Origin of the sequence: Kitasatospora albolonga (assembly GCA_002082585.1) — a bacterium.
GTDB classification, from domain to species: domain Bacteria; phylum Actinomycetota; class Actinomycetes; order Streptomycetales; family Streptomycetaceae; genus Streptomyces; species Streptomyces stephensoniae.
The window spans coordinates 3791705-3848862 of sequence record CP020563.1; the positions used below are offsets into that span (position 1 = coordinate 3791705).

Here is a 57158-nt window from a genome sequence, read left to right on the forward strand (position 1 = left end):
CCGCCTGTTCCGCCGCGCCCCGGTCGGAGCCGTGCGCGTCGATCCGGGCGGTCAGCGCCACCGGGTCCGCGTCCAGCTGGACCGCGGCGTCCAGCGCGAGGGAGAGCACCCGCTCGGCATCGGGACGCTGGTCGGCGTCGCGCAGCCGCAGATGGACGGTGCCGGAGCCGACGGATGCCTTGAGCTCGCCCTTGGTGCCCTCGGCGATCACCCGGCCGTGGTCGATCACGGCGATCCGGGAGGCCAGTTGGTCGGCCTCGTCCAGATACTGCGTGGTCAGCAGGACCGTGGTGCCGTGCGCGACGACCGCGCGCACGATGTCCCAGACCTGGTTGCGGCTGCGCGGGTCGAGTCCGGTGGTCGGCTCGTCCAGGAAGAGCAGATCGGGGGTGTTGAGGATGGAGGCGGCGATGTCGATACGGCGCCGCATGCCTCCCGAGTAGTTCTTCACCTGCTTGCCCGCCGCCTCGGTCAGCCCGAACCCTTCGAGCAGCTGGGCCGCCCGGTCGCGGGCCGCAGGCTTGGAGTGCCCGAGGAGCCGGGCGAGCAGGATGAGGTTCTCACTGCCGGTCAGGTCCTCGTCCACCGAGGCGTACTGCCCGGTGAGACTGACCCGGGTACGGACCGCGTCGGCCTCCTTCACCACGTCCTTGCCGAACACACGGGCGGAGCCGCCGTCCGGGCGCAGCAGCGTGGCGAGCATCCGCACCGTGGTGGTCTTCCCGGCGCCGTTGGGTCCGAGGACCCCGTAGACGGTGCCGGTCGGGACGGCGAGGTCGACGCCGTCCACCGCGCGGTTCTCGCCGAAGACCTTCACCAGCCCCGTGGTCTCGATGGCCAGTTCAGTACTCATGAATCCATTCCTTGTACGTCGTCGTCGATGGGCGTCGGGGGTGGTGGGTGCGGGCCGGGCCCGGCATCAGGAGAGACATCCGGAGGCATCAGGAGACATAGGGGCGGACCGCCCGCGCCTCGCGCAGGGCCCAGCCCCACCAGCCGAGCTGGTCGAGCATCAGCCGCACCGCCCGGTCCCGCGCGCAGGCCCCGGCGTGGTCCTCCAGCGGCGTGTGCAGGAAGTCGAGCGCGACCCCGTTGCGCAGGGTCACCGTGTGCAGCTCCGTGAAGACCGAACGCAGCTGCTCCACCGCGTACAGCCCGGACGAGCCGTGACCGTAGCTCACGAAGCCGACGGGCTTGGTCTGCCACTCCTCGTACGCGAAGTCGATGGCCTGTTTGAGGGAGGCCGGAAAGGAACGGTTGTACTCCGGGGTGACGACGACGAAAGCCTCGGCCTTCCCGATCGCCTCGGCGAACTCCGTCATCTGCTCCGTCGCCCGCTCCGGGTAGTGCACGGGGAAGTCGAACTCCGCGAGGTCCAGCACCGCCAGATCGAGCTCGCCCCGTACCCGAGCCCGCTCCACGAACCAGCGGGCGACCGCGTCACCGATGCGCCCCTCGCGCGTACTCCCGATGATCACCGCGACCCGCAGCGGGTCCCCGCTCGCCCCGGCCCCGTTCCCGGCCTCCCCGATCGTCCCGGTCTCCCTCTCGTACGTCATCGCCCGCTCCTCCTCCCGCTTCCTCTCCGGCTCCCTCACCTCTTGGGCGCCAGACGTCGGGGCGCGGCTGCCAGATCCGATCTGGCAGCCGCGCCCACGGCCGGAACGCATGGCTGGAGCGATCCTCGCGACCCGCTCCGGGGTCAGGGCTCCCGCGCGTAGAAGAAGTAGAACGTGGCCAGGAAGACACCCACGCCGACCGCCAGGCCCAGCGCGGTCGACCGCAGCACGCTGGTGTCCGTGAGGCTCACCAGGAAACCGATCGCGCAGGCGGTCAGCGCTCCGTACGCCACCGCCCGCGGCCCGTGCGACAGGGACCGCTGGACACGGCCCAGCGCGAAGCAGAGGGCAGCCAGTGCCGCTCCGGAGATCAGGCCGAGCGCGACCTGCCCGCCGGTGCTGGGCCCGCCGTCGCGGCGGATGAACGCGGCGTAGAACCCGTAGATGACGCCGAGCACCAGAGGCAGTGCCCAGGCGAGCGGAGTGTGGCGGCGGGGCCGTGCGTGCGCGCGGGCCCCCTTCCGGCCGGGCATGGCTGCGTGTGTGACCATCGCGGACAGCTCCTTCCGTCACCCCGTCGCTCGCCCCCGTTCCTCCAGAGCACACCCGCCCGCGCGGCCCGGCAACTCGAACGGCGTACGGCCCGGAGCGGTCCGGCCCCGTACGCGATTCCCTGGAGGGTGTGCGGACCTCTCTCTCAGTGACCCTCTCGGCCGTCCTGCTCGTCCTGCTCACCGCCCTGGTGCCGTTCAGCGCGCTCTCCGCCTGGGTCGACCTGGAGATCGACGACACGGACCGGTACGTCGCCGCCGTCTCCCCGCTCTCCTCCGACCCGGCGGTGCGGAGCACCGTCGCGGATCTGGTCACCGACGAGGCGATGCGGCAGATCGACCTCGGCCCGCTCCAGGACACGGTCCGGGACTTCCTGCACGAGACCGTCCGCTCGTTCACCACCACCGAGACCTTCCGCACCGCCTGGGACACCGCGAACCGGACCGCCCACCAGGCCGTGACCGCCGCGCTGGACGGCGACAGCGGCGAGGAGGTGACCATCGATCTGGGGCCGGTGATCGATCAGGTCAAGCAGGATCTGGTGCGCCAGGGGGTGCCGTTCGCGGATCAGATCCCCGTCCAGCGGACGGAGATCACGGTGATCGGCGCGGACCGGGCGGACGCTCTCAGGGACTCGTTCCACTGGCTGCGGTACTGCAGCATCTGGCCGGCCGTCGCCACCCTCGTCCTCCTGGTGCTGGTGGTCGGCATCGCGACGGTACGGGGAGGGCTCCGGGCCGCCCTGACCGCCACGACGGCCGTCGGCGCCGGGTTCGTGCTCGGGGCGATCGTGCTGCGCGTCCTGGTGGCGGTGGGCCGCGGCCGGGTGCTGGACGAGGTGCCCGGCAGCGACCGGGACGCGGCGGCAGCGGTGGTCGACGCCCTGACCGCCTCGCTGCGGACCACGGTGTGGGTGGTGCTGGTGGTCGGCGCGGTGCTGCTGGTGGGGGCGGTGGTGGCCCGGGTGCTGCTGGGACGCCGGAAGGCCCGGCGGGGGTGACCGGAGGGCGGCGTACGGCTGGGCGGAGGTGATCGGAGGGCGTACGGCCGGACAGAACGCCCGGCACCGCCCGTACGGATGTTTCACGTGAAACACCGGGACAGAACCCGCCCCCGCACGGGTGACCGCCGACCGGCTCAGAGCCCCGGGCGGCCCGGAGTCCCAGGCCGATCAGAGCTCCGGTGGGCGTCCCTGGAGGCGTTCCATCTCGCGGCGGTCGCGCTTGGTCGGGCGGCCCGTGCCCCGGTCCCGTACCGGCACCTGGATCGCCAGCTCACGCGGCGGCGGAGGCGGGCTGTTGTCGATGAAGCACTCGGCCGCCACCGGCGGGCCGACCCGCTTCTTCACGATCTTCGAGACGACGACCACCCGGTCCCGCCCCGCGTGCCGGAGCCGTACCTCGTCACCGACGCGGACGGACTGGGCGGGCTTCGCCCGGTCCCCGCCGACCTTCACATGACCGGCCCGGCAGGCGGCGGCCGCCTGGGCACGGGTCTTCGTCAACCGGACCGACCAGATCCACACGTCGACCCGGACGCTTCCCTCCGCCTGCGGCGCGTCCCCGGAACCCATGCCCCCGACTCTAGTCCTGACCGGGCGGGAGGCGGGAGGCAATAACCCCTCCCCGCCTCCCGCCCCGGGGCTCACACGCCGATATCGCGTCCGTCCTTGCGCCAGACAGCGACGACGGAGGGGCGGACGATCTTCCCGGGACCGTCGGGCCAGGTGCTCGCCGGCTTCTCCACCGAGGCCCCGTCGACCTCGCCCGGGTGCTGGACGGCCACCAGGACACGGCGGTCCTGGATGACCGGACCGCAGGTCTCCGCACCGGTCGGGACGGTCAGGAACTGCTTCAGCTCACCGCGCCGGTCGCCGTGGGTCGCGACGCCGAAGAGGCCGTCGTGCGAACCGAGCTGGTTGCCGTCGGTCGAGATCCACAGGTTGCCGTGGGCGTCGAACGCCACGTTGTCCGGGCAGGAGATGGGACTGACCTTCTCCTTGGGGAAACCGGCGAAGTACGTCGACGGGTCGTTCGGGTCGCCCGCGACGAGGAAGAGCCGCCAGGCGAAACCGTCGCTCGTCGGGTCGTCCCAGTTCTCCGCCAGCTCCAGGATCTGCCCGTGCTTGTTGCCGTTGCGCGGGTTGGCCTCGTCCGCCCCCGGCTTGCCCGCCTTGCCCCGGTCCGAGTTGTTGGTGAGCGCCACGTACACCCGGCCGGTGCGCGGCGAGGGCTCGACGTCCTCGGGCCGGTCCATCTTGGTGGCGCCGACCTTGTCACCGGCCAGCCGCGTGTAGACGTACACCTCGTCGGCGGTCATGCCGGGGACGTGCGAGGTGGTGCCGGTGGCCAGCGGAATCCAGACGCCGCTGCCGTCGAACTCGCCGTCGGAGGGCAGCTTTCCGGTGCCGTCGATCTCGGCGGCAGGCGAGTCGCCGGTCAGCTTCGCGACGTACAGCGTGCCCTCGTCCAGCAGCGTCAGGTTGTGCTCGCGGGCAGCGCGCGAGTTGCCCTTCTTCATCCGCTTGCTGGAGACGAACTTGTAGAGGTAGTCGAACCTCTCGTCGTCGCCCATGTAGACAACCGGGCGGCCGTCCGAGGTCAGCCGGGGCTCGGCCGCCTCGTGCTTGAAGCGGCCCAGCGCGGTGCGCTTGCGCGGGACGGAGTCCGGGTCGTACGGGTCGAGTTCGACGACCCAGCCGAAGCGATTGGCCTCGTTGGGCTCCTTCGCCAGGTCGAACCGCCGGTCGAACCGCTCCCACTTGCGCTCGGTGGCGCCGGTGCCGATCCCGTACCGCTTGTGCAGGTCGGTGGTGCCGTTGGCGAAGTACTGGTTGAAGTTCTCCTCGCCGTGCAGCGTCGTGCCCCACGGAGTCGTGCCGCCCGCACAGTTGTTGAGGGTGCCGAGCACCTTGCGGCCGGTCCGGTCGGCGGACGTACGGAGCAGAGGACTTCCGGCGGCCGGTCCGGTGACCCGGAATTCACTCGTGGCGGTGAGCCGGCGGTTCAGCGGGTGACGGCTGACCAGGCCCAGCTTCCCGGTGCGGTGCTCCTCCTGGACGACGACCACGGAGAGTCCGTGCGCCGCCCAGGCGATCTCCACCTGCTCGCGCGTGGGGTTGGCCGGATCGTAGCCGCGGAACATGAGGTTCTCGTCCGTGTACTCGTGGTTGGCGACCAGGACCTGACGGCCGCGCTCACCGCGGAGCGGGAGGAGCGAGAGGAAGTCGTTGTTGTAACCGAACTGGCCCGCCTGCGCCTTGGCGGTCTGCTTCTCCGGGTTGAAGGCGGGCGCCCCGCGCAGGATCGGCTCGCCCCAGCGGATCACCACGTTCTGGCCGTACCCGTCGGGGACGGTGACCTTGTCGTTCTTGTTGGGCGCGACCGGGGAGAACCGCAGGCCCCGGGCGCCGGACGGGGCCGGTTTGTGGGGCGGGCCCGGTTTGTGGCCGTGCCCGGCGAGCGCGACGGCCTCCGCCTGCGGGGCGCCGGGGCCGGTCAGCGCGGCGGTTCCGGCCGCCGCCGCGACCGTCACGACGGCGGCTGCGCGCATCATCGAACGACGCGATACCGCACCGGCGATGATGTCGCCCGCGTACGCGTTGTCGCTGGTGTTCGGGACCTCCTTGAAGCAGGCGTCCCCGCAGCGGTAACGGCAGGTCAGCGAGGAACGCCCGCCCGGGTGGGAGCTGATGAGCGGCAGCAGGTTACGCACGTGGATTCCCTCCGTCGGTGTGTCGTGCGTGACGGTAGGTGCGCCCCCACCCGGTCCGAGGGACTCCCGGTGAACGGCGGGTGAAGTCCCGGCCACCGCTGTTCCCTTGGGCCCTGCGGTGGACATGTCTCCGGGCCCGGCCGGGGGTCGGTTTCGGCCCGGTCGGCACAGGGGTGGGCCGGACCGGCGAACGGCCGGATCTGGCCGCTAACCTTACGTATCCGTCCTGGCCAGGGATGAAATCGCCCAGGTCGGACATTCACCGCACCCAACTCATGCGAAAGGCTCGCCCATGGGCATTCGGAGCTTGCTGCGTAAGGTGTTCGGCCGCACGGAGCAGGACGAGTCGGCCACGGCCACCGTCCCGTCCCAGGCCGAGCGCACCCCGTCCACGGAGGCGGAGCCTGAGGCCACTTCGGGCGCCGGGACCGAGACGGAGCCGAAGGCGTCGATCCCGGCCCCGGCTTCGCCCTCCTCGCCCACCTCCTCGCCCGCATCGCCCGCCACCGGGGCCGCCGACGCCAAGGACGCCGCCGAAGGCGACGCCGGTGCGGCGGACCTGGTGGCGGCGGCCTTCGACAAGGCCACCGCCCCGACGGCCCCGTCCCCGACCGTCCCCGCCCAGAACGCGGGCCCGGACGCGGAGGCGAAGACGGCCCCGGAGGCGGAGGCGAAGACCGAGCCGACCACGGAGACTGTCACCGAGCCCGTCGCAGAGGCCGTCACCGAGCCGGTCGCGGAGGCCGTTTCCGAGCCCGTGGCGGAGCCGGTCGTCGAGCCCGTCGCGGCGGAGGAGCCCGTAAAGCCCGTCGCCGAGCCCGTAAAGGCTGAGGAGCAGACGGCGGAGCCCAACCCCATCACGATCGACCTCGATCTCGACCCGGAGCCCGCACCGGAGCCGAAGCCGACGCCCGAACCGGAAGCCGAGCCCGTCACGGCGGTCGTCGCGGAGACCGAGCCGGAGACCGCGCCGGAGGCCGCAGCCGCAGCAGTGACAGCGGAGCCGGAAACGGAGGCTCAGGCGGCACCCGCGCCGGAGGCCACCCCGGAACCCCCCAAGGCCCCCAAGGCCACCGAGGCCCCGAAGGCCCCCGAAGCCTCCGCCGCCCCGCAGACCCCAGAGGCCACGGAGCCCCCTGCAGCCGCCGAGACCCCTGCGGCCCCGACCACCCCGGAACCCCCGGCCTCAGCCGACACCCCCGCCACTCCGGAAGCCCCGGAAGCCCTGGACGTCCCGGAAGCCCCGGACGTCCCGGTCGCAGTCGACACCCCCGCCAAGGCCACCCCCGCCCCCAAGCCCGCCACCCCCCTCGCCCGGGTCACCTCGAAGGCGCCCCAGCTCGTCGCCCCGTACAAGGCGGCGCAGGCGGCGCTCAAGGCGCACGGGCTGACCGGGCTCCGCGCCCGGGTCTACCTGGTGCTCGACCGCTCGGGCTCCATGCGGCCGTTCTACAAGGACGGCAGCGCCCAGCACCTGGGCGACCGCACCGCCGCGCTCGCCGCCCACCTGGACACCGACGCCACCGTGTCCGTCGTCTTCTTCTCGACCGACATCGACGGCACCGGGACGATCGAGCTGGCCGCCCACGAGGGCCGCGTCGACGAGCTGAACGCGGGGCTGGGCCGCCTGGGCCGGACGAACTACCACCGCGCGATCGAGGAGATCGTGGCGGACTACGAGAAGGCGGAAGGCGCCGGACCGGCTCTGGTGATCTTCCAGACGGACGGCCCGCCGGACGCCAAGCAGCTCGCCCGCCAGGCGCTCGCGGAGGCGGCCCGGCTGCCGCTGTTCTTCCAGTTCGTCGCCTTCGGCGAGCAGGACGCGAAGGGCTTCGACTTCCTGCGGAAGCTGGACGCCCCCAACGCCGCCTTCTTCCACGCGGGTCCGGCCCCGCGCGAGATCGCGGACGCCGAGCTCTACCGGGAGATCCTCGCCGGGCTGCCCGCCTGGATCGCCGCGCGCGAGGCCCGTTCCGGGGCCTGATCGACCGGCAGCCGTACGGTCACGGCGAGACCGCCGCCCTCCGGGCCCGGTACCGCCGTGGCCGTACCGCCGTGGGCCACCGCGATGGACCGCACGATCGACAGCCCGAGGCCCGATCCCGGGCCCATCCGGTCACGCCCCTCGCCCCGCCGGAACGGCTCGAAGAACCCCGCGATATCGGCCTCGGTGACCACCGGCCCGGTGTTGCGCACCACCAGGGCGCCGTCGCCGGTCAGCGAGATGTCCACCGAACCGCCCGGCACGTTGTACGTCACCGCGTTGGCCAGCAGGTTCGACACCAGCTGGGAGAGCAGCAGCGGGTTGCCGCGCACCGGGCAGGCCGCCACCTCGACGTTCACCGTCGTACGCCGCACCGCCCCCGTCCCCTCCCCCGACGGCGGCTCGGCGAGCGGCTTCACCACCGGATGCCGGGCCGTCTCCTCCCGCACCACCCGGTCGAACCGGACGTCCTCGCGCTCGTCGGCGGCCAGCCCCCGCTCGCTGCGGGCCAGCACGAGGAGCCCTTCTATGAGCCGCTCGCTGCGCCGGTTGGTGTCCAGCAGCGTCTGCCGGGTACGGACGAGGTCCTCGGGGGTCGGGTCGTCCAGGCCCACCTGGATCGCCGCGCGCTGGGTGGCGAGCGGGGTCCGCAGCTCGTGCGAGGCGTTGGCGATGAACCTGCGCTGACTGTCGAACGCCTTCTCCAGCCGGGCCAGCAGCGCGTCCAGCGTCTCGCCCAGCTCCTTCAGCTCGTCGTCCGGCCCGCTGGAGGCGATCCGCTCGTGCAGCGTCCGCTCCGAGAGGCTGCGTGCCTTCGCCGTCATCGCGTGCACGGGCCGCAGCACCCGGCCCGCGATCCACCAGCCCACCCCGACCGCGCCCGCCGTCATCACCAGGAGCGCGGCGATCGACCAGTACATGTGCTGCTTGCTCGCCGCGTCGCTGACGTCGTCGGTCAGCTCGAAGACGGTGGGCGCCCCGGCCGAACTGCGGGCGACGAACGGGCCCTCGACGGGGTACCCGGGGGGAAGGACGACGACGGCGGACGACGCGATGGCCCGCGCCTCGGAGTCCGTACCGGCCCGGGAGGCCACGTTGACGGTGGCGAGCAGCGCGGTACCGAGGATCAGGAAGACGCCGCCGTACACGAGGGCGATCCGGGTGCGGATCGTGGAGTGCGGCAGCTTCGCCGCGGCCACCAGCCGCCGCGGCCAGGACGGCCGCCTCACAGGGCGTACCCGACGCCCTGCACCGTACGGATCAGCGCGGGCTCGCCGAGCTTGGCGCGGAGTTTGCTCATGCAGACGCGTACGGCGCCGGTGAACGGGTCGGCGTTGGCGTCCCAGGCCCGCTCCAGCAGCTCCTCCGCGCTGACCGTGCCGCCGTCCGCCTCCAGGAGCAGCTGGAGCACGGTGAACTCCTTGGGCGACAGATCCAGGTCCCGGCCGTCGCGGAGCGCGGAGCGCCGTACGGTGTCGAGCCGGATGCCGTGCCGCTCCAGCTGGGGCGGTACGGGTCTGGCGCTGCGCCGACGCAGGGCGCGGACCCGGGAGACCAGCTCGGGGAACTCGAACGGTTTGCTGACGTAATCGTCGGCGCCGAGGTCGAGCCCGGCGACGCGGTCCTCCATGGTGCCGGAGGCGGTCAGCATCAGGATTCTGGTGCGGGAGCCGGAGGCGACCAGCCTGCGGGCCACGTCGTCGCCGTGCACACGGGGGAGGTCGCGGTCGAGAACGACGACGTCGTAGTCGTACAGCCCGAGGTAGGCCAGCGCCGCGTCCCCGCTGTAGACCGTGTCGACCGCGAAACCGGCCCGGCGCAGCCCGGTGGCGACCAGCTCCGCGAGAATCTCCTCGTCCTCGGCGACCAGTACCCGCATGGTGATGTCCCCTGCCTCGTGCACGCTTGTCCGCTCCCTCCCAGGATGCGTCTTTCCTACGCGAACGATTACGGGAGGGGGTGTTTCGCAAAGCTCTCCACGCTGAGCTCTCGCACAGGGCTGTCACACAGGGCTCTCCAGACGGAGCTCTCCACCGGGGCGCCCCGCCGCCCGCACACCCGGCCCCCGCTTATCGAGGTGAGTGGATCTTGGCAGGGCCGTTAGGATTTCGGCCATGGCGGCCACTGGACACGAGAAGCCGGGGGCGACGGCGTACTACGTCTCGACCCCCATCTACTACGTCAACGACGCTCCTCACCTGGGCCACGCCTACACGACCGTCGCAGGGGACGTGCTCACGCGCTGGCACCGCCAGCGCGGCGAGAAGGTGTGGTATCTCACCGGCACGGACGAGCACGGTCAGAAGATCATGCGCACGGCCGAGGCGAACGGCGTCACCCCGCAGTCCTGGTGCGACAAGCTCGTCGAGGAGGCGTGGAAGCCCCTCTGGGAGCACCTGAACATCGCGAACGACGACTTCATCCGGACCACGGAGAAGCGCCACACCGACCGGGTGCAGGAGTTCGTGCAGGACCTGTACGACAAGGGCGAGATCTACAAGGGCGGGTACGAGGGCCCGTACTGCGTGGGCTGCGAGGAGTACAAGCTCCCCGGCGATCTGATCGACGGCGAGGGCGAGTTCGCCGGACAGAAGCTCTGCCCGGTCCACAAGAAGCCGGTGGAGCTCCTCAAGGAGGAGAACTACTTCTTCAAGCTCAGCGCGTACGGTCCGAAACTGCTGGAGTTCTACGCGGCGAACCCCGGCTTCATCCAGCCCGAGTCGGCGCGCAACGAGGTCGTGAACTTCGTCGAGCAGGGCCTCCAGGACCTGTCGATCTCGCGCTCCACCTTCGACTGGGGCGTCCCGGTCCCGTGGGACGACCAGCACGTCATCTACGTCTGGGTCGACGCGCTCCTCAACTACGCGACGGCCGTGGGCTACGGCGCCAACCAGGAGAAGTTCGACGGTACGTTCCCGGCGGACGTGCACCTGATCGGCAAGGACATCCTCCGCTTCCACTCGGTGATCTGGCCCGCGATGCTGATGGCGCAGGGCCTGCCGCTCCCCGGCAAGGTCGTCGCCAACGGCTGGCTGATGGTCGGCGGCGAGAAGATGTCCAAGTCGAACCTGACCGGCATCAAGCCGCAGGACCTGACCTCGCACTTCGGCGTGGACGCCTACCGCTGGTACTTCCTGCGGGCCATCGCGTACGGCAGCGACGGCTCGTTCTCCTGGGAGGACTTCACCGCCCGCTACACCTCCGAGCTGGCCAACGACTACGGCAACCTCGCCTCGCGCGTGGCCGCCATGGTCGGCAAGTACTTCGACGGGGCGCTCCCGGAGGCCACGGCCGCCGGTGACGCCGAGCGGGCCGTTCAGGAGGGCCTGGCGAAGGCCGCCGCGACCGCCGACCTGAAGATCGGTGAGGAGCTGGACTTCCAGTCCGGCATCCTGGCGGTCTTCGACTTCGTGAAGCAGGTCAACGGCTACATCACGGAGCAGGAGCCGTGGAAGGTGGCCAAGGACACCACCCCGGAGGGCCGGGCCCGCCTGGCGACGATCCTCTACACGGCCGCCGAGTCGCTGCGCGGTGTCGCGGTCCTGCTCAACGCCGTGATGCCGGAGACCTCGCAGAAGCTGTGGGAGTCGCTCGGTGCCGGGGAGTCCCTGGGCGCCCTGGCCGACCAGCGGGTCCAGGACGCGGGCACCTGGGGCGTGCTGCCCGCCGGAGCGACGGTGACGAAGGGCGCGGTGCTGTTCCCGCGCCTGGAGGAGAAGCCTGCGTAGCCACCGCCGTACGGACGTCACAGGAGCCCGGGACCGCGAGCGGCGGTCCCGGGCTCCTGGGTTCTACGGGCCTACGGGCCTACGGGCCTACGGGCCTACGGGATGGTGAGCGGGCGGGTCTTGTCCTCGGGGTCGACCACCGACTTGTCCGGATGCACCGCGACCAGCCTGGCGCCCCCGGCGTAGGTGCTCTCCCGCCCGAAGAACTGGTACCCGGCGTCGAGGAGCTGGACGATCTCGTGGCCCAGCATCGCCTGCGGCCCGCCCTCGTCCGCGGACTTGGCGGTGTCCCAGAGCGCCTTGTGGCCCTCCCGCTCGGCCTCGTCCCAGAAGTTGGCCGCCGAGAGCTTGCCGTTGCGCAGCAGGTCCTCGACCCGGGGCCCGAGCTTGGTGAGGATCTTGAAGACCGCGCGCTCCTCGATACCGCCGTCCATGAAGGCGTAGTTGACGGGGACCGACCACTTCCCGGTGTTCAGCCGCCGCCCCAGCCGCGCGTCCAGCGAGAGCCTGTCGTTCTCCTGCGGCTTGCCCTTCTGGTGCTCGGCCCAGTCACCCGTGTCACCGGTACGGCCGAGGACGAGCTTGTTCTTCGCCTGGCCCGCCTTCGTCCGGGCGTCCTGCATCGTTTCGGACGTCGTCTGCGTCAGGTCGGCGCGGATGCCGTCCCGGAGGGCTGCCTCCAGCTCGACCCTGCTCCGCCCGGCGGGCTCACCCAGGTAGGAGTCGAGGACCTCGATGGTGTCGTTGAGATCCGCGTTGTTCATGATCCACTTGATGTTCTGCTGCTGCCACTTGTCATAGTCCGAGAGATAGCCGTCGAGACCGCCCGCCAGCTGGTCGAACAGCCGCTGGACCTCTTCGTCGATCTTGCCCGGATACGCCACGCGCTGGATGTCACCGGCGTGCCCGGAGGCCGGTGCCGCCTCCGCCGAGGGCGAGCCGGCGACCGTGGGCCCGGCCGCCGCCGGGCCGTTCAGCACGCGCCGCGCAGTGGCCTCGGCCTCACGCTCGTACCGGTCCGACGGGTCGCTGACGCGCAGTCCGTCGCCCCGGTCGGTGCCCGCCACGGGGCCGGAGCGCTGCTGGAGCACATGGGTCAGCTCATGGGCGAGGGTGTGCCGGTCGATGCCGGAGCCCCCGGCGACGATATGGCTGCCGGAGGTGTAGGCGACCGCGCCGACCTCGGCGGCGGACGCCTTGGCGGCGGCGTCGGTGTGGATGCGTACGTCGGAGAAGTCGGCGCCGAAGCGCGCCTCCATGTCGGTGCGGTTCCGCTCGTCGAGCGGCCGTCCCGTGCTGCGCAGGACGTCGTGGACCGCCGAGCGCTGCACCACCGGCTGCCCTTCCTCGTGGCCGCAGCCCGCGCCGTGCCGGTGCTGGTCCTCCGTCCGGGAGGCTCCGGCCCGGCGGACCATCTGCACCGCGGCCGCGTTGCCGACCGAGCTCTGGAGGGCGAGCAGGGCCTCGGACGGCGGACCCGTGCGCGCGCCGGGCCTGCGGGCTGTCGCGGTGTCCGGTCGCCCGGCGGCCCGGCTGCTCGCGTGGTGGTACAAGGAGGTTCCTTCCGGCGCCGGTGTACGTGCCTTCCCGGTATACCCGGGGCGTACGGCGGGTGGCCAGGTACGGGCGGGCAGAGTGCCCGGCCCCGGCGGACGGAGATCACCGCACGTTCGGGCCGCCGGAACCGCCGCGTACACGCCGGTCAGAGCCACACAGCACGCACTCCCGGCCCCACCGCACGCACTCCCGCGCGCCCGCGCGCTCAAGGGGTCAGCGGCGCAGCGACTCCGCGTCGCCCATCACGATCACCGGCTTCAGCTCCGGGTCCAGGGTGCGCAGGAGCTGCTCCATCCGCTCCTCCGGGATGGAGACGCAGCCCTGGGTCGGGCCTCCGTGGTCGACGTGAATCCAGATGCCGCCGCCGCGTTCGAGGCCGAGGGGGCGGGTGCGGTCCAGGGGGCTGACGCCCTCCGTGCGGTTGTAGTTGATCGCGACGACGTAGTCGAAGGAGCCTTCCAGCGGCTCCCCGAAGAACCCCTCGCCGTCCACCGCGAACCGGGGGTGCTCGTCGTACGGGAGCAGAGCCCCCGGGTCGGGGAGCCGGCCGCCCGCGTCGGTGAGCGAGTAGACGCCCCTGGGGGACCTCAGGTCGCCCGCCACATGGTGGTCGGTCCAGCCCTTCATGCCGTTGTGGGCGACCCACGGACCGGCCGACGACTCCCACCCCTCCGCCGGGTCCTCCCGGGTGTAGAGCATCGTGCTGGACCGGTTGGAGTCCTCGCCCTCCCCGGTGACCACGAACGCCTGCCGGGCGTCGTCGGGGATCTGCGCCCAGGTCAGGGGCCCGAGGCCCGGGATCTCCGCGGGGCTCGGCGCAGGCTCCTCGGAGGCGGACTCCCGGAGTACGGAAGCGGCGCCGGACTCCGGACCCGCGGCGCCCTGCCCCGGGGCGGCGGCCGGAGCGGCGGAGGTGGCGGGGGTGGTCGGGGTGGAGGTGATGGAGAAGCCACAGCCGGTGAGCAGCAGGGCCAGAGCGAGGAGCGGTGCGGTGAGCAGGGCGGGTGGGCGACGGGGGACGGACACGGTGGCGGGCTCCTCGGATGACGGCGGGCGGCGCGGCACAGCACGCGGCGCGGGGTGCGAGAGGGGTGTCTCGGTGCCAGTCCTTGCCGAACCCGGCGCGGCCGAACCCGAACCGGGGCCATCCGGCTGTACGGCGTCGCCCGGTCGTCGGGGTGTCTCCCGCCCGCGCCACCGCTCCGGCCGCCGGAGACGGTCCCGCCGCCGCTCGGGGCACTGCCGCCGCTGCTCGGACTCTCCCGCCCTGGTGACGAAACAGCCCCCGGTCATCCGACCGGGGGCTGTTTCACGTGAAACATCCACGTGGAGCGGCGGCGCCTACTTGTCGGCGGCGGGCTTCTCCGACGCGCCCGCGCCCTTCGGGGCGACCGGCTTGCGGAGCTGGATGTTGAGCTCGCGCAGACGGGTCTCGTCCAGCTCGGTCGGGGCGCCCATCATCAGGTCCTGGGCGTTGCCGTTGAGCGGGAAGGCGATCGTCTCGCGGATGTTGGGCTCGTCGGCGAGCAGCATCACGATGCGGTCGACGCCCGGGGCGATGCCACCGTGCGGCGGGGCGCCGAGGCGGAACGCGCGGAGCATGCCCGCGAACTCGTGCTCGACGGTCTCACGGTCGTAACCGGCGATCTCGAACGCCTTGAGCATCAGCTCGGGCTCGTGGTTGCGGATGGCGCCCGAGGACAGCTCGATGCCGTTGCAGACAATGTCGTACTGCCAGGCGAGGATGTCCAGCGGGTCCTTCTCCTCCAGGTCGGCCAGGCCGCCCTGGGGCATCGAGAAGGGGTTGTGCGAGAAGTCGATCTTCCCGGTCTCCTCGTCCTTCTCGTACATCGGGAAGTCGACGATCCAGCAGAACCGGAAGACGCCCTCCTCGAAGTGGCCGGCGCGCTTGGCGGCCTCGACCCGGACGGCCGACATGATCTTGGAGACCTCGTCGAACTCGCCCGCGCCGAAGAAGACCGCGTGGCCCGGGACCAGCGAGAGGCGCTCGGTGAGCGTCTTGACGTCGGTCTCGGTGAGGAACTTGGCGATCGGACCGGCCAGCGTGCCGTCCTCGCCCACGCGCACCCAGGCCAGGCCCTTGGCGCCGTGCTCGACGGCGTACTCACCGAGGCCGTCGAAGAACTTGCGGGACTGGCCCGCGGTGTCCGGGACGGGCAGCGCGCGGACGTGCTTGCCCGCGAACGCCTTGAACCCGGAGTCGGCGAAGACGTCCGAGATGTCGACCAGCTCCAGCTTGGCCCGCAGGTCAGGCTTGTCGTTGCCGTACTTCAGCATGGACTCGCGGAACGGGATGCGCGGGAACGGCGAGGTGACCTCGCGGCCGTTGCCGAACTCGGTGAAGAGCTCGGTCATCAGCTTCTCGATCGGCTGGAAGACGTCCTCCTGCTCGACGAAGGACATCTCCACGTCGAGCTGGTAGAACTCGCCCGGCGAACGGTCGGCGCGGGCGTCCTCGTCGCGGAAGCAGGGCGCGATCTGGAAGTAGCGGTCGAAGCCCGAGATCATCAGCAGCTGCTTGAACTGCTGCGGGGCCTGCGGCAGCGCGTAGAACTTGCCGGGGTTCAGCCGGGACGGGACGACGAAGTCACGGGCGCCCTCGGGGGAGGTCGCGGTGAGGATCGGGGTCGCCATCTCGTTGAAGCCGAGGGCCACCATCTTGGCGCGGATGGCCGCGATCACGGCCGAGCGCAGCATGATGTTGCGGTGCATGCGCTCGCGGCGCAGGTCGAGGAAGCGGTACTCCAGGCGCCGCTCCTCGTTGACGCCGTCCTCGGTGTTGATCGTGAACGGCAGCGGGGCCGCCTCGCCGAGCACCTCGACCTCGGTGACCTCGATCTCGATCTCACCGGTCGGCAGCTCCGGGTTGACGTTGTCGGCGCCGCGCGCGGAGACCTTGCCGTCGATCCGGACGACGGTCTCCTTGGTCAGCTTCGCCAGGGCGTCGTTGCCGGGGGTGCCGGGACGGGCGACGAGCTGCACCAGACCGTAGTGGTCGCGCAGATCGATGAAGAGGATGCCGCCCAGGTCTCGGCGATTGTGCAGCCAGCCGCTCAGCCGGACGTCGGTGCCGACGTCAGAGGCGCGGAGCTCGCCGCAGGTGTGGGACCTGTACCGATGCATCGTCGTTCATCCAGTCTTCGCGGTTAGGTGTGGATTGAGCCTCCCCAGGCTACCGTCCGGGGCCGGGCCCCTTCATTTCGCTTTCCCGCGCCCGCCACCGCCGCCCTCCTCCGCCCGCTCCGGCCGGGGCGGGCACGGGGCGTCCCTCGGTGGCGTGCGGAGAGCACATCTTCCTAAAGTGGGGCAATGCGCACCGAGGACGTCCTGGCCGCGATCGCGACGGGCCTGTGGCGCTGGGACAACGCAGCCGGCACGGTCACGCTCGACGCGGAGGCGGCCCGGCTGCTCGGCCTGCCCGCCGAGCCCGGCAGCTACCGGGAGGCGGCGGTGCGCTCCCGTTTCCACCCGGTCGACTGGAACGAGATCTACGGGGTCGTGAACCTGGCCGTCGCCGAGGGCACCCTCGCCGAGGCCCGGCTGCGGATCGTCGACGAGCGGGGCCAGGTGCTGCGTACCGTACGCAGCCGCTCCAAGCCGGTCGTCGAGACGGCCGGGGACACGGAGAACTACCTGCTCATCGGCACCCTCCAGGAGGTCGCCGAACCGCAGGAGGGCTCGACCGGACCGCACACGCCGATCACCGGGGACTGGCGCCGGTCCCGGGAGGCGTTCCTGCTGGACGCCGGGCGGGCGCTGGCCGAGGCCCGGTCCACGGAGGAGGTGCTGCGGGTCGCCGCCTCCCTCTCCATGCCCGGGTTCTCCCCGGACGGGCTCGCGGTCTTCGGCTCCGCCGGGGAGCGGCTGACGATCATCGGCCACCACGGGCACAGCGCGGGCGAGGAGGACCCCTTCACCGACATGCCCCTGGACACCGACTACCCGGCTGCCGAGGTCGTCCGCACGGGCCGTGCGATCTACCTGCCCTCCCCCGAGGACTACCGCCGCCGCTACCCCGCCACCTGGCCGCTCGCCCGGCGCTTCGGCCGGCAGTCCTGGGCGTACCTGCCGCTCGTCTCGTCCGGCCGCACGATGGGCGCCTGGATGGCCGGGTTCCAGCACCCCGTGAGCTTCTCGCCGGACGAGCGCGCGGTGCTCTCGACGGTCGCCCGGATGCTCGCCCAGGCGCTGGCCCGGGCCGGGGTCGCGGAGACGGAACGGGAGCTGTCGCTCGGGCTCCAGCGCTCGATGATGCCGACGCTGGGGCCGGACATCCCGGGGATGACGGTGGCCGCGCGGTACGTGCCGACCGGCGGCGGGCTCCAGGTGGGCGGCGACTGGTACGACATGATCCCGCTGCCCAACGGCCGGATCGCCCTGATCATCGGGGATGTCCAGGGCCATGACGTACGGGCGGCGGGGCTGATGGGCCAGCTCCGCATCGCCCTGCGCGCGTACGCCTCCGAGGGCCACCGCCCGGACGCCGTGCTCTCCCGGGCCTCGCGCTTCCTCTCCGGGCTGACCGACGCGTACGAGGGGGTGGCGGGTGACGACGAGCCGTCCGCGCCGCGCTTCGCGACCTGCCTGTACGCCGAGGTCGACCCGGATGCCGGAACCCTGGACATCGCCCGGGCGGGCCATCCGGACCCGGTGGTGGTGAGCGCCGACGGCACGGCGGTGATCCGGCAGACGGCGGGCGGACTGCCGCTCGGGATCGAGACGGACTCCGACTACCCCACCACCCGGGTCGTCCTGGAACCCGGCGAGACGATCATGCTCTGCACGGACGGCCTCATCGAGACCGGCGGCCACGACATGGCCACCGGCTGGACCCGGCTGCGCCCGGTCCTGGAGGAGCCCACCGAGGATCTGGAGGAGCTGGCCGACGCCCTGGTCCAGGCCGTGCACGGGCCGACCTCCCACTACACGACGGGCCCGCTGGCCGACCGCCGCGAGGACGACATCGCCGTACTGGTGCTGCGGCGCGAGAGCGTACCGGAGCCGGAGACACCGGCCCGCCGCAGCGTCCTGACCATCGCGCAGGCCGAGCCGGAGCGGATCTCGGTGGCCCGCCAGCTCGTACGGGAGCTGCTGCACGACTGGAAGGACCCGGAGCAGGTCGACTCGGCGGTCCTGATGGTCTCGGAGATGGCCACCAACGTGCTGGTCCACACGGACGGCGACGCGCTGATGGCGGCGGAGGTCTCCGGGGACCGGGGGGAGCGGCGGCTGCGTGTGGAGGTGGCCGACGCGAGCGACGAGCTGCCGCACAAGCGGCGCCCTGGGGAGATGGCGTCCAGCGGGCGGGGCCTGGTGCTGATGGAGATGCTGGCGGACGCGTGGGGGGTGGACCCGCGGGGGGAGGGGAAGTCGATCTGGTTCGAGCTGTACGAGGCACCGGCGGAGAAGGCACGGGAGCCGGGGGCGTAGGGCGGTACGGGGGCGCGGCCCTCCGGGTCACGCGGGTACGGACCGACCGGGGTGCCGGTCCGTCGAACGGTGTACCCCGGTTCGTCCTGCGGGGTGAGGAGGGGCGCACGCTCCGTTCCTAGGCTGGTCAGGACCTGCCGACGGTGCGCAGCGCGTCGGCGCACCTTCCCGAAGGAGAGTGGCCGCCCATGAAGCAGGCGTCGAAGAATCTGCTGGAAGGTGTCATCACCTTCGCCGTGGGCCTGGTCCTGTGGCTGTTCACGGACGGAGTGGAGACCCCCGTCGTCACGCTGACGAAGATCGGCGTGGTGCTGATGTGCGTCGGCGGGGTGTTCATCGCGCTGGGCCTGTTCCAGTCGGCGCGCGGGGCGAACTCCGTGGGACGCGGCTGAGCCCGGTGCGCGGGGCGAGCCCCGTGAAACGCGCCTGAGCGCTCGGGGGGAGGACAGAACACCCCCGCCGCCCTCCCGTGCCGTGCGCCGACGGCCCCTCCGTACGGACACGAAGGGGCCGTCACATGCCGTGCGCCGCCGGGACCGTGCCCGGGTCTCACATCCCGTGGACCGCCGGGACCGTACCGAGGCGGCCGGCCTGGAAGTCCTCGAACGCCTGCTTCAGCTCGGCCTGGCTGTTCATCACGAACGGTCCGTAGTGGGCCATCGGCTCCCGGATCGGGCGCCCGCCCAGGAGGACGATCTCCAGGTCCGGGGTGTGCCCGTCCTGCTTCTCGTCCGCGCGGACTGTCAGCGAACCGCCGCTGCCGAACACCGCCGTCTGCCCGAGGCGGATCGGGCGGCGCTCCTCGCCGACCGTGCCGCGCCCGGCCATGACGTACGCGAGGCCGTTGAAGTCCTCGCGCCACGGCAGGGTCACCTCGGCGCCGGGCCGGACGGTGGCGTGGATCATCGTTATCGGGGTGTGGGTGATGCCCGGGCCCTGGTGGCCGTCGAGCTCACCGGCGATGACCCGGAGCAGCGCGCCGCCGTCCGGGGAGGCAAGGAGCTGGACCTCGCCGCCGCGGATGTCCTGGTAGCGCGGGTTCATCATCTTGTCGGCCCTGGGCAGGTTCACCCAGAGCTGGAGGCCGTGGAAGAGGCCGCCGGACATCACGAGCGACTCCGGCGGCGCCTCGATGTGCAGGAGCCCGGACCCGGCGGTCATCCACTGGGTGTCGCCGTTCTCGATGGTGCCGCCGCCACCGTTGGAGTCCTGGTGGATGAAGGTCCCGTCGATCAGGTACGTGACGGTCTCGAAGCCGCGGTGCGGGTGCCAGGGCGTGCCCTTGGGCTCACCGGCGGCGTACTCCACCTCACCCATCTGGTCCATCATGATGAACGGGTCGAGGTGCTGGTAGTTGATGCCCGCGAACGCGCGGCGGACGGGGAAGCCCTCGCCCTCGAATCCGCTCGGCGCCGTGGTGACGGCGAGTACGGGGCGGGCCACGGCGTCACCCGAAGCGGCCACCTTGGGCAGGGTCAGCGGGTTGTCGACGGTCACTGCGGGCATGGGAGCCACCTCCGGGCGAGTCTGCTGGAACGAATTTAGTTGAATGGTGAACATCCTGCAAGGCGTGCGGCATTCCCGGCCCGCCGCCGACAGCACGAGGGCCCGCGCCGCCCCCGGCGCGGGCCCTCGCCCGAAAGAAGGAAACCGCAGGTCAACACCCCACGGCCGGTGAACGCCTACCCATACATCCGGCGCATCGCGAAGTCGACCATCTGCTCGACCGCCTTGGCGTCGAAGACCATCCGGTGGTCGCCCTCCATGTCGAGGACGAAGCCGTACCCCGTGGGGAGCAGGTCGATCACCTCGGCGCCGGTGATCACGAAGTACTTGGACTCCTTGCCCGCGTACAGCCGCAGTTCCTTGAGCGTGGTGAACATCGGGATCACGGGCTGCTGCGTGTTGTGCAGCGCCAGGAAACCGGGGTTGTCGCCGCGCGGGCAGTAGACCTTCGACGTGGCGAAGATCTGCTGGAAGTCCTCGGCGGAGAGGGAGCCGGTGGTGAAGGCCCGTACCGCGTCGGCCAGGGAGGGCGGGGAGGGCTCGGGGTACAGCGGCTGCTCGCCGTAGCCGCCGCCCATCTGGCCCATCTGACCCATCTGCTGCTGAGCACCAGGGTTCTGGTCGTAGCCGTACATGCTGCAAAGAGTAATCGGACACATCTACGGCTTGAGGGGTTGCGCCTTATTACTGACGGGTAGCATCATCGTAGAGGTCAGCTGATACACCCACGTCTGGCCTGTACCGAACCGCCTGCCTGTCGCCCGACCCGCATCACTCCCCGGGGCGCTGCGCGCCACTGCTATTGATTACGGAGCCTTCCCATGGGGCACTACAAGTCGAATCTCCGCGACATCGAGTTCAACCTCTTCGAGGTGCTCGGGCGCGACAAGCTGTACGGCACCGGTCCGTTCGCGGAGATGGACGTCGACACCGCGAAGAGCATCCTGGAGGAGATCGCCCGCCTCGCGGAGAACGAGCTCGCCGACTCCTTCGCCGACGCCGACCGCAACCCGCCGGTCTTCGACCCGGAGACCAACACCGCGCCGGTCCCGGAGAGCTTCAAGAAGTCGTACCAGTCCTTCATGGACTCGGAGTACTGGCGCCTGGGCCTGCCCGAGGAGATCGGCGGCACCACCTCCCCCCGCTCCCTGATCTGGGGCTACGCGGAGCTGCTGCTCGGCTCGAACCCGGCCGTGTGGATGTACTCCTCGGGTCCGGCCTTCGCGGGCATCCTCTTCGAGGAGGGCACGGAGGAGCAGAAGAAGGTCGCGGAGATCGCCGTCGAGAAGCAGTGGGGCTCGACGATGGTGCTGACCGAGCCGGACGCGGGCTCCGACGTCGGCGCCGGGCGGACGAAGGCCGTGCAGCAGGAGGACGGCTCCTGGCACATCGAGGGTGTGAAGCGCTTCATCACCTCGGGCGAGCACGACATGTCCGAGAACATCCTCCACTACGTGCTGGCCCGCCCCGAGGGCGCCGGCCCCGGCACCAAGGGCCTCTCGCTCTTCCTGGTCCCGAAGTACCACTTCGACTGGACCACCGGTGAGCTGGGCGAACGCAACGGTGTGTACGCGACGAACGTCGAGCACAAGATGGGCCTCAAGGCGTCCAACACCTGCGAGATGACCTTCGGCGACCGCCACCCCGCCAAGGGCTGGCTGATCGGCGACAAGCACGACGGCATCCGCCAGATGTTCCGCATCATCGAGTTCGCCCGGATGATGGTCGGCACGAAGGCCATCGCCACGCTCTCCACGGGCTACCTGAACGCGCTGGAGTACGCCAAGGAGCGCGTCCAGGGCACCGACCTGTCGCAGTTCATGGACAAGACCGCGCCCAAGGTCACCATCACGCACCACCCCGACGTGCGCCGCTCGCTCATGACGCAGAAGGCGTACGCCGAGGGCATGCGCTCCCTCGTGCTGTACACGGCCTCCGTCCAGGACGCGATCCAGGAGAAGGAGGCCGCGGGCGAGGACGCGAAGGCGCTGAACGGCCTCAACGACCTGCTGCTGCCGATCGTGAAGGGGTACGGCTCCGAGAAGTCCTACGAGCAGCTGGCGCAGTCGCTCCAGACGTTCGGCGGCTCCGGCTACCTCCAGGAGTACCCGGTCGAGCAGTACATCCGGGACGCCAAGATCGACACCCTCTATGAGGGCACCACGGCGATCCAGGGCCAGGACTTCTTCTTCCGGAAGATCGTCCGCGACCAGGGCGTCTCGCTCAACACGCTCTCCGAGGAGATCAAGAAGTTCCTCGCGGGCGCCCAGGGCAACGAGGAGCTGGCCCCCGCGCTGGACTCGCTCGCCAAGGCGGCCGTGGACCTGGAGGCGATCGTCGGAACGATGATCACCGACCTCACCGCGACCGGCGAGGACGTCAAGAACATCTACAAGGTGGGCCTCAACACCACCCGCCTCCTGATGGCCTCCGGCGACGTCGTCGTCGGCTACCTGCTCCTCAAGGGCGCGGCCGTGGCCGCCGAGAAGCTGCCGACCGCCTCCGCCAAGGACGTGGCCTTCTACCGGGGCAAGATCGCCGCCGCGAAGTTCTTCGCCGCGAACATCCTCCCGGGCGTCTCGACCGAGCGCGCGCTCGCCGAGAGCGTCGACAACTCGCTGATGGAGCTGGACGAAGCCGCGTTCTGAGGAATCGCTCGCCTGTTTCGTCAACACGCGCCGCCATCCGGAATTCGTTCGGGTGGCGGCGCTGTCGTATCAGCTGGGTACGCTGAGTGCACGGACCAGAATCCCTTCCATGGGAGGAACCATGACCGCCGAGGCACAGTCCGAAGCGTCGCAGCTGCGGCGCGCCAACCCTCGGTGGCCGGTCCCGCCACCGGACGGCTACACCGTGGACGATTTCTTCACGCTTGACGACCTCCCGCCGCACACAGAGCTGATCGACGGCAGCCTGGTTTTCGTGAGTCCGCAGCGAGAGTTCCACACGCTGGCCATGTATCTGCTGGAGCAGGGGCTGCGCCAGCACGTCCCGAACGGCCTGCGGGTGCGTCGTGAGATGGCAGTCGTGCTCAGCAAGCGCAACGTTCCGGAGCCCGACCTCCTCGTGGTGACCGCCTCCGCCGACGGCAACCAGCGCACCACCCGCTACGAGGCCGCCGACGTCCTGCTCGCCGTGGAGGTCGTCTCCCCCGACTCCGAGGACCGCGACCGGGACACCAAGCCGCACAAGTACGCGGCGGCCGGAATCAAGCACTTCTGGCTCGTCGAGATGACCGGTGAGAACGACCGCCCCATGGTCATCACCTATGAGCTCGATCCGGTCAACAAGACGTACGTCTCCACCGGCGTCCACCACGACCGCCTCAAGCTCTCCGCCCCGTACGACATCGACATCGACCTGACCGCGATCGACGAGCTGTAGGGCTCCCCCTTCTCCGGCGCCCCGCCGGTCACCGGATTCCGGATTCGGGTCCCTCGATACAGTGAAGACCATGAGTTCTCGCCACCGGTTCGACCGTGCGCACACCGATGATCTGATGTCCTTCCTGGCGGCGAGCCCGTCCCCGTACCACGCTGTGGCCAACGCGGCCGCCCGGCTGGAGGTGGCCGGATTCCGCCAGGTCGAGGAGACCGCCGCCTGGGACGGGAGCACCGGCGGGAAGTACGTGCTCCGCGGCGGGGCGATCATCGCGTGGTACGTGCCGGAGGGCGCGGCGGCGCACACCCCGTTCCGGATCGTCGGCGCGCACACCGACTCCCCGAACCTGCGGGTGAAGCCGCTGCCCGACTCCGGTTCCCACGGCTGGCGCCAGATCGCGGTGGAGGTCTACGGCGGCACCCTGCTGAACACCTGGCTCGACCGGGACCTGGGCCTGGCCGGCCGGATCTCGCTGCGGGACGGCACCGACCGGCTGGTCAACATCGACCGGGCCCTGCTGCGCGTGCCCCAGCTGGCCGTGCATCTGGACCGGTCCGCCAACACCGACGGACTCAAGCTCGACCGGCAGCGCCACATGCAGCCGATCTGGGGGCTCGGCGAGGTGGCGGAGGGCGACCTGATCCGCTTCGTCGCCGAGGAGGCGGGCGTCGACGCGGAGGACGTCACCGGCTGGGACCTCATGCCGCACGCCATCGAGCCGCCGTCCTACCTGGGCCGGGACCGCGAGCTGCTCGCCGGGCCGCGCATGGACAACCTCCTCTCCGTGCACGCCGCGACCGCCGCCCTGGCCGCCGTCGCCGGACAGCCGGACGAGGAGCTCCCGTACATCCCCGTACTGGCCGCCTTCGACCACGAGGAGAACGGCTCGCAGTCCGACACCGGGGCCGACGGGCCGCTCCTGGGCTCGGTCCTGGAGCGCTCGGTCTTCGCCCGGGGCGGTACGTACGAGGACCGCGCCCGCGCCTTCGCCGGAACGGTCTGCCTCTCCTCCGACACCGGCCACGCCGTGCACCCCAACTACGCCGAGCGGCACGACCCGACGCACCACCCGGTCGCCAACGGCGGGCCGATCCTCAAGGTCAACGTCAACATGCGGTACGCCACCGACGGCAGTGGGCGCGCGGTGTTCGCCGCCGCCTGCGAGAAGGCGGGCGTCCCGTGGCAGACGTTCGTCTCCAACAACGCGATGCCCTGCGGCACGACGATCGGCCCGATCACCGCCGCCCGGCACGGCATCCAGACCGTGGACATCGGGGTGGCGATCCTCTCCATGCACAGCGCCCGTGAACTGTGCGGGGCGGACGACCCGTATCTGCTGGCCAACGCGCTCACGGCGTTCCTGACGGGCTGACACCGACGCCCAACCGCCGCCCCGGACATGGTTGTTGCCGGGCCGGGTACGCGACCCGTACACCGGTCCGGATACACCGGGCCGTCGAGGAGGCGGGAATCATGGGACTCGGAGGATGCATTCTCCTGATCGGCGGTGGCGCGATCCTGGCGTTCGCGACCGACTGGAAGGCCGAGGGGATCAATCTCGATCTGGTCGGCTGGATCATGATGCTCGTCGGCCTCATCGGGGTCTTCGTCTACATGAGCATCGCGCGCAGGCGGCGCATGGTCGTGCCGCCCACCACCACGGTCGTCCAGGACGACGACCACCGCTACCACTGACGCCCGTCCCCGCCGAGGCCCCTTCCCCGGCGGGCGGCGGTCGCCTCAGCCCTGCTCGTCCATCCCGGCCAGCACCAGCGGCAGCCGGGCCGCGCCGTCGGGGGTCACCCGCACCGGTACGCCCCAGTCCTGCTGGTGGACATGGCAGGCCGGGTACTCGTTGGCCGGGTCGTCGTCGCAGGAGGCGGCCATCGCGGAGACATGCAGGACGCCCTCGGTGACCCCGTCCGCGAGGACCAGGTCACGCCCGAGGTCCGTGCCCTGGCCGGAGCCGTCCGCCAGCAGCTCGGGCGGGGTCGAGGAGACCAGGAGCCGGGTGGAGGGCCCGTAGCGGGTGTCCAGCTTCTGCCCGGCCGGCGCCTGGAAGACCACGTCGAGCCGGAGCGTGCCCGGGGCGATCTCGGTGGCGGCGCGCTGGGTGCGGTGGGCCTGCTCGGGGACGCGTACGGCCTCCTCGGGCAGCCGGAGGCGGGTGAGCCGGTGGCGGGCGGACTCGACGACGACCAGATCACCGTCGACCAGTACCGCGTCGCTGGGCTCGCGGACATCGGTGGCGAGCGTGGTGACCTCGTCGGACGCGGGGTCGTAGCGGCGCAGCGCGTGGTTGTACGTGTCCGAGACCGCCACCGACCCGTCGGGCAGCGCGGTGACGCCGATCGGGTGCTGGAAGAGCGCCTGGGAAGCCGCCCCGTCGCGGTGGCCGAAGTCGAAGAGGCCGGTGCCGACGGCGGTGTGCACATGCTCGTCCCGGTCGACCCAGCGCAGGGCGGAGGTCTCGGAGTCGGCGACCCAGAGCCGCTCGCCGTCGGCGGAGACCGCGAGCCCGGACGGCTGCGCGAACCACGCCTCCGCGGCGGGCCCGTCGACCAGCCCCTCGTTGGTGGTCCCGGCGGCGACCCGTACGGTCCCGTCCTCGGGGTCGTACGTCCACAGCTGGTGCACGCCCGCCATGGCGATCCACAGCCGGTCACCGAACCAGGCGAGGTCCCACGGCGAGGAGAGGTCCACCTCGCGCGCCGGACCGCCGGTCGGGTTCCCCTGCCACCACTGGCGGCCGGTCCCGGCGAGGGTGGTGACCGCCCCGGTCGTGAGGTCCAGGGCGCGGATCGCGTGGTTGACGGTGTCCGCGACGGCGATGCGGCCGTCGGGGAGCACGGCGAGCCCCTGCGGTTCGCTGAACCGGGCCTCGTCCGCACCGCCGTCGCTCAGGCCGCGCTCGCCGGTGCCGAAGTGACGCCGTACGGTCTCGCCGTCCGCGTCCAGCTCGACCAGGCGGTGGCGGGTGGTGTCGGAGACCAGGAAGCCCCCGTCGGGCAGGAGCAGCGCCTTGCCCGGGAAGCGCAGATGCGTGGCGACGGGCTCGGGCGCCACATACGGACCGTCGCCCCGGCGGAGCGTGCCCTTGGCCCCGTGCTCGGCCTCCAGCTCCTCGACCAGCTTCTCGATGGCGTGGGCGTGGCCCTCGCCCGCGTGCTGGGCGACGACATAGCCCTCGGGGTCGATGACGACGAGCGTCGGCCAGGCCCGTACGGCGTACTGCTTCCAGGTGGCCAGCTCGGGGTCGTCCAGCACCGGGTGGTGGACCTCGTACCGCTCGACGGCGTCGACGACGGCCTGGTGGTCGGCCTCGTGGACGAACTTCGGCGAGTGGACCCCGATGATCACCACGGTGTCGCGGTGCTTCTCCTCCAGCTCCCGCAGCTCATCCAGGACATGCAGGCAGTTCACACAGCAGAAGGTCCAGAAATCGAGGATGACGATGCGTCCTCGCAGTTCGGAGAGGGTGTACTGCCGGTCGCCTGTATTGAGCCAGCCGCCCTTGCCGATGAGTTCGGGGGCGCGGACGCGTGCACGTGTTGCCATGCCACCAGTCAACACCGCCGCCTCCTGCACGCATTCCGCCGGGGGCCGGGGGAATCTGTGTCGCATGAGACTTCAAGTGCGTGAACGCCTCTTCGCCATCGGGGACGACTACTGGATCGAGGACACCGAGGGCCGCAAGGTCTTCCTGGTGGACGGCAAGGCCATGCGGCTGCGTGACACCTTCGAGCTGAAGGACGCCGACGGCCGGGTCCTTGTCGAGCTGCGGCAGAAGCTGGTCAGCCTGCGCGACACGATGCTCATCGAGCGCGGCGGCGAGGAGCTCGCCAAGGTCAAGCGCAAGCGGCTCTCGCTGCTCCGCAACCACTACCGGGTGACCCTGGCGGACGGTACGGAGCTTGACGTCAGCGGCAAGATCCTGGACCGCGAGTTCGCCATCGAGTACGACGGTGAGCTGCTGGCCCAGATCTCGCGGCGCTGGCTGACGCTCCGGGACACGTACGGCATCGACGTGGTCCGGGAGGACGCGGACATCTCGCTGCTCATCGCCGTGTCGATGTGCGTGATCGTGCTGGCGGACAAGGAGAACGGGGGCTGACCGCCTTACCGGGTACAGGAGTTCGCTGTTTCACGTGAAACAGGGCGTTTCACGTGAAACATGGAGGCGCGCCCGGCCTCGTCCCCCTGGCCCGCCCGGGCTCTGACCCTCGTCAGCTAGATGCGCCGATCGCGCCGCGCCTGCTCGATGTCCCGCAGGTGCTGCCGCTCCTGCCGCTCGGCACGGCGCCGCACGCGCACCATGACCGGCTGGATCGCCATATAGGTGACCGAGAACATCAGACAGCGGGGCAGCAGCTCCGAGCTCCAGGATCTGTCGGTGACAAGGGTCGTCGCCGCACCCGCCGCGATGCCCAGCACGACCGGAACACCCACCCATCTCCACCAGCGCTTCATGAAAGGCGGGTGCCCCGGGATTCACGGCTCACCCCAGGGCGGCGGGGGCGGGAGAACGGGGTCTCAGCGCGGCGGCGCGATCCCCAGGCGGCGGTCCTTCAGCGCCGGGAAGTGTTCCCGGGTCTCGCCCGCCTTCGCCGGGTCGAACTCCACCGTCAGGACCTCCTCGCCCACACCGGCCTCGGCGAGCACCTCGCCCAAGGGGTCGACAACGATGCTGTGCCCGGCCTGCGGAACGTCCGCGTGGCTGCCCGCCGTGCTGAGGGCGAGGACGTACGCCTGGTTCTCGACAGCCCGGGCCCGGGCGAGGAGCGTCCAGTGGGCACGGCGGCGCTCCGGCCAGCCGGCCGCCACGACGAACGTCTCGGCGCCCGCGTCGACGAGCCCCCGGAACTGCTCGGGAAAGCGCAGGTCGTAGCAGGTGGCCAGGCCCAGCGTGGTCTGCGGGAGGGTGACGGTCACCAGCTCCTCACCGGCGCCCATCATCACCGCCTCGCCCCTGTCGAAACCGAAGCGGTGGATCTTGCGGTACACCGCCGAGCGCTCGCCGTCCGGCGAGAAGACCAGCGCGGTGTTGTAGAGGGTGCCGTCCGGCGCGCGCTCCACGAAGGAGCCCGCGTGCAGCCAGACGCCCGCCTCGGCCGCCGCCTTGGCCATGGCCTCGTGGGTGGGGCCCTGGAGCGGCTCGGCCTCCTGCTCGAAGAGGGGGTACGAGAACGCCCCGACCGGCCAGAGCTCGGGCAGGACCACGAGGTCGGAGCCGCGCTGACCGACCACCAGGGAGGCCGCGCGCTCGCGGCGGTCCTCGACGGATTCGTCCGGGTCTACTGCGATCTGGATGAGGGAGGCGCGCACACTACCACCGTCCTGGCATTCAAGCCGTCAACACGGGCCTACGATCGTCACACGAAAGCACTGCCGGGGTGCCTGCTCGCAGCGTAACTTAGGCGACTGAACCTCCACGTAGCCCGCAGCCCGCAGCCCACGACAGCGTCGTCCGTGCCGGCCCGCCCGTCGGCACACCCTGCTCTCCAGCCCATGCACCGAAGAACCGCCGAGGGGTCCCGTGACCGTCCATCCCAGCCTCCAGCCCTACGCCGACGCCGCGACCCACTCCATCGAAGCGATAGCCGAGCTGGTGAAGCCGCTCGCCGAGGGGGAGTGGAACCGCCGTACGCCGTGCCCCTGGTGGTCGGTACGGGACATCGTGTCGCACGTCATCGGCATGGAGTGCGAGATGCTCGGCGACCCGCGGCCCATCCATACGCTGCCGCGCGACCTCTACCACGTACAGAGTGACTTCGCGCGCTATATGGAGATGCAGGTCGACGTCCGGCGTCACCACACCGCCCCGGAGATGACGTCCGAGCTGGAGTACGTCCTCATCCGCCGCGCCCGGCACCTCCGCAACGAGTCGCGCGCCCCCGAGACGATGGTCCGCGCGCCCCTGGGCGCCGAGCAGTCCCTCGAAGTGGCCTACACCATGCGGGCCTTCGATCTCTGGGTGCATGAGCAGGACCTGCGGACGACGCTCGGGCAGCCGGGCAACCTGGACTCCCCCGGCGCGCACATCACCCGGGACGTGCTGCTCTCCGCGCTGCCGAAGGTGGTCGCCAAGGACGCGGGCGCACCGGCCAACTCGGCGGTGGTGCTGGATGTGCACGGCCCGGTGGAGTTCCTGCGGACGGTACGGGTCGACGGCGAGGGCCGGGGTTCGATAGACGGTTCCCCCTCGCTGGGCCCGGCCGTGACGCTGTCGATGGACTGGGAGACGTACGTACGCCTGGCCTGCGGACGGGTCCGCCCCGCCGCCGTGGCCGACCGGATCAAGGCCGAGGGCGACCAGGAGCTGGCCACGGCGATCCTGGACCACTTCGCCGTCACCCCGTAGCACCGCTTTCTCGGCGGCGCCCGCCCCGGAGTCCACGGGGAGGGCGGGCGCGCCGCCGAGCGCACTCCCGCCGGTCACGCGGGTACGTGCACGGCCTCCACCCTGCTCACCACATGGTGGTCGCGTTCCCGCACCGCCGCCCGGCGGCGCAGCCGCAGGATCTGGGCGACGCCGAGCGCCTCCAGGACGAAGACCGAGGCGAAGGCGATCCGGTAGTTGCCGCCGGTGGTGTCCAGCAGCACTCCCACGGCGAGCAGCGTGGTCATGGAGGCGATGAACCCGCCCATGTTGACGATGCCCGACGCGGTCCCCTGACGCTCCGGCGGATTCGCGGGCCGGGCGAAGTCGAAGCCGACCATCGAGGCGGGGCCGCAGGCGCCCAGCACCACGCACAGGACCGTCAGCAGCCACATCGGCGTGTGATCGGCGGGGTAGAGGATCGCGCAGGCCCAGAGGAGGGCGGTCGCCGCGACCGTGCCCAGCGCGATGGGGGTCCGCGCCTCGTGGTGACGGGCGATGATCTGCCCGTAGACGAGCCCCACCACCATGTTGGAGAGCACCACCAGGGTGAGCAGTGTGCCCGCCGTCCCCCGGCTCAGCCCCTGTGCCTCCACGAGGAACGGCATCCCCCAGAGCAGCAGGAACACCATCGCCGGGAACTGGGTGGTGAAGTGCACCCACATCCCGAGCCGGGTCCCCGGTTCCCGCCAGGCGGCAGCGATCTGCCTGCGGACGTACGCGGCTCCCGTGTGCTCGGCGGGCGGCGGCTCGTGCCCGGCGGGGTGGTCCTTCAGGAACAGCAGCAGCGGGATCAGCACCACGACGCCCGCCGCCGCACTGCCGACGAAGGTGGTGGTCCAGCCGAAGCTGTGCAGCGCCCGCGCGATGAAGAGGGTCGAGACGAGGTTGCCCGCCATCCCGAACAGCGCGGCGACCTGGGCGATCAGCGGCCCGCGCCGGGCGGGGAACCAGCGGCTGCCGAGCCGCAGCACGCTGATGAACGTCATCGCGTCACCGCAGCCGAGCAGGACGCGGGCGGCCAGCGCCATCCCGTACGAGGGGGAGAGCGCGAACCCGAGCTGACCGACCGTGAACAGGACGGCCCCGATGGTGAGGACCCGCTTGGTGCCGAGCCGGTCGACCATCAGCCCCACGGGTATCTGCATGCCCGCGTAGACGAGGAGCTGGAGGATGGAGAACGTCGACAGGGCGGAGGCGTTGACGTCGAACCGGTCGGCGGCGTCGAGACCGGCCACGCCCAGGCTCGTACGGAAGATGATGGCGACGAAGTAGACGGCGACGCCGATGCCCCAGACCCAGGCGGCCCGCCGGCCCCCGGGCGGATCACCGGGCAGGGAAAGCGTGGGGGCGGCCGCTGAACTCACCGGTCCTCACCCCTCACCAGCACCCGTACGCGCCCGACATGGCGCCGCACGACCTGCGCGGCCTCGTCCGCGTCCCCGCCCCGGATCGCGTCCAGCAGCTCACCGTGCTCGGTGATGTTGGCCTCGATCCGTCCGGGGTGGGCCTCCATCACCGCGACGCCCATCCGCAGCTGACGGTCGCGCAGCTGGTCGTAGAGGCGCGAGAGGATCTCGTTCCCGGCGTGCTTGACGATCTCCGCGTGGAAACACCGGTCCTTGACGGCCACCGCCGCCAGATCCCCGGCCTCCGCCAACTGCCGCTGCTCCTCCAGGAGCTGTTCGAGCCGCGCGATCAGCTGAGGTGACGCGGGAACGGCTTTGCGCGCCGCGAACTCCTCCACCAGCAGCCGCGTCTCCACCACGTCCTTGATCTCCTGCGCGGAGACGGCGAGCACGAGGGCGCCCTTCTTCGGGTAGAGCTTGATCAGCCCCTCGACCTCCAGCCGCAGCAACGCCTCCCGTACGGGCGTACGCGACACCCCTACGGCGTCCGCGAGCCCCCCTTCGGTGAGCAGTGTCCCGCCCTCGTAGCGACGGTCCAGGACCGCTTCCTTGATGTGCGCGTAGACGCGCTCGGCGGCGGGGGGCTGCTTGAGGGAGGCGGTCGGCGGCTGTACGGGGGCGGCGGGGGGTGCGGCAGGCATGCGCACAGCATAGATACAACATGCACGCATGGCGGAGGGGCGTCCGGATTCTGGACCCGTCCGGCGGGCCACGAGAGTCCCATAGTTCACGCTTTCCTGAATTCAGGATCATCTGTACTGTCAGACGCATGCTGACCGTCGCTCCCGACATCGAGGTGCTCGCGCGGTTCGGCCGCGCGCTCGCCGACCCGATCCGCTGCCGCCTGCTGCTCGCACTCCACCAGGCCCCGGCGTACCCCTCCGATCTCGCCGACGCCCTGGGCATCTCGCGCACCCGGCTCTCCAACCACCTGGCCTGCCTGCGCGACTGCGGCCTGGTCGTCACCGTGCCGGACGGTCGCCGGACGCGCTACGAACTGGCCGACGAACGCCTCGGCGACGCCCTGGAGGCCCTGCGCACCGCCGTGGTGGCCGTGGAGACGGACCGCACCTGCCCGGACGCGGAAACGGAAGGGTGCTGCTGACCGATGACCGCGATATCCCTGGGCCCCTCCCCGGCCCGCCGTGACGCCCTCGCCCGCCGGATACGGCTACTGGTCGCGGCGACCATCGCCTACAACGTCGTCGAGGCGGTCGTCGCCCTCACCGCCGGAACGATCGCCTCCTCCAGCGCGCTGGTCGGCTTCGGCCTCGACTCCGTCATCGAGGTCTCCTCCGCCACCGCCGTCGCCTGGCAGTTCTCCGCCCGCGACCACGCGGTGCGCGAGGCCCGGGAGAAGGCCGCCCTGCGGATCATCGCCCTCTCGTTCTTCGCGCTCGCGGCGTACGTCTCCGTCGACGCGGCACGGGCCCTGGCGGGCGGCGGCGAGGCCGAACGCTCCCTCACCGGCATCGTGATCGCGGCGCTCTCCCTGGCGATCATGCCGTTCCTCTCCACCGCCCAGCGCCGGGCGGGCCGCGAACTCGGCTCCGCCTCGGCCGTCGCGGACTCGAAGCAGACCCTGCTGTGCACGTACCTCTCCGCCGTCCTCCTCGTCGGCCTGCTCCTCAACGCCCTCCTCGGCTGGTCCTGGGCCGACCCGGTCGCCGCCCTCGTCATCGCCGTCATCGCGGTCAAGGAGGGCCGCGACGCGTGGCAGGGCAGGGGCTGTTGCGCACCGCCCTCGCCCATGGCGGCCCCCGCCAGCCCTGCGGGAACAGCGACGGACGCGTGCGGCTGTCAACCCGGCTGCGCGTGCTGCACCCCGTCGAGGGTGGGCAAACCCTGACCACGGGTCAGGCCGACAGCCGCGCGAAAAGGATCAGGGTCGAGCCCGTGCAAATTCACCCGTTCGAGAGCGCATCCATTCGCCCGCTCCGGCAGTCTCACTCACCGAGCGGCACCCATATGTGGCCGCATTTCAGGGGCATTTGGAGCGTTCAGTTGAAAATCGGGATCAAACGCATCAATCGCGTCACCGTAGCGAGCACGGTGGCGCTCACCGCGGGTGCGGTGCTCGCGAGCGGCGCCTTCGCCTCGGCGGCGCACGCCGCCACCCCGCCACCGGCTCCGAAGATCGTCGCCAAGGGCGGCTTCGTGATGAACAACGGCACCGGTAAGGCCCTCTTCAGCAAGTCCGCGGACACCCGCCGCTCCACCGGCTCCACCACGAAGATCATGACCGCCCTCGTGGTGCTCCAGCAGAAGAACGTGAACCTGAAGTCCAAGGTCACGATCCAGAAGGCGTACAGCGACTACATCGTCTCCAAGAACGCCTCGTCCGCCCGGCTCATCGTCGGCGACAAGGTGACGGTCAACCAGCTGCTCTACGGCCTGATGCTGCCGTCCGGCTGCGACGCGGCGTACGCCCTGGCCGACAAGTTCGGCACCGGCAAGACCCGTGCGGCCCGCGTGAAGTCGTTCATCGGCAAGATGAACGCCACGGCGAAGAGCCTGAAGCTGAAGAACACCCACTTCGACTCGTTCGACGGTATAAGCAGCGGGAAGAACTACTCGACCCCCCGCGACCTGACGAAGATCGCCAGCCAGGCGATGAAGAACTCCACGTTCCGCACCATCGTCAAGACGAAGTCCACGAAGCAGTCGGTCACCATGAAGAACGGTGGCAAGCGCACCATGTCGTGGACCAACACCAACAAGATGCTGAGCAGCTACAGCGGAGCGATCGGCGTGAAGACGGGCTCCGGCCCGACCGCCAAGTACTGCCTGGTCTTCGCGGCGACCCGCAAGGGCAAGACCGTCATCGGTACGGTGCTCACGTCGTCCTCCGAGGCGAACCGCACCGCCGACGCGAAGAAGCTCATGGACTACGGGTTCAAGAAGTAACCGACCCGCGCGTACGAGCAAGGGGCCCGGCCCGCACGGTGTGTGCGGGCCGGGCCCCTTCGCGGTTCACGTGACGGCGTACGGGCCTACGGCTGCTGCGGCCGACGCAGGTCGGCCGTGAAGGCGTCCCACGCGGCGGGCGCGACGGTGACGACCGGGCCGCCGGGGCGCGTTGAGTCGCGGACGGCGATGGTGGTGGGGATGTTGCGGGCGACCTCGACGCACTCACCGTCGCCGCTACTGTGACTGGATTTCTCGAAGCGGAAGCCGCTCACGCGCACCGACCTTCCTCCGGCGCTCTCCGCCATATCTACATATCCCCCAGCAACGTCGCCTGGAAAGCGCCCCAGGCGACGGCGGAAACGGTGAGTACAGGCCCACTTGGGTCCTTGGAGTCACGGACGGCGACGATGCGTGGAACGTTGCGGGCCACTTCAACGCACTCGCCGGTCGGCTCGCTGTAGCTGGACTTCTTGAAGCGGAACTTGCTCATTCGTTCCTCCTCTTGAGAATGCTTGCCCGTGAACGGTCAGAACTGCCGACGCAGATCGGCCGTGAAGGCGCCCCACGCGGCAGGCGCGACGGTGACGACAGGGCCACCAGGGCGCTTGGAGTCGCGGACGGCGACGGTACGGGGGATGTTGCGGGCCACTTCGACGCACTCCTGCTCTGCGTTGCCGCCGCTGTAACTCGACTTGACGAACTTGTACGCGGGCACGGGCCTTACAACTCCTTGAGAATGCCGTCGATCGTTCTGACCGAGTTGCGCTGCGCGAGCCCCAAACGGCTGATGCGGTCGAAGAGCTGGGCGTGGCGCTCCGCATCAGTATCGCTCTCCAGCCAGAGCGCGGTCGAGGTGGTGTCCATGCGGACCACATCCAGCGCTCCCGGTTCGGCGAACGACACGATGGTGAAGGCACTCGTCATGCCCGGATGGGCACCCGCGAGGTAGGGCGTGACCTGAAGCTTCACGTTCGGCTGCCGGGCCATGTCCAAGAGGTGGCCCAGCTGCTCCTTCATCACCTCACGCCCGCCGACGAGTTGGCGCAGCGCCGCCTCGTGGACCACTGCCCACAGCTCAAGCGGATTCTCCCCGGCCAGTCGCGCCTGTCGGGTCATCCGGGCTTCGACGAAAGGCTCGACCTCATCGGGGTCCTCCCACGATCCGTTGCCCACGGCAAGCGCCCTGGCGTAGTCGGCCGTCTGCAACAGCCCAGGAACGATGGCGAGCTGCCAGGTACGGACGCTGGTCGCGATGTCCTCCAGAGCCGCGTACTCGACCATGGACCGAAGTCCCGGGTACTGGTTCCACCAGCCGCTCGCCTTGCGGCGCTCGCGGTCCGCCTTCGCCAGGGCCAGCAGCCTGTCGATGGCATCGGCGTCGGCCATGCCGTACAGGTGGCACAGGGCGCGGATGTCGGGGTCCCGTATCGGTACGAGGCCCCGCTCGATCTTGGCGACCTTGGCCACCGACGCCGTCAGCGCGTCCGCCGCGTGCGACTGCCGCAGGTCGCATGCCTCCCGCATCCGCAGCAACTCACCGCCGAGACGGCGTCCCAGCACGGTGGAGACCGTCCGGCCTCGATCCGGATTACTGCCTGCCACGTCGCATCCCCTCAGTCGAGTGGACCAAGTCTGGGACTCGCAGCCTTCGAACACCAACTAGGGCAGAGAATTTTCTGCTCGAACTTGTTTCTGCGCGAGCAACTACACCACTACCGTCGGTGTTCCACCGCTCGCACAGCGGAACCAACCCGGCGGAAGCGCACCGTCCTGCCCACACGCAGACGCGACAGAGCCACCGCCCACCCCACCCCGGAGGCACGCGACCATGACCGCAGCCCAGGAGATCTCCGCCCCCGCCCCCGAGCCCGTTCTCCGCAAGGACCGGGTCGACTACGCGCCCACCGCTCGCAGCGTCGCTCTCAGCCGGCACCGGACCGCTCGGCTCGTCCTTCAGCGGGGGCTGCCCGGAATGGCCGGGGACGCGGCCGTGATCGTCAGCGAGTTGGCCACCAACGCCCTGCTGCACGGGGCTGTCAGGGGGCGGCTCATCCGGGTCGACCTCACCCTCACCGCCGCCGCCCTCCGCGTCGCCGTCAGTGATCCGCGCGGTGAGCGGCTGCCCCGCCTCCGGCAGCCCGGCGCCGACTGCTACGGGCTCGGGCTCCTGATCGTCACTCGGCTCGCCGACCGATGGGGCGTCGAGCCCCGTACCGTCGGCAAGTCCGTCTTCGCCGAGCTCTCCGTACGGTGAACGGCGGCGGCAGACACGACGGTGGGCCCGTACGCCTCGAAGACGTACGGGCCCACCGGCAAGAACGCTACGCCCAGGTGATCAGGCGCTTCGGCTGTTCCAGGATCGCCGCCACATCGGCCAGCACCTTGGAGCCCAGCTCGCCGTCGACCAGGCGGTGGTCGAACGACAGGGCCAGCGTGGTGACCTGACGCGGCTTCACCTTGCCCTTGTGGACCCACGGCTGGAGCTTGATCGCGCCGACCGCCAGGATCGCGGACTCGCCCGGGTTGAGGATCGGGGTGCCCGTGTCGACGCCGAAGACGCCGACGTTGGTGATCGTCACCGTGCCGCCCGCCATCGCCGCCGGGGACGTCTTGCCGTCCCTCGCCGTGGCGACCAGCTCGCCCAGGGCCGCCGCGAGCTGCGGCAGCGTCTTGTCGTGCGCGTCCTTGATGTTCGGCACGATCAGACCGCGCGGGGTGGCCGCCGCGATGCCCAGGTTGACGTAGTGCTTCTGCACGATCTCCTGGTTGGCCTCGTCCCAGGCCGCGTTGACCTCGGGGTTCCGCTTGATCGCGACCAGGAGGGCCTTGGCGATGATCAGGAGCGGGTTGACCCGCACCCCCGCCATCTCCTTGTCCTCCTTGAGCTCCGCCACCAGCTTCATCGTGCGCGTCACGTCGACCGTCACGAACTCGGTCACGTGCGGCGCGGTGAAGGCACTGCCCACCATCGCCTGCGCGATCGCCTTGCGGACTCCCTTGATGGGGATGCGGGTCTCGCGGGCCGAGGCCGTGACGGCCGGTGCCTCGGTGGCGGACACCGCGACCGGTTCGGCAACCGAAGGCGCCTCGGCCGGAGAAGCCGCAGAAGCCGGAGCCGGAGAAGCCGCCGCGTGCACGTCCTCGCGGGTGATGATGCCGTCCTTGCCGGTCGGCACCACCGTCGCCAGGTCGATACCCAGGTCCTTGGCCAGCTTCCGTACCGGCGGCTTCGCCAGCGGGCGGGCCACCGGAGAGGCATCAGCCGCAGGAGCAGGAGCAGCCGCAGGAGAACCGTGGCCGTTCAGCTCCGCCTGGACCGCCGCCGCGACCGCGGCCGCCTCAGGAGCGGCGGCCCCCTTGCGCGGGCGGCGCTTGGTGGAGGACTCCGCGACTCCGTAGCCGACGAGGACCGGCGTACGGGCCTTCGGTTCGTCAGCCGGAGCGGCAGGGGCGGCGGGAGCGGCAGGAGCCGCCGAAGCAGCGGGGGCCGGAGGGGCTTCCTCCGTACTGCCCGGCGCCACGTCCACCGTGATGATCACCTGGCCGACATCGACCGTCGTACCCTCGCCGAACCGCAGCTCGTGCACCACGCCGTCGAACGGGATCGGCAGCTCCACGGCCGCCTTCGCCGTCTCGACCTCGCACACGACCTGGCCGTCGGTGACCGTGTCACCGGGCTGGACGAACCACTTGAGGATCTCGGCCTCGGTGAGCCCCTCGCCCACGTCGGGCATCTTGAACTCGCGGAAGCGAGCGGACGTCTGTGTCATCGTCGTCACGACCCCAATCCCTCAGTACGCAAGCGAGCGGTCGACGGCGTCGAGCACCCGGTCCAGGCCCGGCAGGTACTCCTCCTCCAGCCGGGCCGGCGGGTAGGGCACGTGGTAGCCGCCGACCCGCAGGACGGGGGCCTCCAGGTGGTAGAAGCTGCGCTCGGTGATCCGGGCGGCGATCTCCGCGCCGGAGCCGTAGAAGACGGGCGCCTCGTGGACGACGACGAGCCGGCCGGTCTTCTCGACCGACGTCTGGATGGCGTCGAAGTCGATCGGGGACATCGAGCGCAGGTCCAGGACCTCGACCGACTTGCCCTCCTCCTGGGCGGCGGCGGCCGCCTCCAGGCAGACCTTCACCATCGGGCCGTACGCGACGAGCGTCAGGTCGCTGCCCTCGCGGACGGTGACGGCCTTGTGCAGCGGGCCGGGGATGGACTCGGTGTCGACCTCGCCCTTGTCCCAGTAACGCCGCTTGGGCTCGAAGAAGATGACCGGGTCGTCGCTCTGGACGGCCTGCTGCATCATCCAGTAGGCGTCGCTCGCGTTGGCGGGAGAGACCACCTTCAGGCCCGCCACATGCGCGAAGAGCGCCTCGGGGGACTCGCTGTGGTGCTCGACCGCGCCGATGCCGCCGCCGTACGGGATACGGACGACGACCGGGAGCTTGATCTTGCCGAGCGCGCGGGCGTGCATCTTCGCGAGCTGCGTGACGATCTGGTCGTACGCGGGGAAGACGAAGCCGTCGAACTGGATCTCGACGATCGGGCGGTAGCCGCGCAGGGCCAGGCCGATCGCGGTGCCGACGATGCCGGACTCGGCGAGCGGGGTGTCGATGACCCGCTCCTCGCCGAAGTCCTTCTGGAGGCCGTCGGTGATCCGGAAGACCCCGCCGAGCTTTCCGACGTCCTCGCCCATGATGAGGACCTTGGGGTCGGTGTCGAGGGCCAGGCGCAGCGACTCGTTGAGCGCTTTCGCGATGGACATCTTTTCCACGGCCATGGCTACTTGCCCTCCTCGGCGGAGTCTGCGAACGATGCCTGGTAGGCGGCGAACTGGGCCCGCTCCTCGTCGACGAGGGAGTTGCCGTCGGCGTAGGCGTGCTCGAACAGGGACAGCGGCTCCGGGTCGGGCATCGCCCGCACCACCTCGCGTACGCGCTTGCCGAGGGTCTCGCTCTCCGTCTCCAGCTCGGCGAAGAACGCCTCGTCGGCGTGGCCGGAGTTCTCCAGGTATGTGCGCAGCCGCAGGATCGGGTCCTTGGCCTCCCACGCGGCCCGCTCGTCGTCGGCCCGGTACTTCGTCGGGTCGTCGGAGGTGGTGTGGGCGCCCATGCGGTACGTGAACGCCTCGACCAGGGTCGGGCCCTCACCGCGCCGGGCCCGCTCCAGCGCGGAACGGGTCACGGCCAGACACGCCAGTACGTCGTTGCCGTCGACCCGGACGCCGGGGAAGCCGTACCCCTGCGCGCGCTGGTAGAGCGGCACGCGGGTCTGGCGCTCGGTGGGCTCGGAGATGGCCCACTGGTTGTTCTGGCAGAAGAAGACGACCGGGGCGTTGTAGACGGCGGAGAAGGTGAACGACTCCGCGACATCGCCCTGGCTGGAGGCGCCGTCACCGAAGTACGCGATCACGGCCGAGTCCGCGCCGTCCTTGGCGACGCCCATGGCGTAGCCGGTGGCGTGCAGGGTCTGCGAGCCGATGACGATCGTGTACAGGTGGAAGTTGTTGGTGGTCGGGTCCCAGCCGCCGTGGTTCACCCCGCGGAACATGCCCAGCAGGTTGGTGGGGTCGACCCCGCGGCACCAGGCCACGCCGTGCTCGCGGTAGGTCGGGAAGACGTAGTCGTCGTCGCGCAGCGCCCGGCCGCTGCCGATCTGCGCGGCCTCCTGGCCCAGCAGCGAGGCCCACAGGCCCAGCTCCCCCTGCCTCTGGAGGGCGGTCGCCTCGGCGTCGAAGCGGCGGGTGAGGACCATGTCCCGGTACAGGCCGCGCAGCTCGTCAGCGCTCAGGTCGATGCTGTAGTCCGGGTGCTCGACGCGTTCGCCCTCGGGCGTCAGCAGCTGCACGAGCTGGGGCTCGGAACTCTGCGGCTTCTTCGCGGCGCTGGTCCGCTTACTGGCGCGTCGCGGTTTACGCGCGGCGGCAGTGCTCTCCACGGTCACGTGCGTGCTCCTCCGTCGGTCCGGCCCCCGGGGTCTGCCGGGAACCAGTGCGGCTCGCCTGTGTCCGGACCCGTGCACGGGGTGGGTGCTTCTCGGCCGGGATACAGGCGTGACAGGTGCCCCGGCGAGCGCCCTGTCATAGGCACGTTACCCAGTGCATCGCATAACTGCGAAACCCTATCTGACCTGCGTTTTTGCTTGGATTTCCAAGTAAATCGAAAAAATCACGAAGCTCTGCTGGTCACAGCACTGGGAACAGCCTTGCAGGCCGCCGGAACAACGGCACGTTATCCCGCGGATCAGCGGCTGGGAAGAGCGGAGGAGAGGCGAGTATGTGAGACTGCGACCGTGCGCGAAGATGGAAAAATCACGGTATTTCTGCTCGACGATCATGAGGTCGTCCGGCGTGGCGTCCATGAGCTGCTCGCCTCCGAACCGGACATCGAGGTGGTCGGCGAGGCCGGAACGGCCGCCGACGCCCTGGTCAGAATCCCGGCGACCCGCCCCGATGTGGCGGTGCTCGACGTCCGGCTGCCCGACGGCAGCGGGGTCGAGGTGTGCCGGGAGGTCCGTTCGCTGGATGAGAACATCAAATGCCTGATGCTCACCTCGTACGCCGATGACGAGGCCCTTTTCGACGCGATCATGGCCGGGGCGTCGGGATATGTGCTCAAGGCGATCCGCGGGAATGAGCTGCTCAATGCCGTACGGGATGTCGCCGCCGGGAAATCCCTGCTGGACCCCGTGGCGACCGCCCGGGTGCTGGAGCGGCTGCGCGACGGCGGCACCGCCAAGGGCGACGACCGGCTCGCCAACCTCACCGAGCAGGAGCGCAAGATCCTGGACCTGATCGGGGAGGGGCTGACCAACCGGGTCATCGGGGAGCGGCTGCACCTCGCCGAGAAGACCATCAAGAACTACGTCTCCAGCCTGCTGTCCAAGCTGGGCATGGAGCGCCGCTCGCAGGCCGCCGCGTACGTCGCCCGGCTCCAGGCCGAGCGCCGCTGAGCCGGCAACCGGCCGCCCCGGCAGGCCCCGAGGGACTTTGGTCCCGGTCCACCCGGGGCCGGGGACTCTTACCCGGCCCCTACGCGTACCGGACAGTGGACCGTATGCCCACCGACGAAACCCCCGCGCCCACGGCGCTGGAGCTGCTCCGCCGGGTCCCCTACGGCCGCCTGGCCACCAGCATGCGCGCCCTGCCGTTCCTGGCGGTGGCCCGGCACGTGGTGTGCGACGGCCGCATCCTGCTGCGGATGCACAGCGGCTTCGGTTACCACGAGGCGTGCGACGGGAGCGTCGTCGCCTACGGGGCGGACAACTACAACGCGGCCGCGCCGGACCACGGCGACGGCGGCAGCGGCAGCGGGGACCTGTGGTCGGTGCAGTTCACCGGGCCCGCCGAGATCGTCCACCCCTGCCCCGAGCAGGCGGAACTCTTCGGCGCCGCCCCCCTGCGCGCCAACGGCGAACCCTTCGCCCCGGCCTACCTCCGGATCGATCCGCACTTCGCCACAGAGCACACTCTGGACTTCGACGCAAGTCAGCTTGTCCGCCACGCAGCGTGATCTACCATTTGGTAAGTGCCGCGCTCATATGTAACCCGCCCACCAGTTCCTCCGGTCGGCGAGGTGCTGCGCCGCTACCCGGAGGTGGGTGAACCGCTCGCCTGCGAGCCGATCACCAAGGGCCTCCTGAACCACGGATACCGCGTGTCCACCACCCGCGGCTCCTACTTCCTCAAGCACCACCTGGACAAGAAGCACATCGACGACGCCACCGGGGAACGCGCCACGATCGTGCGCCAGCACCGGGCCACCCAGCGGCTGGCCTCCCTCGGGGTGCCCGTCGTCCCGCCGTTGACCGACGCGGACGGCACCACGGTCACGGTGATCGGTGAGAGCTGCTACGCCCTGCACCCCTGGGTCGACGGACTGCACCGGGTCGGGTCCCAGCTCACCCCCCACCAGTCCCGGCGTCTCGGGACGCTCCTCGGAGTCGTACACACCGCTCTTGAGCAGGTCATGCCGACGGACGGTGAACCCGGGCCGTCCGACGGGCCGTTACCCGCCGGGTACGGCAGCCCGCACGCCGCCGACACCTTCGCGCTGATCGACGAGCTGCTGGCCGTGGCGCGGGGGCAGCGGCCCCGGGACACCCCGCGCGACGCCTTCGACGAGCTCGCCGTGCACCGGCTCGTGGAGCGCCGCGCCCTGCTGGAGCTCCACGCCCACCGCCGGCCGCCGACCCCGGACGGGCCCGCCACCGGGTGGGTGCACGGGGACTTCCACCCGCTCAACCTCCTCTACCGGGGCGCCGATCCGGTCGCCATCGTCGACTGGGACCGGCTGGGCGTGCAGCCGCGCGCCGAGGAGGCGGTCCGGGCGGCGGCGATCTTCTTCGTGCAGCCGGGCGGGGAGCTGGACCTGCCGAAGGTACGGGCGTACGCCCGCGCGTACCGGCGTGCGGCGGGCGCGGACCCGGCCGAACTGGCCGCCGCCGTGCACCGGGTGTGGTGGGAGCGGCTCAACGACTTCTGGATACTCCGCTGGCGCTACCGCCTGGACGACCGAAGGGCCGACCCGCAGTTCCCCGCGGTGTCGGCCCTGGCGGTGTGGTGGACCCGTGAGTACGAGGCGGTGTGCGCGGCCTTCACGGAGTGAGGGCCGGGGTGCCTCGTGCGCTGATGAAGGTGACGCGGGTCTGCTCCGTCCCTAAGGGGTGGTGCCCCCTGCCGACGGGCCGGCCGTGTCCCCCGTACCGGCGTTGGCGCCCGCGTTCGCGCCCTCGGAGCCGCCGGGCTCGCCGCCGTTGCCGCCGCCCGGTGTGCCCGGGTCGGTCGTCGGGTCGACGGGGTCGCCGGTCGGTTCGCCCGTGGTGCCCTCGTTGGTGTTGCCGTCCGTCGTCCCGGGGTCCGGTTCGGACGGGGTCGGGGTCGGGGTGAACGAGGGCTGGCTCTGGGTCGGCGGCGGGGTGTACGGCGGCGGGTTGGGCTGGGTCCAGCCGCCTCCGGAGTTGCTCGGCGGCTCCGGCTCCTCGCTCTTCTCCTCGTCGGAGGGGGTCGGCGAGGGCTTCTCCGGGGAAGGCGTTGCCGAGGTGGACGGCGCCACCGGCTTCTTCTCGTTGTCGTCGCCCTTCGACGCGCTGATCGCGAAGGCGACTCCGGCACCGATCGCGATCAGGGCGAGCGCCACGAACAGCCACATCCGGCCACGTCGCCCCCCGGACCGCTGACCGCCGTCGTAGCCGCCGTCGTCCGGGTTGTACGGGGGCAGGATCGGGCCCTGCGAGGTGTCCCCGTGCACGGGGTGGCCCATCGCGCGGGTGGAACCCGTCAATCCGTGCGGCGGGGTCTGGCCGCCCTCGTGGTGCGCGACCGGACCGGTGTTCCACGTCCCCGTGTGGCCGCCCTGCACCTGGAGCATCTGGAGGCTGTACTGGATCAGCCCCCGCATCTCCTCGGCGCTCTGGAACCGGTCGTCCGGGTCCTTCGCCAGCGAGCGCATCACCAGCCCGTCCAGCTCCGGCGGGACCACGTCCGAGACCTCGGACGGCGGCACCGGCATGTCCTGGACATGCTGGTAGACCACCGAGAGGGGGGTCTCACCGGTGAACGGGGGCCGCAGCGCGAGCAGTTCGTAGAGCAGGCAGCCGGTGGCGTACAGGTCGGAGCGGTGGTCGACGGCCTTGCCGAGCGCCTGCTCGGGGGAGAGGTACTGCGGCGTGCCCATGACCATGCCGGTCTGGGTCATCGTCGACTGGGCGCCGTGCAGCGCCCGGGCGATGCCGAAGTCCATCACCTTGACCGCGCCCGAGTCCGTGATGATGACGTTGGCCGGCTTGATGTCCCGGTGCACGATGCCGTGCTGGTGCGAGTAGGCCAGCGCCTCCAGCACCCCCGAGACGATGATCAGCGCCTGCTCGGGCGGGGGCGCCTCGGCGGTCAGGAGGAGGTCGCGGATGGTGCGGCCCTCGACCAGCTCCATCACGATGTACGGGACGGTCTGGCCGCCCACGGTGTCCTCGCCGGAGTCGTACACGGCGACGATCGCATGGTGGTTGAGCCCGGCGACCGACTGCGCCTCGCGCGTGAAGCGGGCCTTGGAGTTCGGGTCCTCGGCCAGGTCGGAGCGGAGGAGCTTCACCGCGACCGTGCGTCCGAGCCGGACGTCCTCCGCCGCGTAGACCTCCGCCATGCCGCCCCGGCCGAGCCGGTAGGTCATCCGGTAACGCCCGTCGCCGACGACGCCGCCGACACCCCAGGCGTCGGAGCCATCCGAGACTCCGCCGCCGTTTGCTTCGGAATCGGGTGCCATCAGTCCTCGCCGTCGTATCTGTCCGCGCGTCCGCGGGTTCTCACGGTGCCTTGCTGCATTGCCACGTCACGCTACAGCCTTCACCGGACACCCAGGTTCCGCACCGGACCGATCATCCGACCGCCCGGCGCGCCTCACATCCCCCGAGCACGTTTTTCCTGTAACGCTTCCGAGACGCTTCTTGTGCGGAGGGTCACGGAACGGGCACCCGGCTTGACGTGTCGGACCCCTCGGGCAGACTTGGCGCGTAATCGCGTCAAACGGAACCGCGTCGCGCGCGACCACGTCCTACAGAAACATCGCGTGCGCAGAGCGCGCCGCCGAGGGGGATGCAAGTCATGAGCCAGGACGGCGCACAGGGCCGCTACGCGGGCGGCGCGGTGGCAGGCGGCCGCTACCAGCTGCGCGACCTGCTCGGCGAGGGCGGGATGGCCTCCGTCTACCTGGCCTACGACTCCGCCCTGGACCGCCAGGTCGCGATCAAGACCCTCCACACCGAGCTGGGGCGCGAGCAGTCGTTCCGCGAGCGGTTCCGGCGCGAGGCGCAGGCCGTCGCCAAGCTCCAGCACACCAACATCGTCTCGGTCTTCGACACGGGCGAGGACGAGCTCGGCGGCGCGCTGATGCCGTACATCGTCATGGAGTACGTGGAGGGGCAGCCGCTCGGCTCGGTGCTGGCCTCCGACATCCGGCAGTACGGGGCGATGCCCGCCGACAAGGCCCTCAAGGTGACGGCGGACGTGCTCGCCGCGCTGGAGACCAGCCACGAGATGGGCCTGGTCCACCGCGACATCAAGCCCGGCAACGTGATGATGACCAAGCGCGGCGTCGTGAAGGTCATGGACTTCGGCATCGCCCGCGCCATGCAGTCCGGCGTCACCTCGATGACCCAGACCGGCATGGTCGTCGGCACCCCGCAGTACCTCTCCCCCGAGCAGGCCCTCGGCCGCGGTGTCGATGCCCGCTCCGACCTGTACTCGGTCGGGATCATGCTCTTCCAGCTGCTCACCGGCCGCCTCCCGTTCGACGCCGACTCCCCGCTCGCCATCGCGTACGCGCATGTGCAGGAGGAGCCGGTCGCGCCGTCCAGCATCAACCGGTCGGTCACCCCGGCGGTGGACGCGCTGGTGGCCCGCGCCCTCAAGAAGAACCCGAACGAGCGCTTCCCCAGCGCCGCCGCGATGCGGGACGAGATCGCGCGGGTGCTGAACGCCTCGGGCGGCCAGACCGGCGCCCCGGTGATCGTGGCGGGCGGCGGACCGGCCAACAGCGGTGCGGGCGTCGGCTCGGCGGTCTTCCCACCCGTGGACCAGGCCACCCCCGCGCCGCAGGGCGTCCAGACCCCGTACCAGCCGCATCCGCAGCACCAGCAGTCACACCAGCACCCGCAGCCGCACCAGCCGCACCAGCCGGGGCCGTACAGCCAGCCGACGCCCGCGCAGGGCTACGGCTACCCGCAGGCAGGCCCGAGCTACCCGACGCCGGGTCCGCTCGCCCACCAGACCCCGCCGCCGTACACGATCAACCCGCAGCACCAGACGGCCGTCGGCCCCGCGGGCGGCTCCTCCGGCAAGCGGAACATGCCGGTCGTCGTCGGTGCGATCGTCGTCGCGCTCCTGGCCGTCGGCGGCCTGATCACCGCGCTCTCCCTCCAGGACAAGGGCAAGGACGACGAGGCGGGCAAGGGCGGCGACCCGGGCACCAGCGAGAACACCACGGACGAGGACTACCGGCCGCCGGAGCGCAACCGGACGATGAAGACCACGGCCTGCACGGACGCCACGGAGGACTCCAACGACCCGAAGAAGGTCCAGGCGCCGAACTTCGTCTACAAGGACATCCTCTCCGCCAAGGAGTGCGCGGCCGCCGCCGGCTGGACGATCAAGGAGATCGAGGAGCCGGGCAACACCTACGCGGAGGGCCAGGTCGTCGGGCAGTTCCCGTCCTCGGGCACGGCGGTCTCCGAGCGCGGCGCCCACTTCGAGCTGAAGATCTCCACGGGGCGGGCTTCCTGACTGAAGGTCTCGATGGGGCGGGCTTCCCGACCCGACCGCCACGAGGCGATCCTTTCTGATCGTTACGGTCGTTACGGGACCGCCGATCACCGCTTGTTCGCCGTTCCGGACCGCCCGGCGGCTCCGGATGTCCGGATTTCTCCTCCTCGCCCGTCCGGGATGCCGGATGGAGGAGCACATGTGACGCTGATCTCATGGCTCCAGGACTTCCGGCCGTGTGGTCGTCGAGGTGCGCGGTCTGTCTGCTGGTGGCGGTCGGCGCGGTGCTGGGGCCGTCGGGGCCGCTGAGCGGGACCGCGCACGGTTCGTCGGCGGTGGCCGACAGCCCGTCCGTCACCGCGGTGCCCCCCGGGGCGTCGAGCTCCGCCACCCCGCCGCCCCCCTCGGACGCGGCACCCCCCGCCACGCCTTCCTCCTCTTCCTCCTCTTCCTCCTCGGCCGTTCCGTCCGACGCACCGCTGCCCCTGCCGTCCGGCGTCCTCGGCTCGACGGCCCTGGAGCCCGGCGGCACCCCCTCCGACGTTCCGGAGTACGTGGACGGCGCACCGGCGCCCGAGGACTCGCCCTCCCCCACCCCGACCCATTCCGGTTCGGTCGAGGTCTCGGGGTCCACCGCACCCCTGGCCGGGCGCGAGGCCGGGGCCGGGAAGGCACGCCCCGGGCGTTCGCTGCCCCCGCTGGAGCCCGCGCGGGCCGAGCCGCCGGAACCGCCGGAACCGTCGGGCGAGCCGGAGGAAGTCGCCGTCGACCTGCCGGTTTCCGCCCCGCCGTCCGAGGCGTTCAGCGAGCCCGGAACCCCGGCCGCACGCGCCATGGACGCGGCAGCCGTACGCCAGGTCCAGCAGGTCTCGCTGGGTGCGGGCATCGCCCTGGTGGGCATCGGCCTCAGCTTCCTCGCACTCCGCTTGCGCCGCTCGGACTGAGCGCTCCACCCGTCGCCCCGGAGGTTCCGCGCCCCGTCCCCGTACCGCCGCAGTGACTTGCCAGGACCAACATACTCGGTATACATACTCAGTATGTCGATTCGTCACGGGCTGCTGGCCCTCCTGGAGCGGGGCCCTCGGTACGGCTCTCAGCTCCGCACCGAGTTCGAGTCCCGCACCGGCTCCACCTGGCCCCTGAACGTCGGCCAGGTCTATACGACGCTCAGCCGCCTGGAGCGCGACGGCATGGTCGTGCAGGAGGGGGCCGACGACGCCGGGCACGACCTCTACGCGATCACCGACGACGGCCGGGCCGAGCTGCAGAGCTGGTTCGGGACCCCCGTGGACCGCACCAGCCCGCCCCGCGACGAGCTGGCCATCAAGCTCGCCATGGCCGTGGGAGCCCCGGGGGTCGACATCCGCGAGGTCATCCAGTCCCAGCGCCACCACACCCTCAAGGCCATGCAGGACTACACCCGGCTCAAGGCCCAGGCCCTGACCGACGTCCCGGCCAACCGGGACGAGGTGGCCTGGCTCCTCGTGGTGGAGCAGCTGATCTTCCAGGCGGAAGCCGAGGCGCGCTGGCTCGACCACTGCGAAGCACGGCTCGTCCGCCTCGCCGAGGCCGCCGCCACCGAGCCCTCGTGCGACCCCGGCCCCGCGCCCACGCGCGGACCGGCCCGCTCCCTGACCGGGCGGACGAAGGCCAGGCGCTGAGCCGCGCCTTCCTCTCGTCCCGCTCCGCGGAACAACGGGGCCCGGGCCTTCCTGTCCTGTTCGCACTTCCCTGTCCTGTTCGCACTTCCTGATCAGCGCGTCTTCCTAGGGGGAACCACCCACCATGTCCTCGCCCGTCACGACATCACCGCCACCGCCCTCCGGGACGCCCGTCGGCGCCCCCGTGCTCGAACTGCGGGCGCTGACCCGTACCCACGGCTCCGGCATCGCCGAGGTCCACGCGCTGCGCGGGATCAGCCTCGCCGTGTACCCGGGCGAGCTGGTCGCCGTCATGGGGCCCTCCGGCTCCGGCAAGTCCACCCTGCTGACCCTGGCCGGCGGGCTCGACACCGCCACCAGCGGCCAGGTGGTCATCGAGGGCCAGGACATCGCCTCCCTCGGCCGCAAGGGCATCGCCGCCCTGCGCCGCCGCAGCGTCGGGTACGTCTTCCAGGACTACAACCTCATCCCCGCCCTGACCGCCGCCGAGAACATCGCGCTGCCCCGCGAACTCGACGGCGTCTCCGTGCGCAAGGCCCGCAAGGAGGCCCTCGCCGCGCTGGCCGAGCTGAAGCTGACCGAGATAGCCGACCGCTTCCCCGACGAGATGTCCGGCGGCCAGCAGCAGCGCGTCGCCATCGCCCGCGCGCTCGTCGGCGACCGGCGCCTCGTGCTCGCCGACGAGCCGACCGGCGCCCTCGACTCCGAGACCGGCGAGACCGTCCTCGCCCTCCTGCGCACCCGCTGCGACCAGGGCGCGGCCGGGGTGATGGTGACCCATGAGCCCCGGTACGCGGCCTGGGCCGACCGGGTCGTCTTCCTCCGGGACGGCTCGATCGTCGACCAGACGGTGTCCACCGGGGCCGAATCGCTGCTCGCGGGCGTCAGCGAGGCCACCGGAACGAACGGAACCGGCGGGACCGGCGGGACCGGCGCAGCGAACGGGAACAGCGGGACCGCAGGAGCTTCCGAGGCCGCCCAGTGAGCCTCTTCTCCGGATGGCGTGCCGCCTTCCGCATAGCCAGGCGTGATGCCCTACGGGCCAAGGGCCGCAGCGCTCTGGTCGTCGCGATGATCGCCCTGCCGGTCCTCGGTGTGACCGCCGCCGACCTGACGTACCGCAGCGCCGTGCCCACCGTGGCGGAGGAGCTGACGGCGGATCTGGGGGCGGCCGACGCCCGGTTCACCGATCAGGGGATGGGCCCGGTCCGGCTGGAGCAGATGCCCGACGGCATCCTGTGGGGGCTCCCCGAGGACGCCCCGGAGACGCTCCCCGAGGACGAACGGAAGTCCGTCGACGTACCGGCGACCTTCCCCAAGGGCTCGCGGTACCTCACCGAGCAGTCCGTGCCCGCGTCCGTGACGACCCGCCACGGCATCACCGACACGCGGATCACCGAGCTGGACATCGCGGACCCGCTGCTGCGCGGCCGGGTCGAACTGACCGACGGCGCCTACCCGAAGGCCAGGAACGAGATGGCGGCGACCCGGGCCTTCATCAAGGCGTCCGGGCTCTCCGTCGGCGACCGCGTCACCGTGCGCGGCCCCGGGCAGACCTACACCCTCACCGGTGCGGTGGAGCTCCCCGCCGAGCTGGCCGAGGAGTCCCTGTTCGCCCTCCCCGGCGCGGTCATCGCCCCGTGGCAGAGGGCCGCGGACAAGGACGAGGACAAGGAGATCCTGCCGCCCCAGACCCACGTGGTGGAGTGGCTGGTCCAGGGCCCGCCCGGGGCAGGTGTGAGCTGGCCGGACGTGCTCGCCGCCAATGAGAAGGGCGTGGTGGTACGGGCCCGTCAGGTCGTCCTGGACCCGCCGCCCGACTCCGAGGTCCCCATGGCCGCGACGATGTGGGGCGGGGAGAGCCGCAGCGCGGAACTGACCGCGGCGGCCGCCACCGTGGCGGCCATGGCCATGCTGGAGATCGTGCTGCTGGCCGGTCCGGCGTTCGCCGTGGGCGCCCGCCGCTCGCGCAGGCAGCTGGGCCTGGTCGGCTCCTGCGGCGGCACCCGCAGCCAGGTCCGGGCCGTGGTGCTCGCGGGCGGCGCGGTGCTCGGCGGGGTCGGTGCCGTCGTCGGCGTCGGCGCCGGATTCGCCCTCACCGCCCTGTTCCGCCCGATGATCGAGGACTTCGCAGGCAGCCGCTTCGGCGAACTGACCGTACGGCCCTGGGAGATCCTCGGCATCGCCGTACTCGGCCTGGTCACCGGTGTCCTCGCCGCACTCGCCCCGGCGATCGTGGCGGGCCGTCAGTCCGTCCTCGAATCGCTCACCGGGCACCGCGGGGTCCGCCGCGGCTCCCGGGTGCTGCCGGTCGTCGGCTCCGTCGTGCTCGCGAGCGGCGTGGCCGTCGCGGTGTACGGGGGCGTCAGCGGCAACACGACGCTGGTCGCGGGCGGTTCCGTCCTCGCCGAACTGGGGCTCCTCTGCTGTATCCCGGTGATCGTCGGCTTCCTCGGGCGGCTCGGCCGCAGGCTGCCGCTGACGCCCCGGATCGCCCTGCGCGACGCGGCCCGCAACCGGGGCCGTACCGCCCCCGCCGTCGCCGCCGTCATGGCGGCCGTCGCGGGCAGCGTCGCCATCGCCACGTACACCAGCAGCAGCACCGCCGAGAAGGAGTACGACCACCAGCCCAACCTCACCGCGGGCACCGCCGCCCTGCTCACCGCCGACCCCGCCCAGAAGGCCGAACTGCCCCACGCGCGGACCGCCGTCGAGCAGAACCTCCCCGTCAGCGGGGCACCCGCGCGGCTCGGACGGGTCTGGGCAGGCAGCGACTGCTCCGTGTACTACGAGGAGGAGGACGGCTGCGGAAGCCTCGAACTCGTCAAACCCACCGGGAAGGCCCACTCCTGCCCCCTGAAGGGCAAGGGCGCCAAGGAACTCGCCCTGCGCATCTCGGCCGACGAGCACAAGCGGCTGATGAACTCGCCCGCCTGCATGGACGAGAACCACACCATGATCTCCCTGGGCAGCGACAGCAACAAGATCGTCGTCGGGGACGCCGCCCTGCTCACCTCGTACGTGAAGCTCGACGACCCGGCGGCGGCGAAGGCCCTGGCGGCAGGGGTCCCGGTGCTGCTCAACCCGGCGTACGCGAAGGACGGCGAGGTCACCCTCAAGGCCGTCCACCGCTACAGCGAGCGCGACAAGAACCACGCCTCGCACCCCGGCACGGCACGCACCACCACGGAGCGGCTGAAGGTGTACGTGGCGCCGGACCGCTTCGCGGCCACCCCGAGCATCCGGATGATCATGCCGCAGCAGACGGCCGACCGGCTCGGCCTGCGCTCCGAGGAGCTCGGCAGCATCTACACGCTCACCCGTGAACCCACGGACGCCGAACAGCAGTCGGTCGACGCGGCGTTGGAGCAGGCCGGAAAGAACGCGTACGTGATGACCGCGAACTCCGCAGAGCGGAAGGACGACGAGGTGATCCTGCTGATCCTCGCCCTCTTCGCCGGGGTGGTGACCCTGGGCGCGGCGGCCATCACGACGGGCCTGTCCAAGGCCGACGCGGAGGCCGACCTCACCACGCTCAGCGCGGTGGGCGCGCCCCCGGGCGTACGGCGCTCGCTCTCCGGGTTCCAGTGCCTGGTCGTCGCGTTGACCGGGGTGCTGCTGGGGACGGCGGCGGGGCTCGTGCCCGCGATCGCCCTGCGGCTGACCGACCTGCGCGAGGCCCTCGCGGACATGCGGGTCGATCCGATGCAGTCGGCGTACACCCCGATCGTGATGCCGTGGGGGACCATCGCGCTGCTGGCCCTGGTCGTCCCGGTGCTGGCCGGACTGCTGGCCGCCGCCCTCACCAGCTCCCGGCTGAAGCTGGCCCGGCGGGCGGGGTAGCAACGGCGGGGTAGCGCGGCGGGCGGGGTAGCGCGCCTGTCCGGTGCGGCCAGGACACTCCGGTGCCCCCGGAAACGGTGGATCATCCGTTTCCGGGGGCACCAACGTGGTGTACGGCATGTGTGCGAGACAATGGCGGCATGGAAATGCCGAGGAATGACCGGTCGCAGGAGCATCCGCAGGTCCTTGTCGTGGGCCAGGACGGAATGGCTGTCGGCGGCGGTGCCAGTGACGACGAGTCGCGCGAGGTCCCGGTGACGGAAATGGTCGAACAGCCCGCGAAAGTCATGCGCATCGGCAGCATGATCAAGCAGCTTCTGGAAGAGGTCAGGGCGGCTCCCCTCGACGAGGCGAGCCGGGTCCGGCTCAAGGAGATCCACGCCAGCTCCGTCAAGGAGCTGGAGGACGGCCTCGCACCGGAGCTGGTGGAGGAGCTGGAGCGGCTCTCCCTGCCGTTCACGGACGACTCGGTGCCCTCCGAGGCCGAGCTCCGGATCGCGCAGGCCCAGCTGGTGGGCTGGCTGGAGGGCCTCTTCCACGGCATCCAGACCGCGCTGTTCGCCCAGCAGATGGCGGCCCGCGCCCAGTTGGAGCAGATGCGCCGTGCGCTGCCGCCCGGGATGGCCCACGAGGACGAGGAGGGCGGCGGGGACCCGCACGGCCCGATCCGCTCGGGCCCGTACCTGTAGTCCTGTCCGCAGCCGACCGGTGGGGCCCGGCACACACCGAGGCGGTGTGTGCCGGGCCCCACCGCGTTTCTGCGCGTCCGGTCCTGCTACGCCTCCGACGTGAGCAGCAGCACCTTGCCGATGTGGGCGCTGGACTCGAGCACCCGGTGCGCCTCGGCGGCGTCCCGCATCGGAACCGTACGGTCCACGACGGGCCGGACCACCCCGTCGGCGATCAGCGGCCACACGTGCTCGCGTACGGCGGCGACGATCGCGGCCTTCTCGCCGAGCGGGCGGCCCCGCAGGGAGGTCGCGGTGACGGCGGCCCGCTTGTTCAGCAGGGCGGCGAGGTTCAGCTCGCCCTTCACCCCGCCCTGGAGCCCGATGATCGCGAGACGCCCGTTGACGGCGAGCGCCTTCACGTTCCGCTCCAGATACTTGGCGCCGACGATGTCCAGGATGACGTCCGCCCCGGCCCCGTCGGTCGCCTTCGCCAGCTCCTCGACGAAGTCCTGCTCGCGGTAGTCGATGAGGATGTCCGCGCCGAGCTCCGCGCACGCGGCGAGCTTCTGCGGGCTGCCCGCCGTGACGGCCACCCGGGCGCCGACCGCCTTCGCCAGCTGGATCGCCATGGTGCCGATCCCGCTGGAACCGCCGTGGACGAGCAGGGTCTCGCCGGGGCGGAGGTGGGCGATCATGAAGACGTTGGACCAGACGGTGGCGGCCACCTCGGGCAGCGCCGCCGCCGTCGCCAGATCCACACCGTCCGGTACGGGGAGGAGCTGGCCCACCGGTACGGCGACCTTCTCCGCGTACCCGCCGCCCGACAGCAGCGCGCACACCGCGTCGCCGACCGCCCAGCCGGTCACCCCCGGGCCGAGCGCCGCGATCCGGCCCGCGCACTCCAGACCGGGGTAGGGGGAGGCACCGGGCGGCGGGTTGTAGAAGCCCTGCCGCTGGAGCACATCGGCACGGTTGACGGCACCGGAGACGACCTCGACGAGCACCTCGCCCTCGCCGGGTACGGGATCGGGCACCTCGGCCCAGACGAGCGCCTCGGGGCCACCGGGTTCGGGGATCGTGATCGCATACATGGCCGCGAGGCTACTCCCGCCGCCCCGGTCTGCGGTGCCACCCGCCGGTCAGGAGCGGTGCGGCGGCATCGGCAGGTGGGGCAGGGACGGGCCGGAGGGTCCGGACGGTCCCGAGGGGCCGGAGCCGGGCGGCGGGGTGGCGCGCACGATGGTGATGACCCGGTCCGTCAGCTGCAACGGGCTGGCCGCCGGGTCGTCGTAACCGAGCAGCCGGTGCCCGCGCAGCACGCTGACGACCAGGTCCTCGGTCTCCCGGACGCTCTTGCCCACCTCGGCCTTTATCACCGGCCGTTCGACAAGGTCGAGGCCGCTGCCCTGCTGGATCAGGTCCTCCATCACCGTGCCCGCGCTCGGGCTGAGGACGGAGAGCCCGAGGAGCCGTCCGGCGGCGCTGGCGCTGGTGATCACCGCGTCGGCACCGGACTGGCGCAGCAGCGGCGCGTTCTCCTCCTCGCGGACCGCCGCCACGATCTTGGCCCCACGGTTCAGCTGACGCGCGGTCAGCGCCACAAGCACGGCGGTGTCGTCGCGCTGGGTGGCGATGATGATCTGACGCGCCTTCTGGAGCTCGGCCCGCAGGAGCACATCGCTGCGGGTGGCATCGCCGAGCACGCCGGTGAAGCCCTCGGCGTTGGCGGCCTCGATCACCTTGGAGGCCGGATCGACAATGACGATCTGCTCCTTCCGCAGGCCGGTGGCGCAGAGGGTCTGGATCGCCGAACGGCCCTTGGTCCCGAAGCCGACGACGACGGTGTGGTCACGCAAGTTGGATCTCCAACGCTTCAGCCGGAAGTCCTCGCGGGTCCGTTCCGTGAGGACTTCGAGAGTGGTCCCGACCAGGATGATCAGGAACATCACGCGCAGCGGTGTCACGAGCACCACGTTGATCAGCCGGGCGCCGTCGCTGTACGGGGTGATGTCGCCGTACCCGGTGGTGGAGAGGGTGACCGTCGCGTAGTAGACCGCGTCCAGCAGATCGACCTCGCCGTCGGCGTTGTCGTTGTAGCCCGCGCGGTCGAGCCAGACGATCAGCACCGTCGTGGCCAGCACGAGCAGCGCCATCAGCAGCCGCTTGCCGACCTGCCGCGCGGGGCCGTCGACGACCCGCCGGGGAAGCATCACCCGGGTCGGTACGACATGTTCGTCGGCCCGCCTGGCCATCGCGTCCTGGCCGGGAAGTTTCACGTGAAACACCCTTCCGTCCACGGCGCCGCCGGGGCCCATGGGAGATCGAGGATCTCCACCTCGGTGCCGGACCGTACCCCGCCGGCCGGGACGACGGCCAGCCCGTCCGCCGCCGCGATCCCGCGCAGCATGGCGGGGCCGTTGTAGCGCAGGGGCGCCACATGGTCCCGGCCGCCCGCCCGGCCCGCGCGGTGGACCACGGGGACGAGGCGGGTGTCATGCGGATGTCCGGGCACATCGGCGTGGACGAGGGCCCGGTACGCGTCCTGGGCCGGACGGCCCGCGAGCCCCGCGAGAAGCGGTTCGGCGAGGGTCAGGAGCCCGGACACGGCCGCGAGCGGATTGCCGGGGAGGCCGACGATGTGCGGCCCCTCGGGGGAGAGGCGCGCCAGCAGCATGGGGTGGCCGGGGCGTACGGCGACGCCGTCCACCAGCAGTTCCGCGCCGAGGTCTGCCAGAACCGGGTGGACATGGTCGACCGGGCCGGACGCGGTGCCTCCGGTGGTGATGATCACATCGGCGTCGGAGGCGGTGAGGGCCTCGCGCAGGGCCCCGGCGTCGTCCCCGAGGCGGCGGGGGGCCGAGACCTCGGCGCCCAGGGCCCGCAGCCAGGGGCCGAGCATCGGGCCGAGGGCGTCGCGGATGAGGCCGTCGTGCGGGAGGCCCGAGGCGAGGAGTTCGTCACCGAGGACGAGGACGTCGACGCGGGGGCGGGGGACGGCGGGCAGGGCGTCGTACCCGGCCGCCGCCGCGAGCCCGAGCACCGCCGGAGTGACGACCGCTCCCGCCGGTACGAGGTGGTCGCCCGCGCGGCACTCCTGGCCCCGGGGCCGGATGTCCTGCCCGGTGACGACGGGGCGCCGGGCGGAGAGCAGCCCCCTGGCCGGGTCGACGCGGGCGTGTTCGCTGCGGACGACCGCCGTGGTGTCGGCGGGGGTACGGGCTCCGGTGGCGATGCGTACGGCGGTGCCGTCGGGGAGCGCGTCGGTGGCGGGCCCGTTCCCCGCGAGCAGCCCCGCGCCCTCGTCGAAGCTCCAGGGGCCGGGCCCGGCGACGGCCCAGCCGTCCATGGCCGAGGTGTCGAAGGGCGGCAGATCGGTGAGCGCGCCCAGCGGCTCGGCGAGGACATGGCCCAGCGCGCGGTCGAGCGGCAGCCGGATCGCGGCCGTCGGCCCGCCCCGCCCGGCCCGCGCGGCAACGTCCCGCGCCCGGTCCCAGGGGAGGTCGTGCGCGGGGGACCTCGGGGCGGATGCGGGTGCGGGAGCGGGTTCGTGGGTGGGCGTGGAGCGGGGAGCGGCGGCCGGTGCGGGGCCGTCGGGTGCGGACTCGGTGTACGGGGAGGGGACCGCGTACGGGGACGGGCCCGGCTCGTCCGCCGCACCCGGGGCCCCGATGGGTGCCTGGCCGCGCGGCGCCCGGCCGTTCATCCGCTCGCCGGGGCGGCCGGGAGTGTGGCCGACGGCCCGGGTGCGGTCGTGTCCGGGGGCCTGGACGTGGTCATGTCCGGCGGGTCGGGTGCGGTCGTTTCCAGGGGCCCGGGTGCGGTCGTGTGCGGGGGCCTGGGTGCGGCTGCCCACCAGCGCCAGGGCCTGCTCGACGGCCAGCTCTTCGGCTTCGGCTTCGGCCGCCGCCGCACGCGCCGCAGCGCTGTCGGGGGCGGTGGTTCCGGCCGGCCCCGTCGGGCCGGTCCGGCCGGTCGCGCTGTTCCCACCGGGCACGCCGCCGCCGGACAGGTCGTCACCGAACAGGTCACCGTCGGACAGGTCGACGCCGGACGGATCGTCACCGCCGCCGAACACGTAGCTGCCGGAAAGCCCGTTCCCCGAGTCGCTGCCGGAAAGGCCGTCCCCGGTCATGGCGTCCCGGCCCCTTCGCCGCCCGGTTCCGCCCGGGGTCCCTTCTCCGCCGCCTCGGCCTCCCAGCGCAGGGCGAGCGCGGTGGCCTTGCGCGCGGCCTCGGCGACCGCCGCCGCGGCTTCCTCCGGCCCGGCACCGGCGCTCGCCCCGGCCGCCGCGTACCCGACCAGGAAGGTCGTGAGCGGGGCGGCGGGCCGGGCGACCCCGTGCGCGGCGTCGCGGGCGAGGTCGAGCAGGACATCGGTGTCGACGTCGAGTTCGATTCCCAGTTCGTTCTTGACCGAGGTGATCCATTCGTCCAGCACGGCCCCATGCTCCCTGATCCGGGCCCGGGCGGCGGCGATGTCCTCCCAAGTGTCGCAGTCGAACGCGGCGTGGGGCCCGGCGTCGACCCGGGCGAGATCCAGCTCCCCGGTCAGCAGCCGGAGCGGCAGCCCGGCGAGGGAGCCGTGCTCGGTGGCGAGCAGGGCCAGCTC

General features: G+C 71.4%; 53 protein-coding genes (2 of these 53 running past the window's edge). 24 read left to right on the plus strand and 29 right to left on the minus strand.

Annotated features, from left to right (window positions below; genetic code table 11):
* From B7C62_16390 to B7C62_16400, 3 genes are all read right to left on the minus strand, one after another.
* Positions 1 to 853, minus strand: the 5' portion of a protein-coding gene (locus B7C62_16390) for a daunorubicin/doxorubicin resistance ABC transporter ATP-binding protein DrrA (GenBank protein ARF73665.1). Its footprint begins 119 nt before the window's first position; only the first 853 of its 972 coding nucleotides appear in the window; the start codon lies at positions 851 to 853; its stop codon lies beyond the left edge, outside the window.
* 88 nt (positions 854 to 941) lie between these two features.
* Positions 942 to 1532 carry an NADPH-dependent FMN reductase gene (locus tag B7C62_16395; protein ID ARF77202.1) on the minus strand — a complete coding sequence of 197 codons (591 nt, stop codon included), beginning with the start codon at positions 1530 to 1532 and terminating at the stop codon, positions 942 to 944.
* Between the two features lie 170 nt (positions 1533 to 1702).
* Entirely contained in the window at positions 1703 to 2110 is a 408-nt protein-coding gene (locus B7C62_16400) for a hypothetical protein (GenBank protein ARF73666.1), read from the minus strand.
* A gap of 131 nt (positions 2111 to 2241) precedes the next feature.
* On the opposite strand from B7C62_16400, the gene B7C62_16405 reads away from it, so the two are divergent.
* A complete protein-coding gene (locus B7C62_16405) occupies positions 2242 to 3111 on the plus strand; it encodes a hypothetical protein (GenBank protein ARF73667.1) in 870 nt (289 codons plus the stop codon).
* A 171-nt stretch (positions 3112 to 3282) separates the two neighbouring features.
* On the opposite strand, the gene B7C62_16410 is transcribed toward B7C62_16405, so the two are convergent.
* Entirely contained in the window at positions 3283 to 3684 is a 402-nt protein-coding gene (locus tag B7C62_16410; protein ARF73668.1) for an RNA-binding protein, read from the minus strand.
* Between the two features lie 71 nt (positions 3685 to 3755).
* On the minus strand, positions 3756 to 5825 hold the full coding sequence (locus tag B7C62_16415; protein ARF73669.1) for a phosphatase: 2070 nt from the start codon (positions 5823 to 5825) through the stop codon (positions 3756 to 3758).
* 292 nt (positions 5826 to 6117) lie between these two features.
* Here B7C62_16415 and B7C62_16420 point away from each other — a divergent pair, with 292 nt between their 5' ends.
* Positions 6118 to 7809, plus strand: coding sequence for a hypothetical protein (locus tag B7C62_16420; protein ID ARF73670.1), 1692 nt, complete (start codon positions 6118 to 6120; stop codon positions 7807 to 7809).
* Here the strand turns inward: B7C62_16420 and B7C62_16425 are convergent.
* Positions 7743 to 9038 carry a two-component sensor histidine kinase gene (locus tag B7C62_16425; protein ID ARF73671.1) on the minus strand — a complete coding sequence of 432 codons (1296 nt, stop codon included), beginning with the start codon at positions 9036 to 9038 and terminating at the stop codon, positions 7743 to 7745. The genes B7C62_16420 and B7C62_16425 overlap by 67 nt on opposite strands.
* Entirely contained in the window at positions 9035 to 9688 is a 654-nt protein-coding gene (locus B7C62_16430) for a DNA-binding response regulator (GenBank protein ARF77203.1), read from the minus strand. Before B7C62_16430 ends, B7C62_16425 begins: the two co-directional genes overlap by 4 nt.
* 235 nt (positions 9689 to 9923) lie before the next feature.
* Here B7C62_16430 and B7C62_16435 point away from each other — a divergent pair, with 235 nt between their 5' ends.
* Positions 9924 to 11537, plus strand: coding sequence for a methionine--tRNA ligase (locus B7C62_16435; protein ID ARF73672.1), 1614 nt, complete (start codon positions 9924 to 9926; stop codon positions 11535 to 11537).
* Positions 11538 to 11632: 95 nt separating this feature from the next.
* Here the strand turns inward: B7C62_16435 and B7C62_16440 are convergent, their stop codons facing one another.
* From B7C62_16440 to B7C62_16450, 3 genes are all read right to left on the minus strand, one after another.
* Positions 11633 to 12952: a hypothetical protein gene (locus tag B7C62_16440; protein ARF77204.1), complete on the minus strand. Its 1320-nt coding sequence runs from the start codon at positions 12950 to 12952 to the stop codon at positions 11633 to 11635.
* Positions 12953 to 13307: 355 nt separating this feature from the next.
* A complete protein-coding gene (locus B7C62_16445; GenBank protein ID ARF73673.1) occupies positions 13308 to 14120 on the minus strand; it encodes a hypothetical protein in 813 nt (270 codons plus the stop codon).
* Positions 14121 to 14435: 315 nt separating this feature from the next.
* Positions 14436 to 16238 (minus strand): aspartate--tRNA ligase, encoded by a 1803-nt coding sequence (locus tag B7C62_16450; protein ARF73674.1) that lies wholly within the window; start codon positions 16236 to 16238, stop codon positions 14436 to 14438.
* A gap of 186 nt (positions 16239 to 16424) precedes the next feature.
* Between B7C62_16450 and B7C62_16455 the strand changes: the two genes are divergently transcribed.
* Together B7C62_16455 and B7C62_16460 are read left to right on the plus strand one after the other, a co-directional pair.
* A complete protein-coding gene (locus B7C62_16455) occupies positions 16425 to 18545 on the plus strand; it encodes a phosphatase (GenBank protein ID ARF73675.1) in 2121 nt (706 codons plus the stop codon).
* 188 nt (positions 18546 to 18733) lie between these two features.
* Complete coding sequence (locus B7C62_16460) at positions 18734 to 18937, plus strand: hypothetical protein (protein ARF73676.1); 204 nt, start codon at positions 18734 to 18736, stop codon at positions 18935 to 18937.
* Positions 18938 to 19094: 157 nt separating this feature from the next.
* Here the strand turns inward: B7C62_16460 and B7C62_16465 are convergent, their stop codons facing one another.
* Together B7C62_16465 and B7C62_16470 are read right to left on the minus strand one after the other, a co-directional pair.
* Positions 19095 to 20051 carry a pirin gene (locus B7C62_16465; GenBank protein ID ARF73677.1) on the minus strand — a complete coding sequence of 319 codons (957 nt, stop codon included), beginning with the start codon at positions 20049 to 20051 and terminating at the stop codon, positions 19095 to 19097.
* Positions 20052 to 20227: 176 nt separating this feature from the next.
* Positions 20228 to 20686 carry a hypothetical protein gene (locus tag B7C62_16470; GenBank protein ARF73678.1) on the minus strand — a complete coding sequence of 153 codons (459 nt, stop codon included), beginning with the start codon at positions 20684 to 20686 and terminating at the stop codon, positions 20228 to 20230.
* A 186-nt stretch (positions 20687 to 20872) separates the two neighbouring features.
* Here B7C62_16470 and B7C62_16475 point away from each other — a divergent pair, with 186 nt between their 5' ends.
* From B7C62_16475 to B7C62_16490, 4 genes are all read left to right on the plus strand, one after another.
* On the plus strand, positions 20873 to 22699 hold the full coding sequence (locus tag B7C62_16475) for an acyl-CoA dehydrogenase (GenBank protein ARF73679.1): 1827 nt from the start codon (positions 20873 to 20875) through the stop codon (positions 22697 to 22699).
* A gap of 109 nt (positions 22700 to 22808) precedes the next feature.
* Entirely contained in the window at positions 22809 to 23435 is a 627-nt protein-coding gene (locus B7C62_16480; protein ID ARF73680.1) for a hypothetical protein, read from the plus strand.
* Positions 23436 to 23505: 70 nt separating this feature from the next.
* Positions 23506 to 24804, plus strand: coding sequence for a M18 family aminopeptidase (locus tag B7C62_16485; protein ARF73681.1), 1299 nt, complete (start codon positions 23506 to 23508; stop codon positions 24802 to 24804).
* 101 nt (positions 24805 to 24905) lie between these two features.
* A complete protein-coding gene (locus tag B7C62_16490; GenBank protein ID ARF73682.1) occupies positions 24906 to 25127 on the plus strand; it encodes a hypothetical protein in 222 nt (73 codons plus the stop codon).
* A 45-nt stretch (positions 25128 to 25172) separates the two neighbouring features.
* Here B7C62_16490 and B7C62_16495 read toward each other — a convergent pair whose 3' ends face one another.
* Positions 25173 to 26990, minus strand: a complete 1818-nt coding sequence (locus B7C62_16495; protein ARF73683.1) for an alkyl hydroperoxide reductase — start codon at positions 26988 to 26990, stop codon at positions 25173 to 25175.
* A 64-nt stretch (positions 26991 to 27054) separates the two neighbouring features.
* Here B7C62_16495 and B7C62_16500 point away from each other — a divergent pair, with 64 nt between their 5' ends.
* Positions 27055 to 27546, plus strand: a complete 492-nt coding sequence (locus B7C62_16500) for a hypothetical protein (protein ARF73684.1) — start codon at positions 27055 to 27057, stop codon at positions 27544 to 27546.
* A 116-nt stretch (positions 27547 to 27662) separates the two neighbouring features.
* On the opposite strand, the gene B7C62_16505 is transcribed toward B7C62_16500, so the two are convergent.
* Together B7C62_16505 and B7C62_16510 are read right to left on the minus strand one after the other, a co-directional pair.
* On the minus strand, positions 27663 to 27866 hold the full coding sequence (locus B7C62_16505; GenBank protein ARF73685.1) for a hypothetical protein: 204 nt from the start codon (positions 27864 to 27866) through the stop codon (positions 27663 to 27665).
* Between the two features lie 99 nt (positions 27867 to 27965).
* A complete protein-coding gene (locus tag B7C62_16510; protein ID ARF73686.1) occupies positions 27966 to 28757 on the minus strand; it encodes a carbon-nitrogen hydrolase in 792 nt (263 codons plus the stop codon).
* 211 nt (positions 28758 to 28968) lie between these two features.
* On the opposite strand from B7C62_16510, the gene B7C62_16515 reads away from it, so the two are divergent.
* The gene (locus B7C62_16515; GenBank protein ID ARF73687.1) at positions 28969 to 29793 is read left to right on the plus strand and encodes a hypothetical protein; all 825 of its coding nucleotides are present in this window, start codon (positions 28969 to 28971) and stop codon (positions 29791 to 29793) included.
* A gap of 74 nt (positions 29794 to 29867) precedes the next feature.
* Here B7C62_16515 and B7C62_16520 read toward each other — a convergent pair whose 3' ends face one another.
* Together B7C62_16520 and B7C62_16525 are read right to left on the minus strand one after the other, a co-directional pair.
* Positions 29868 to 31178 carry an MFS transporter gene (locus B7C62_16520; GenBank protein ARF73688.1) on the minus strand — a complete coding sequence of 437 codons (1311 nt, stop codon included), beginning with the start codon at positions 31176 to 31178 and terminating at the stop codon, positions 29868 to 29870.
* On the minus strand, positions 31175 to 31861 hold the full coding sequence (locus tag B7C62_16525) for a GntR family transcriptional regulator (GenBank protein ID ARF73689.1): 687 nt from the start codon (positions 31859 to 31861) through the stop codon (positions 31175 to 31177). Before B7C62_16525 ends, B7C62_16520 begins: the two co-directional genes overlap by 4 nt.
* A gap of 128 nt (positions 31862 to 31989) precedes the next feature.
* Between B7C62_16525 and B7C62_16530 the strand changes: the two genes are divergently transcribed.
* The 3 genes from B7C62_16530 to B7C62_16540 all read left to right on the plus strand — a co-directional run bounded on the left by B7C62_16530 (position 31990) and on the right by B7C62_16540 (position 34127).
* Positions 31990 to 32325 (plus strand): transcriptional regulator, encoded by a 336-nt coding sequence (locus B7C62_16530; protein ARF73690.1) that lies wholly within the window; start codon positions 31990 to 31992, stop codon positions 32323 to 32325.
* A 3-nt stretch (positions 32326 to 32328) separates the two neighbouring features.
* Entirely contained in the window at positions 32329 to 33069 is a 741-nt protein-coding gene (locus B7C62_16535; protein ID ARF73691.1) for a cation transporter, read from the plus strand.
* Between the two features lie 155 nt (positions 33070 to 33224).
* Positions 33225 to 34127, plus strand: coding sequence for a D-alanyl-D-alanine carboxypeptidase (locus B7C62_16540; GenBank protein ARF73692.1), 903 nt, complete (start codon positions 33225 to 33227; stop codon positions 34125 to 34127).
* A gap of 86 nt (positions 34128 to 34213) precedes the next feature.
* On the opposite strand, the gene B7C62_16545 is transcribed toward B7C62_16540, so the two are convergent.
* From B7C62_16545 to B7C62_16560, 4 genes are read right to left on the minus strand one after another with little or no spacing between them, the layout of a single operon-like run.
* Entirely contained in the window at positions 34214 to 34435 is a 222-nt protein-coding gene (locus B7C62_16545) for a DUF397 domain-containing protein (protein ARF73693.1), read from the minus strand.
* Between the two features lie 2 nt (positions 34436 to 34437).
* Positions 34438 to 34620, minus strand: coding sequence for a DUF397 domain-containing protein (locus B7C62_16550; GenBank protein ARF73694.1), 183 nt, complete (start codon positions 34618 to 34620; stop codon positions 34438 to 34440).
* Between the two features lie 36 nt (positions 34621 to 34656).
* Complete coding sequence (locus B7C62_16555) at positions 34657 to 34845, minus strand: DUF397 domain-containing protein (protein ID ARF73695.1); 189 nt, start codon at positions 34843 to 34845, stop codon at positions 34657 to 34659.
* Between the two features lie 5 nt (positions 34846 to 34850).
* Positions 34851 to 35732 (minus strand): DNA-binding protein, encoded by an 882-nt coding sequence (locus B7C62_16560; GenBank protein ARF73696.1) that lies wholly within the window; start codon positions 35730 to 35732, stop codon positions 34851 to 34853.
* A 226-nt stretch (positions 35733 to 35958) separates the two neighbouring features.
* Between B7C62_16560 and B7C62_16565 the strand changes: the two genes are divergently transcribed.
* Positions 35959 to 36384: a hypothetical protein gene (locus tag B7C62_16565; GenBank protein ARF73697.1), complete on the plus strand. Its 426-nt coding sequence runs from the start codon at positions 35959 to 35961 to the stop codon at positions 36382 to 36384.
* A gap of 67 nt (positions 36385 to 36451) precedes the next feature.
* Here B7C62_16565 and B7C62_16570 read toward each other — a convergent pair whose 3' ends face one another.
* The 3 genes from B7C62_16570 to B7C62_16580 are packed head-to-tail and all read right to left on the minus strand — an operon-like array spanning position 36452 to position 40065.
* On the minus strand, positions 36452 to 37909 hold the full coding sequence (locus B7C62_16570; GenBank protein ARF73698.1) for a branched-chain alpha-keto acid dehydrogenase subunit E2: 1458 nt from the start codon (positions 37907 to 37909) through the stop codon (positions 36452 to 36454).
* Between the two features lie 12 nt (positions 37910 to 37921).
* Positions 37922 to 38902, minus strand: a complete 981-nt coding sequence (locus B7C62_16575; GenBank protein ID ARF73699.1) for an alpha-ketoacid dehydrogenase subunit beta — start codon at positions 38900 to 38902, stop codon at positions 37922 to 37924.
* A gap of 2 nt (positions 38903 to 38904) precedes the next feature.
* On the minus strand, positions 38905 to 40065 hold the full coding sequence (locus B7C62_16580; protein ID ARF73700.1) for a pyruvate dehydrogenase (acetyl-transferring) E1 component subunit alpha: 1161 nt from the start codon (positions 40063 to 40065) through the stop codon (positions 38905 to 38907).
* Positions 40066 to 40413: 348 nt separating this feature from the next.
* On the opposite strand from B7C62_16580, the gene B7C62_16585 reads away from it, so the two are divergent.
* The 3 genes from B7C62_16585 (at position 40414) to B7C62_16595 (ending at position 42728) form a co-directional block, all read left to right on the plus strand.
* Positions 40414 to 41073: a DNA-binding response regulator gene (locus tag B7C62_16585; GenBank protein ID ARF73701.1), complete on the plus strand. Its 660-nt coding sequence runs from the start codon at positions 40414 to 40416 to the stop codon at positions 41071 to 41073.
* A 104-nt stretch (positions 41074 to 41177) separates the two neighbouring features.
* The gene (locus tag B7C62_16590) at positions 41178 to 41633 is read left to right on the plus strand and encodes a hypothetical protein (protein ID ARF73702.1); all 456 of its coding nucleotides are present in this window, start codon (positions 41178 to 41180) and stop codon (positions 41631 to 41633) included.
* Positions 41634 to 41696: 63 nt separating this feature from the next.
* Positions 41697 to 42728: an aminoglycoside phosphotransferase gene (locus tag B7C62_16595; GenBank protein ARF73703.1), complete on the plus strand. Its 1032-nt coding sequence runs from the start codon at positions 41697 to 41699 to the stop codon at positions 42726 to 42728.
* A gap of 51 nt (positions 42729 to 42779) precedes the next feature.
* On the opposite strand, the gene B7C62_16600 is transcribed toward B7C62_16595, so the two are convergent.
* Positions 42780 to 44381 carry a serine/threonine protein kinase gene (locus B7C62_16600; GenBank protein ID ARF73704.1) on the minus strand — a complete coding sequence of 534 codons (1602 nt, stop codon included), beginning with the start codon at positions 44379 to 44381 and terminating at the stop codon, positions 42780 to 42782.
* 338 nt (positions 44382 to 44719) lie between these two features.
* Between B7C62_16600 and B7C62_16605 the strand changes: the two genes are divergently transcribed.
* From B7C62_16605 to B7C62_16630, 6 genes are all read left to right on the plus strand, one after another.
* Entirely contained in the window at positions 44720 to 46396 is a 1677-nt protein-coding gene (locus tag B7C62_16605) for a serine/threonine protein kinase (GenBank protein ARF73705.1), read from the plus strand.
* A 533-nt stretch (positions 46397 to 46929) separates the two neighbouring features.
* Positions 46930 to 47319: a hypothetical protein gene (locus B7C62_16610; protein ID ARF77205.1), complete on the plus strand. Its 390-nt coding sequence runs from the start codon at positions 46930 to 46932 to the stop codon at positions 47317 to 47319.
* Positions 47320 to 47412: 93 nt separating this feature from the next.
* Positions 47413 to 48036 carry a PadR family transcriptional regulator gene (locus B7C62_16615; protein ARF73706.1) on the plus strand — a complete coding sequence of 208 codons (624 nt, stop codon included), beginning with the start codon at positions 47413 to 47415 and terminating at the stop codon, positions 48034 to 48036.
* A 124-nt stretch (positions 48037 to 48160) separates the two neighbouring features.
* Entirely contained in the window at positions 48161 to 49021 is an 861-nt protein-coding gene (locus B7C62_16620; protein ARF73707.1) for a macrolide ABC transporter ATP-binding protein, read from the plus strand.
* The gene (locus tag B7C62_16625; GenBank protein ID ARF73708.1) at positions 49018 to 51879 is read left to right on the plus strand and encodes a hypothetical protein; all 2862 of its coding nucleotides are present in this window, start codon (positions 49018 to 49020) and stop codon (positions 51877 to 51879) included. The genes B7C62_16620 and B7C62_16625 overlap by 4 nt, the downstream gene beginning before the upstream one ends.
* 140 nt (positions 51880 to 52019) lie before the next feature.
* The gene (locus tag B7C62_16630) at positions 52020 to 52568 is read left to right on the plus strand and encodes a peptidylprolyl isomerase (GenBank protein ARF73709.1); all 549 of its coding nucleotides are present in this window, start codon (positions 52020 to 52022) and stop codon (positions 52566 to 52568) included.
* Positions 52569 to 52654: 86 nt separating this feature from the next.
* On the opposite strand, the gene B7C62_16635 is transcribed toward B7C62_16630, so the two are convergent.
* The 4 genes from B7C62_16635 to B7C62_16650 all read right to left on the minus strand — a co-directional run.
* Entirely contained in the window at positions 52655 to 53641 is a 987-nt protein-coding gene (locus tag B7C62_16635) for an NADPH:quinone oxidoreductase (protein ARF73710.1), read from the minus strand.
* Between the two features lie 48 nt (positions 53642 to 53689).
* Entirely contained in the window at positions 53690 to 54865 is a 1176-nt protein-coding gene (locus tag B7C62_16640; protein ARF73711.1) for an Ion channel protein, read from the minus strand.
* Positions 54823 to 56559: a molybdopterin molybdenumtransferase MoeA gene (locus tag B7C62_16645; protein ID ARF77206.1), complete on the minus strand. Its 1737-nt coding sequence runs from the start codon at positions 56557 to 56559 to the stop codon at positions 54823 to 54825. The genes B7C62_16640 and B7C62_16645 overlap by 43 nt, the downstream gene beginning before the upstream one ends.
* Positions 56560 to 56678: 119 nt before the next feature.
* Positions 56679 to 57158: the 3' portion of a molybdenum cofactor guanylyltransferase gene (locus B7C62_16650; protein ARF73712.1), read on the minus strand. It continues 420 nt past the right edge of the window; only the last 480 of its 900 coding nucleotides appear in the window; its start codon lies beyond the right edge, outside the window; the stop codon is at positions 56679 to 56681.

Coding starts and splice junctions, on each gene's coding strand:
- B7C62_16400 (ARF73666.1), bottom strand. CDS start 2,110: ATGGTCACACACGCAGCCATGCCCGGCCGGAAGGGGGCCCGCGCGCAC.
- B7C62_16410 (ARF73668.1), bottom strand. CDS start 3,684: ATGGGTTCCGGGGACGCGCCGCAGGCGGAGGGAAGCGTCCGGGTCGAC.
- B7C62_16420 (ARF73670.1), top strand. CDS start 6,118: ATGGGCATTCGGAGCTTGCTGCGTAAGGTGTTCGGCCGCACGGAGCAG.
- B7C62_16430 (ARF77203.1), bottom strand. CDS start 9,688: ATGCGGGTACTGGTCGCCGAGGACGAGGAGATTCTCGCGGAGCTGGTC.
- B7C62_16435 (ARF73672.1), top strand. CDS start 9,924: ATGGCGGCCACTGGACACGAGAAGCCGGGGGCGACGGCGTACTACGTC.
- B7C62_16440 (ARF77204.1), bottom strand. CDS start 12,952: ATGGTCCGCCGGGCCGGAGCCTCCCGGACGGAGGACCAGCACCGGCAC.
- B7C62_16450 (ARF73674.1), bottom strand. CDS start 16,238: ATGCATCGGTACAGGTCCCACACCTGCGGCGAGCTCCGCGCCTCTGAC.
- B7C62_16455 (ARF73675.1), top strand. CDS start 16,425: ATGCGCACCGAGGACGTCCTGGCCGCGATCGCGACGGGCCTGTGGCGC.
- B7C62_16460 (ARF73676.1), top strand. CDS start 18,734: ATGAAGCAGGCGTCGAAGAATCTGCTGGAAGGTGTCATCACCTTCGCC.
- B7C62_16465 (ARF73677.1), bottom strand. CDS start 20,051: ATGCCCGCAGTGACCGTCGACAACCCGCTGACCCTGCCCAAGGTGGCC.
- B7C62_16470 (ARF73678.1), bottom strand. CDS start 20,686: ATGTACGGCTACGACCAGAACCCTGGTGCTCAGCAGCAGATGGGTCAG.
- B7C62_16475 (ARF73679.1), top strand. CDS start 20,873: ATGGGGCACTACAAGTCGAATCTCCGCGACATCGAGTTCAACCTCTTC.
- B7C62_16480 (ARF73680.1), top strand. CDS start 22,809: ATGGGAGGAACCATGACCGCCGAGGCACAGTCCGAAGCGTCGCAGCTG.
- B7C62_16485 (ARF73681.1), top strand. CDS start 23,506: ATGAGTTCTCGCCACCGGTTCGACCGTGCGCACACCGATGATCTGATG.
- B7C62_16490 (ARF73682.1), top strand. CDS start 24,906: ATGGGACTCGGAGGATGCATTCTCCTGATCGGCGGTGGCGCGATCCTG.
- B7C62_16495 (ARF73683.1), bottom strand. CDS start 26,990: ATGGCAACACGTGCACGCGTCCGCGCCCCCGAACTCATCGGCAAGGGC.
- B7C62_16500 (ARF73684.1), top strand. CDS start 27,055: ATGAGACTTCAAGTGCGTGAACGCCTCTTCGCCATCGGGGACGACTAC.
- B7C62_16525 (ARF73689.1), bottom strand. CDS start 31,861: ATGCCTGCCGCACCCCCCGCCGCCCCCGTACAGCCGCCGACCGCCTCC.
- B7C62_16530 (ARF73690.1), top strand. CDS start 31,990: ATGCTGACCGTCGCTCCCGACATCGAGGTGCTCGCGCGGTTCGGCCGC.
- B7C62_16535 (ARF73691.1), top strand. CDS start 32,329: ATGACCGCGATATCCCTGGGCCCCTCCCCGGCCCGCCGTGACGCCCTC.
- B7C62_16545 (ARF73693.1), bottom strand. CDS start 34,435: ATGGCGGAGAGCGCCGGAGGAAGGTCGGTGCGCGTGAGCGGCTTCCGC.
- B7C62_16550 (ARF73694.1), bottom strand. CDS start 34,620: ATGAGCAAGTTCCGCTTCAAGAAGTCCAGCTACAGCGAGCCGACCGGC.
- B7C62_16565 (ARF73697.1), top strand. CDS start 35,959: ATGACCGCAGCCCAGGAGATCTCCGCCCCCGCCCCCGAGCCCGTTCTC.
- B7C62_16575 (ARF73699.1), bottom strand. CDS start 38,902: ATGGCCGTGGAAAAGATGTCCATCGCGAAAGCGCTCAACGAGTCGCTG.
- B7C62_16590 (ARF73702.1), top strand. CDS start 41,178: ATGCCCACCGACGAAACCCCCGCGCCCACGGCGCTGGAGCTGCTCCGC.
- B7C62_16600 (ARF73704.1), bottom strand. CDS start 44,381: ATGGCACCCGATTCCGAAGCAAACGGCGGCGGAGTCTCGGATGGCTCC.
- B7C62_16605 (ARF73705.1), top strand. CDS start 44,720: ATGAGCCAGGACGGCGCACAGGGCCGCTACGCGGGCGGCGCGGTGGCA.
- B7C62_16615 (ARF73706.1), top strand. CDS start 47,413: ATGTCGATTCGTCACGGGCTGCTGGCCCTCCTGGAGCGGGGCCCTCGG.
- B7C62_16620 (ARF73707.1), top strand. CDS start 48,161: ATGTCCTCGCCCGTCACGACATCACCGCCACCGCCCTCCGGGACGCCC.
- B7C62_16630 (ARF73709.1), top strand. CDS start 52,020: ATGGAAATGCCGAGGAATGACCGGTCGCAGGAGCATCCGCAGGTCCTT.
- B7C62_16635 (ARF73710.1), bottom strand. CDS start 53,641: ATGTATGCGATCACGATCCCCGAACCCGGTGGCCCCGAGGCGCTCGTC.
- B7C62_16640 (ARF73711.1), bottom strand. CDS start 54,865: ATGGGCCCCGGCGGCGCCGTGGACGGAAGGGTGTTTCACGTGAAACTT.